The organism is Pseudomonas brassicacearum, assembly GCF_003732265.1.
GTDB lineage: Bacteria > Pseudomonadota > Gammaproteobacteria > Pseudomonadales > Pseudomonadaceae > Aquipseudomonas > Aquipseudomonas brassicacearum_D.
Map to the genome: position 1 here is coordinate 115,343 of NZ_MOBK01000011.1, position 56,907 is coordinate 172,249.

The window sequence follows — 56,907 nt, forward strand, 5'->3', positions numbered from 1 at the left end:
CCTGCCGGGGCCCTGCACCGCTGGAGTGCCGCCAGCGGGCAAGTCAATACGTGGACCGCGCCAGAGATGCTCGCGTGCATCACCCGCCACCGCGACGGTGGCTGGGTGGCCGGGATGGAAAGCGGTTTTTTCCATCTGCACCCTCATGCTGACGGCAGCCTCGACAGTCAATTGCTCGCCCACGTCGATCACGCCCGCACGGACATGCGCCTGAACGATGGTCGTTGCGACCGTCAGGGACGTTTCTGGGCGGGCAGCATGGTGTTGAACATGGGCGCCAACGCGGCCGACGGCGCGCTTTACCGCTACAGCGCCGGTCAACGCGGGCCAATTGAGGCACGACTGGGTGGGTTTATCGTTCCGAACGGCCTGGGTTTCAGCCCGGATGGGCGGACGATGTATCTGTCCGACTCGCATCCCCACGTTCAGAAAATCTGGGCCTTTGACTACGATATCGACAGCGGCACACCGTCCAATCGGCGGCTGTTTGTCGACATGAATCAGTTCCCAGGTCGCCCTGATGGTGCGGCGGTGGATGCCGAGGGTTGCTACTGGATCTGCGGTAATGACGCTGGGTTGATTCACCGCTTTACCCCTGACGGCCGACTGGATCGCTCCCTCGCCGTCCCGGTGAAAAAACCCAGCATGTGCGCCTTCGGTGGCAGCCGCCTGGACACGCTGTTTGTGACCTCGATCCGCCCCGGTGACGACCATGATGAACAGTCCCTGGCCGGTGGCGTGTTTGCCCTCGATCCGGGTGTTGCCGGGTTGCCGGAACCGCAGTTCAACGCATGAGCCCATTTAGATGACGCCAACACTTCTCGAACTCGAAGACGAACTGACCCACCTGACCCTCGCCCCCGAGCTCGGCGGCAGCCTCGTCAACTGGACGGTTCGCAGCACCGGCCAACCGCTGCTCCGTCACAATGACGCCCATGCACTGAACACTGGCCTGCCGGGCAAACTCGGTTGCTATCCCCTGGCGCCATGGTCCAACCGCATCGCCGAGGGCGGTTTCGAATGCCCCGAGGGCTGGCTGGCGTTGACACCCAACAGCCTCACCGATCCCCTTCCCATCCACGGCAGCGCCTGGCAGCAACCGTGGCAAGTGGTGACGCACTCAACCAACGAAGTGATCCTGCAACTCGACAGCAGCACCCCGTTCGCCTATCGCGCCCGGCAACGGTTTCATCTGAGCAAGGGTCAGTTGAGCATCGAATTACAGATCACCCACCTGGCCGACCGCGCCGCGTGGCATGGCCTCGGTTTGCACCCCTACTTTCCGCGCACGGCGAACACGCAGCTACAGGCCAAGGCCGAGAAAGTGTGGTTATGCGATGGCTCGAAACTGCCGACTGAGTTGATCGAGCTGCCCGCCGACTGGGATTTCCGTCAGTTAAGCGCCTTACCCTCCTCACTGGTCGACAATGGTTTCTGCCACTGGGACGGCCATTGCCTGATCCAGCAACCTGACCTCGGGTATGCGCTGGAATGTCAGGCCACCGGCAGCGATTACTACCTGCTTTACTGCCCGGTCGGTCTGGAGTTTTTCTGCATCGAACCGGTGAGCCATCCGGTCAACGCACATCACCTGCCCGGTCGGCCAGGGTTGCAGTTGCTGGAGCAAGGTCAGTCGGCGGAGCTTGGGTTCAGCCTGCAGTATCGAGCGCTCAGATAACGCCAAGCATCTGACTCAGCGCCGCACGCAGCTTGCCGGGTTTCACCGGTTTGTTCAGCAGCGGCGCGCCGAGTCGCTGCAACGAGCGTCGACACTGATCCGTGCGGTCCGCCGTGATGATTACCGCCGGAATCACCTGGCCGTAATGCTCACGCAAATGCCTGACCACATCGCAGCCCACCACGCCATGATCGAGGTGATAGTCCGCCAGGATCAGTTCCGGGGCTTGCCCACGCAGCGCCGCCAGCGCCGAGGATTCATCCGTGGCCGTGACCACCTCGCACCCCCACTGCCCGAGCAGCGCGCTCATGCTCTCGAGAATGCTGACTTCGTTGTCCAGCACCAGCAGTCGTCGGCCCGGCAAGGGATTGCCCGTGGTCAATTGAGGCACGGCCTGACTGATCGGCAGCGGAACCTCATGGGAAATCGGTACGTCGATGCTGAACATCGAACCCCGTCCCGGCACCGATTTAACCCCAATCCGATAACCGAGAATCTTGCCGATGCGCTCAACGATGGCCAGCCCCAACCCCACGCCTTTGCGGTCGGCGGCGCGTCCGACGTCTAGTTGGTTGAACTCCAGGAAAATCGAATCCAGGCGGTCCGCGGCGATGCCACGCCCGGTGTCCCAGACCTCCAGGCGCAGCATCTCGCCGCGGCGCCTGGCGCCCAGCAGGATGCTGCCCTCGTCGGTGTAGCGGCAGGCGTTACTGAGGAAGTTACGCAGGATGCGCGTCATCAGGCGCAGGTCGGTGCTGATGGCGTAATCGCCCACATGCACGCGCAGGTTCAATCCTGCCGCCTCGGCGACCGACTGAAATTCGGACACCAGCGGCCCGAGCAACTCGTCGAGACGATAAAGAGCAACGTCGGGTTTCACCGCAGCCTGATCGAGCCGGGAAATATCCAGCAAATCCGTGAGCAGGTCTTCCGCCCCTTCCAGCGCCTGATGGGTACGTTCGACCAGGACTTGTTCAACGTCGGGCAGTTTTCGTTCACGCAACGTCGAGATCAGCAGACGTGCGGCGTTAAGCGGTTGCAGCAGGTCGTGACTGGCCGCCGCGAGGTATTTGTCCTTGCTGCGATTGGCGGCCTCGGCGGCGTCGCGGGCATCGCGCAAGGCTTCGGCGATCTGCTTGCGCTGGGTGATTTGCTGCTGCAGATTGCGGTTGGCTTCCAGTAACTCATCGGTGCGCGCGGCGACCCGCTGCTCCAGTTCGTCGTTGAGTTGCTGCAGACGCTGCTGGGCTTGTTTGCGCTCGGTGATGTCGGCGACAAACCCCTCAACCAGGCCTTCCTGATCGGGCTTGAGCAACAGGTTCATCAATACATCGAGGCTGCTGCCGTCCTTGCGCCGCAACTGGGTTTCATACCCGTGCAGGCTGCGTTGATGCTTGAGGATTTCGCCGATGTTTTCCAGCTCACTGGCCCCGCCGACAAACAGGTTGCTGGCCAGGTCCGCCAGGGAAAACAGCACCTCTTGCGGGTCCTGATAGCCGAGCATGTGCGCCAATGCCGGGTTGGCGGCCCGCATGCCTTCTTGCAGGCTGGCCTGAAAAATCCCCTGGACCGCGTTTTCGAACAGCCATTTGTAGCGATTACGCTCGGCTTCCAGTTCGTCGAGCCGCGCGGCCAGTTCCGGGTAATGGCTCTTGCGCGCCGAATGGCTGCCTAACCCGAGTAACCCCGCCAGTGCCCGTTGCTGATCGTCAGAGGGCTTCGCCATAGACGACCTCGACATCACGCTGACTCGATTCGCGCGGATTGGTCAGGATGCACGGGTCGTGCATGGCGTGTTGCGACAGGAACGGAATGTCCGCCGTACTGACCCCGTGCAAACCAAGGGTCTCGTGGAAGCCGATTGCGTGTTTGAGCGCAATCAGGTGCTCCACCAGCCGACCGCAGATCTGCCGGTGGTTCAGGCCGCGGCAATCGATGCCGAACGTCTCGGCGATCACCTTGAAGCGATCCGGCGCCGAGCTGTAATTGAACGCCACCACATGCTCCACCAACACCGCGTTGCACAGGCCATGGGGCAGATCGAGAAACCCGCCCAGGCTGTGGGACATCGCGTGCACAGCGCCGAGAATCGCGTTGGAGAACGCCAGCCCGGCTTGCATGCTGCCCAGCATGATCTTCTCGCGCAGGGCGATGTCCGTGGGGTTGGCAATCATTTGCACCAGGTTGCCGTTGATCAACCGCATCGCTTCCAGTGCATGGGGATCAGTCAGTGGCCCGTGGCCGGTGGAGACAAAGGCTTCGATGGCGTGCACCAGTGCGTCGATGCCGGTACACGCCGACAGGAACGGGTCCATGCTCAGGGTCGTTTCCGGGTCGATCAGCGAGACGTCCGGCACCACCGCTTTGCTGACGATGGAAAACTTCATGCGTTCTTGCTGGTTGGAAATGATCACGAACTGCGACACATCAGCCGACGTGCCGGCGGTGGTCGGAATCAGGATCAGGGGTGGGCTGGGCACGCGGATGGTGTCCACGCCTTCGAATTCGAGAATGCTGCGTCCGTGCGCAACGACAATGCCGATGCCTTTGCCGCAATCCATCGGGCTGCCACCGCCGACGGCGACGATCACGTCGCAATGGTTTTCCCGGTACAGCTCGGCGCCGAGCATTACTTCTTCGACCCGCGGGTTGGGCGAGACATCGCTGTATAGGAAGTAATCGATACCCAAGGCTTGCAGGCTGGCCTCGACATCGGCAACCCACCCGGCGGCAATCACCCCGGGGTCGCTGACCACCAGGACTTTGCGGGCACCGAAGGTCTTGGCGCAATTACCGACGTTGTGCCGACAGCCGGCACCGAAGATGATTTCTGGAGACACGAACTTACGCAGCTGGCTGAGACTCTGGCTCATTGGAAAGCCTGTTTTTATTGTTTTGGAAGATAGAACCCACACTAAACCATCCGGCTGCGAATGCAATCAGACCAATGGGTAGCAAGATCTTGTGCCTACCACAGATCAAATGTGGGAGCGGGCTTGCTCGCGAAGAGGCCGGTACATTCAACATAGGCATCGCCTGATCCACCGTCTTCGCGAGCAAGCCCGCTCCCACATTTGATCTGTGGTAGGGCGACTACCCGCGATAAATCAGTTGTGAAGCCTTTTCGTTGCGCAACGTCAGGTGTTCCATGCCCTGCCCCGGCGCGTCGGCTTCTTCCCGGGCCTTGAGGATCACGCCATGGTGCGGCGACTTGCTGCACACCGGGTCGGCATTGGCGGCATCGCCGGTGAGCATGAACGCCTGGCAGCGGCAGCCGCCCAGATCCTTGTGCTTTTCATCACAGGAGCGGCACGGCTCTTTCATCCAGTCATCGCCACGAAAACGGTTGAAGCCAAACGAATCGGTCCAGATGTGCTCAATGCTGTGCTCGCGCACGTTGGGAAACTGCACCGGCAACTGGCGGGCGCTGTGGCAAGGCAGCGCGGTACCGTCCGGGGTGATGTCGAGAAACAGATTGGCCCAACCGTTCATGCAGGTCTTGGGGCGCTCTTCGTAATAATCCGGGGTGACAAAGATCAGCTTGCACGGGTGGCCCTGGGCCTCAAGCCGCGCGCGATATTCGTTGGTGATGCGCTCGGCGCGCTGCAGTTGTTCGCGGGTTGGCAGCAGGCCGACGCGATTGAGTTCGGCCCAACCGTAGAATTGGCACGTGGCCAATTCGACAAAATCGGCTTCCAGCGCCAGGCACAAGTCGATGATCTGTGCGATCTGGTCAATGTTGTGCCGATGGGTGACGAAGTTCAGCACCATGGGATACCCCTGGGCTTTTACCGCGCGGGCCATCGCCAGCTTCTGGGCGAAGGCCTTGCGGGAGCCGGCGAGCATGTTGTTGACCGCTTCGTCGGCCGCCTGAAAGCTGATCTGGATATGGTCCAGACCGGCCACCTTGAAGTCGCGGACTTTCTGCTCGGTCAAGCCGATGCCCGAGGTGATCAGATTGGTGTAGTAACCCATGTCTCGCGCGGCTTTGATCAATTCGGCCAGGTCCTGTCGCACCAATGGCTCACCGCCGGAAAAACCCAATTGCGCGGCACCCATTTCGCGGGCCTCGCGAAACACCCGAATCCACTCCTCGGTGCTCAGCTCCTCGCCGTGCCGGGCGAAATCCAGCGGGTTGGAACAATACGGGCATTGCAGCGGGCAGCGGTAGGTCAGCTCCGCCAACAGCCACAGCGGTGGGCCGACGGGTGAATCATTCAATTTAGAATGGCGCATGGGCCAACCTCCAGGAATGCCAGCACATTCTCCGCAACGACGGCAACCACTCGCGATGGATCAGGCTCACAGGGCAATCCCCCGGTGCCAGACTTTATCGGCCGTGACGGTGTGATAAGGCGGGCGCTCCAGCTCGTAGGCCATGCTCATGGCGTCGAGCATGCTCCACAGCACGTCGAGTTTGAATTGCAGGATCTCGAGCATGCGTTGCTGTGCCTCGCGCGTGACGTAGTGCGCCAGGGTAATGCGCAAGCCGTGCTCCACATCGCGCCGGGCCTGACTCAAACGGTTGCGAAAATAGTCATAACCGGCAACGTCGATCCACGGGTAATGCGTCGGCCAGGCGTCGAGTCGGGACTGATGGATCTGCGGGGCAAACAGCTCGGTCAGCGAACTGCTCGCCGCTTCCTGCCAGCAGGCACGACGGGCGAAATTGACATAGGCATCGACGGCAAACCTCACGCCGGGCAGCACCCGCTCCTGGGACAGAATCTGTTCGCGATCCAGCCCCACCGCTTCGCCCAGGCGCAGCCAGGCTTCGATGCCGCCTTCACTGCCGGGCACGCCGTCGTGGTCGAGAATCCGTTGCAACCACTCACGGCGCACGTCGCGGTCCGGGCAGTTGGCGAGGATCGCGGCATCCTTGAGCGGAATGTTCACCTGGTAATAGAAACGATTGGCGACCCAGCCCTGAATCTGCTCGCGGCTCGCGCGGCCGGCGTACATGGCTTGGTGGAAGGGGTGATGGATGTGGTAGTAGGCGCCTTTGGCGCGCAGAGCGGCTTCGAATTCGCTGGGGGTCATTGCGGGGCTGGTCATTGCGGGTCTCCGATGGATTTGCGGTGTCGGGTCTGGCCCCTTCGCGGGCAAGCCACGCTCCCACAGTTGATCGCGTGAACCTGTGGGAGCGTGGCTTGCCCGCGATGGGGCCATCCGCTACAGCTCAATACTCATGCCGTCAAACGCCACTTCAATCCCGCGCCGTTCCAGCAAGGCGCGCTCTGCCGAGTCTTCATCGAGGATCGGGTTGGTGTTGTTGATGTGGATCAGCACCTTGCGCTGGCGGGTAAACCCTTCGAGGATCTCAAGCATGCCGCCCGGACCGCTTTGCGACAGGTGCCCCATTTCGCTGCCCAGGCTCTGGCCGACTTCGCAGACGCGCATCTCATCGTCACGCCACAAAGTGCCGTCCAGCAGCAGGCAATCGGCACGCTGCATCCAGCCCAGCACTTCGTCATCGACTTGCCCCAGCCCCGGCGCGTAGAACAGCGATGCGCCGCTGCGTCGATCCTCAATGAACAAGCCAATGGTGTCGCCCGGTTGCGGATGGCCGCGGTTGGGCGAGTACGGTGGGGCGTTGCTCACCAGGGGGATCGCACGCCATCGCAAGTGCTGGCAGGCAGGAATGCTGAACGGCTGACGATCCAGGCCGATCGGTTGCCACTGCAACCCACCGTTCCAGTGGCGCAGCATGTTGAACAGCGGGAAGCCGCTGCTCAGGTCCTGGTGAACCCGTTCGGTACACCAGACGGCATGCGGACAGCCTTCGCGCAGGCTCAGCAGGCCGGTGCAGTGATCGATCTGGCTGTCGAGCAGCACGACGCCGGCGATGGCGCTGTCACGCAACTGGCGAGCCGGCTGCAACAGCGGAAAACTGGCGAGTTGCGCACGAATGTCTGGCGAGGCATTGCACAGCACCCAATCCACACCGTTGTCGCTCAGGACAATCGAGGACTGGGTGCGCGGTTGTGCCCGCAGGCTGGCATTGCGCATCCCGGCGCACTGGCGGCAGTTGCAATTCCACTGCGGGAAACCACCACCCGCAGCGGAGCCGAGAACGCGAATGTGCATGAATGAGGCTCCCAAAGGCAGGCCCGGCCAACCCGACGGCTGGCCGGGTGAGCAATCAACGGTTGGCGAAATACATCGTCACTTCGAAGCCAATGCGCAGATCGGTAAACGCGGGTTTATTCCACATGGGTCAATCCTCTTCTTGTGCCGGGCGATTCCGGTAAAACCATTAATGCACGGGGCGACGAGCGCCCGAATGCTACTTTCGAAGGAGAATGCGGGGTGCGTTGGTAGGGGGTGCTACGCGATATTCCAGTACGTCCAAGATCAATGTGGGAGCGGGCTTGCTCGCGAAAGCGGTCTGTCAGTCAACGAATGTGTTGAATGTCATGCCGTCTTCGCGAGCAAGCCCGCTCCCACAGGGAGTTGCGGTAATTCCGAGGGCTAGAAGAACCCCAGCGGATTGATGTCGTAGCTGACCAACAGGTTTTTGGTCTGCTGGTAGTGATCGAGCATCATCTTGTGGTTTTCCCGACCGACGCCGGACTTCTTGTAGCCACCGAACGCCGCGTGCGCCGGGTACAGGTGGTAGCAGTTGGTCCACACGCGCCCGGCCTTGATCGCCCGGCCCATGCGGTAGGCGCGGTTGATGTCGCGGGTCCAGAGGCCGGCACCGAGGCCGAACTCGCTGTCGTTGGCAATCGCCAGCGCTTCTGCTTCGTCCTTGAAGGTGGTGACGCCCACCACCGGGCCGAAGATTTCCTCCTGGAACACGCGCATCTTGTTGTGGCCCTTGAGCAGCGTCGGCTGGATGTAATAGCCGCTGGACAAGTCACCTTCAAGCCGCTCGGCGGCGCCACCGGTGAGGAGTTCAGCCCCCTCCTCCTGAGCGATTTTCAGGTACGAGAGGATCTTGTCGTATTGCTGCTCCGACGCCTGGGCGCCAACCATGGTTTCGGTGTCCAGCGGGTTGCCGCGCTTGATCTTGACGATCTTCTTCATCACCTCGGCCATGAACGGTTCATAGATCGACTCTTGCACCAGCGCCCGCGATGGGCAGGTGCAGACTTCGCCTTGGTTGAAGAACGCGAGCACCAGGCCTTCGGCGGCTTTTTCGATGAACTGTGGCTCGGCGTTCATGATGTCTTCGAAGAAGATGTTCGGCGACTTGCCGCCCAGCTCGACGGTGCTCGGAATGATGTTCTCGGCCGCGCAATGCATGATGTGCGCGCCCACCGGGGTGGAACCGGTGAAGGCGATCTTGGCGATGCGCTTGCTGGTGGCCAACGCTTCGCCGGCTTCACGACCGAAGCCCTGGACGATGTTCAGCACGCCCGCCGGCAGCAAATCGGCGATCAGTTCGGCGAAGACCATGATCGACAGCGGCGTCTGCTCGGCCGGTTTGAGCACGATGCAGTTACCGGCGGCCAAGGCCGGGGCGAGTTTCCAGGCCGCCATCAGCAGCGGGAAATTCCACGGAATGATTTGCCCGACCACGCCCAGAGGCTCGTGAAAGTGATAGGCGGTGGTCAGTTCGTTGATCTCCGCAGCGCCACCTTCCTGGGCGCGAATGCAACCGGCGAAGTAACGGAAATGGTCGGCGGCCAACGGCACGTCGGCGTTCAGGGTTTCGCGCACGGCCTTGCCGTTGTCCCAGGTTTCGGTGACCGCGAGGATTTCCAGATTTTGTTCGATGCGATCGGCGATTTTCAACAGCACCAGCGAACGGTCCTGGGCCGAGGTCTTGCCCCAGGCATCCGCAGCGGCGTGCGCCGCGTCAAGGGCCTTTTCGATGTCGGCGGCGCTGGAGCGAGGGAATTCGGCGATCACCTCACCGTTCACCGGCGAGGTGTTGGTGAAGTATTCGCCATTGACCGGCGCGACAAACTCGCCGCCGATGAAGTTGCCATAGCGCGGCTTGAAGGAAACAACGGCGCCTGGGGTTCCGGGTTGTGCGTAGATCATGGTGGGCCTCTGTCTGGGTCGATGCCTGTCGTGCCGACAAGCGATTGGTCGTAGGTTTACCGATAGGAGTTGGGTGAACCTTTGTGGCGAGGGGGCTTGTCCCCGTTGGGTCGCGAAGCGGCCCTTTACATTCTTTGCACCCACCGCGGCGCAGGCAATTACGACTGCTTCGCAGCCGGACGGGGCGATGCGGCGTTCCGACAAGCCCCCTCGCCACAGGTAATTCATCTCCACAGGGTTACGCGGTGGACTGGGGGGTTAGTGCTTGGCAACGAGGTCCTTCGGCAGCTTGAAGGTCCAGAGCATGCCGCCCTGGTTGAAGTCCTTGATGCGCTTGGCCACTTCCCCGCCCCACAACGGTACGGCGCCGCCCCAGCCGGAGAGGACAGACACGTACTGTTCGCCGTCCATTTCCCAGGTCACAGGCGAACCGAGTACGCCGGAACCGGTCTGGAATTCCCAGACTTTCTCGCCGGTCTTGGCATTGAACGCCTGGAGGAAACCTTCCGGCGTGCCGGTGAATACCAGATTGCCTTTGGTGGTCAGTACCCCGCCCCACAGCGGCGCGTAGTTCTTGTGGCGCCAGACTTCCTTGCCGGTTATCGGGTCGATGGCGCGCAGCACGCCGATGTAGTCTTCGTTCAACGGTTTGATGGTGAAACCGGCGCCGAGGAATGCCGCGCCTTTTTTGTAGGCGATGCCTTCGTTCCAGATGTCCATGCCCCACTCGTTGGATGGCACGTAAAACAGCCCGGTGTCGCGGTTGTAGGCCATCGGCATCCAGTTTTTCGCGCCGAGGAACGCAGGCGCTACAAAGACTGAACTGCCCTTGGGGTCAGCGCCCGGGGCGCCAGGTCGGCTGGCTTCGTTGTAGATCGGCCGGCCATCTTTATCCAGGCCGCTGGCCCAGGTGATCTTGTCCACGAACGGAAAGCCGCGGATGAACTTGCCGTTGGTACGGTCCAGCACGTAGAAGAAACCGTTGCGGTCCGCCGTGGCCGCCGCTTTGATTTCCTTGCCGCCCTCGGTGTAGTTGAACGAGACCAGCTCGTTCACGCCGTCATAGTCCCAACCGTCATGGGGCGTGCTCTGGAAGTGCCATTTGATGGTGCCGTCGTCCGGGTTGAGCGCCAGGCGCGACGACGAGTAGAGGTTATCGCCAGGACGCAAATGCGAGTTCCACGGCGCCGGGTTGCCGGTGCCGAACAGCAGCAGATTGGTTTCCGGGTCGTAGTAGCCGCCAAGCCACGGGGCGGCACCGCCGGTCTTCCACAGGTCACCCGGCCAGGTCTTGCCGGCTTCACCGCCGGAGATGCCGTTCTCGATGGCCTTGCCGTCCTTGTAGACGTAGCCCATATGGCCTTCGACGGTCGGGCGGACCCACAACAGGTCGCCGTTTTTCGGGTCGTACGCCGAGATCTTGCCCACCACGCCGAACTCGCCACCGGCCACGCCGGTAATCAGCTTGCCGTTGATCACCAAGGGCGCGGCGCTGATCGAATAGCCTTCCTTATGGTCGGCCACCTGCTTGCTCCACACCACTTTGCCGGTGTCTTTGTTCAGGGCCACCAGCTTGGCGTCGAGCGTGCCAAAGAACACCAGGTCGCCATACAGCGCTACGCCACGGTTGATCACGTCGCAGCACGGACGGATGTCATCCGGCAGGCGCGCATCGTATTGCCAGAGTTTCTTGCCGGTGCGTGCATCGACCGCGAATACCCGGGAGTACGAACCGGTCATGTACATCACGCCGTCCTTGATCATCGGCTGTGCTTGCTGGCCACGCTGCTTTTCGCCGCCGAAGGAGAAGGCCCAGGCAGGTCGCAACTCCTTCACGTTGTCGACGTTGAGAATATCCAGCGGGCTGTAGCGTTGTCCCTGGACGCCGAGGCCGTTGGTGACGATTTGCTCCGGGTTTTTCGGGTCCTGGAGAATGTCCTGGTCAGAGACGGCGGCCAATGCCTGGCCGGACAACAGCATGGCACTGAGCAGCAGGCTCAAGACGAAGGGCTGGCGACGTGCGGGTTGAGTCATGACGGCTACCTCTGCGGTTTTTTGTTATTCGCGGGAGAGTTTCCCGGCGTAGTGCAGATTCTTGGGCGCCGTCGCCCCGACAACAATTACCCGCAATATGGAGATTCCTAATCCCTTAGTAGCGGGTCGAATGCGTTCAAGCGTTACTTCGCAGCAGCGGAATCCACCCGGGTCATCTGCCCACGCTCGTAGCGCGGGTACAAATGACTGACGCTGCGGATCAATTCATAACGGCTCAGCGTGATCCCGGCGAAACGTTCCGGGATCGGACTGCGGATCATCTCGGCCATGTCGCTGCCATTCAACGCACCCGCTTGCAGCAGCTGGTCGAGCCAGGTCAGGTAGTCGCGCATTTGCTCGAAGGGTTGTGGGTCGCCGGACACGGGGCCGTGACCCGGCACAATCAGCGTCCAGGGCAAGCCTTGCAGGGTGGCGATGTCCGCCAGCCACACAGGCAACCCGGGGCTGTTGGGGGTGGTCAAGGCCCGTTGATAAAACACCAGGTCCCCGGCAAACAGCACGCCGGTTCTCTGGTCGAGAATAGCCAGATCCGCTCCCGTATGCCCACCCAGGCCCAGCAAGCGTAAATCGTGATTCCCAAAACTGCGTACGCCTGGCGTCACGACCTGATTGGGCAACACCACTTCGGTGCCCCGCATCCAGTCACCCACCATTCGATACATATTGTCGGCCAGCGCATCACCTTGTTGATGCAACAGCTCAGTCGTCCCCGCCAGTGCGCCGATGGGCACGTCAGCGAACGCCTGATTGCCGAGCACATGGTCCGGGTGATGATGGGTCAGGAACACCTGAACCACCGGCTTATCCGTGATCACGGCAATCGCCTTGCGCATCGCCTCGCCGTAGCGCTTGGACGGCCCGGTGTCGATGACTACGACTCCGCCCTCGGTGACAATGAACGCGGTGTTGACGATATTGCCGCCGTTGGCCTTGGCGAAATTATCCGTGCTGCCTTCCAGCAGCCAGGTGTCTTCGGCGATCTGCCGGGGCTTGAGCGCATACTCAAGGTCGGCCATGGCCGGCAGGCTGACGCTCAACACCATCAGCAGTATCCAGCGCATGAAAGGCTCCTTTGGCTCAGGGAATCGACGCATCAAATTCATTGCCGCTGTTGTCCCGAATAATCAGACGCGTCTGCCCTGCCCCTACGATGTCGAAGGCCAGGTTGGGGTTTTCACTGACGGCTGGAAAAAGCTCCAGCCGCGCCAACAGCTGATCATCAGCACTTCGCAGTTCGGCGTGGTTGATGAAAAATTCCGGGATGCCGCTGACCATGCCGTTGTCCATCGGATGCGCCACCTGCACGCGCAAACGGCTGAAGTCAGTGCGCGGATAGCGCGCGCCCAACACTTCGCCGATGTGTTCCTCCCAGCCGGGCTGGGTACGCACCACACTGGGGGCGGTGCAACCACCGCCCGCCGCATCGATCAGGGTCGAACCGACATGCCACAGCCCATCGCGCGTCAGGACCGCGGCGCGTAAAGGGGTAGCCTGTTCGATACGGATACGGATCGACAACCACGGCAACACGCGGTCCAGCGGCTGGAAGTCGACAATCTTTGGCAGCGGGTTGAGCTCGGCCCAAGCGAGAATTTTCACCACCTCGCCCTTGAACGCTCGCGCATCGATTTCCAGTGGCACCTGCCGGGCATCTTCGGCGAACGGCGGCGCCAGCAGCTTGACCCGGTCATCGAAGACAAAGGGAGCGTCGCCGAGCATTTGCTTGTGATAGAACGCCCACATCACCGAGGGCACCGGGTCTTTGCCCGGATCGATACTCGCGGCGTGCGCGGCCAAGGGTAACCAGCAGGCCAACAGACACTTGATTCGCCAGCTCATCACCCGCTCCTATTGATACATCTCCGGCACGTCATACCGCAGGCCGTAATGGCTGTAGATTTCCTTCACCGAACCCTCGCGGATCAGGCCTTCCAGTGCCTCTTCCACGGCATAGGCCAGTTGCCGATTACTTTCGTGCACGGCCATGCCGATCTCCCACAGTTGCTTGCCCATGTTCGGATAGGCGTTTTGCGCCAACGCCAGTTGCGGGTCGGCCGCCTCATGCACCTGCCAGTCGATTTCGCCACGCATGGCCATGACGGCGTCGACCTCACCGGCCTTCATCGCAGCAAAAGCCTGGGGTACGCCCGGGTAGTGGTGGGTTTTGCCGGCGAGCATGCCGTTGAACACCGACGTCAGGTAGAACGACGGCACACTGTCGACCTCGACGCCAATCGGGTGGTACTCGAACACCGCCACGCTGCCAACCTTGTCCAGCCGGCGCAGATCGTAGGCCACCTGCCATTGTTCGGTCTGATAGGGCCCGAACATCACCACATGACCGTTTTCCATTTCGCCGAATTCGTTGCGCTTCTGGGCGTAGTCACGGTCATAGGGCACACGCATCATCAAGTCGGCCAGTTGCTGGTTGTGCAAGGCACTGGCGCGCCAGATGTAATCACGCAGATCGTCATCGAGTTTTTCCCCGGCGGGGGCCCAGATCAACGTCAGGTGTACGCCGAGGGCCTTGGCCAGCGCCTCGGCAAGCTCCACATCGACACCTCGGGGCTGACCGGCCTGCTCAAAACTGTAGGGGGCGAAGTCCTTGTAGACCGCCACTTTCAGCTCCCCGGCGGCGATCATTTCGTCATAGTTTCGAACCTGCGCCTGCACCGTCTGGCAACACAGCCACAGCGCACTGATCAACACCGCGAGCAGACGCATGGAATCACTCCTCGACGTGAACGCTGTCCAGGTAAGTGCGCACTGCCCACAACGCTTCCTGGCTCAGGTAATCGGCCATTTTCGGCATGTAGACCCGACCGTCACGTACGGCGCCATGACGCACGCGTTCGACGAACCACTCGTCACCCGCCTCGCCGACATCAAGCAGGCGCAGGTCCGGGGCGATCCCGCCCGACTTGGCTTCCAGGCCATGACACGCCGCGCAGTTCTGGTTGTAGGCCGACGAACCGATTTCCAGGGCTCTGTCGTGCTCCGGGGAGGCTCGATACGGATTGGCCGCAGCCCAACCATCGCCATCCACCGTTACACCGGCATCCTTGATCGGTGTCAGACCCTGGGTTTCAACCGCTTGCGGTACCACGTTGCCGTGAGCCCACACGGATCCAGCACCGATAAAGCCGGCCAGCAGACCGACGACGAGCAAGGCGTTGCGTTTTGTTGTCATTGTTATGCCCTCAGGATTGCACGCAAAACCTCTTGGCAGAGGCTATGGCACTCATCTTAGGAACGGCATCGCCATCACCCCATGCTGCTTTGGTGGTCGCCTTCTAGTCCTTTGGTAGTAAGGCGATGGATGCACACCTCAGGTACGTCGCCAACAGGCCTGGTGTCCCGGCGTGACCGGAAAACCGCACTGCCGGGCGCGGGTTACTACCTTGGTACTGGCTCACCGGTACTTTCTGCATATTTCCTCTGTTCCACAGGCTTCCTATGCTGGCGCTACCTGTAAAGGAGTGCCCTATGCGCCTGCTTGCCCCTTACGCCTTGCTGTACCTGCTGGCGATTGCCTGCGCCGCCGGCGTGGCTACCCAGAGCCAGGCTGCGCAGGCGCCGCTGGAGGTGCGGATCGGCTACCTGGGTTATCGCCCTGATCCTGGGCCGCTCCTGTCGAACGTGATTCCCGAACCGAGCGATGCCGGATTGCGCGGCGCCGAACTGGCGATCACCGACAGCAACAGTACCGGACGTTTTCTCAACCACAGCTACGCCCTGGTCAGCGCCCGCGTCGACAGCCCCGAAGCCTTGCTCGATGCGGCCAACGCCCAGCACGCGCAGGGTCTGCGGCTGTTTGTGGTGAACGCCCCGGCCGACAGCTTGCGCCAGCTCAGCGCCGCCCTGCCCGACAGCCTGATATTCAACGCCGGCAGTCCCGACGACCGCCTGCGCAGCACCGATTGCCTGTCGAACGTGCTGCACACCCTGCCGAGTCGCGCGATGCTCGCCGATGCGCTGGCGCAATTTCTGGTGGTGCGCAAATGGCAGCGCGCGCTGCTGATCGTTGGCCCGACCGCCGACGATCAAGCCTACGCCGCCGCCCTGCGCCGCGCGGCCAAACGCTTCGGCCTGCAACTGGTGGCAGAGAAGGCCTGGAGCTTTGATAACGACCAACGTCGCAGCGCCCAGGCGGACATGCCACTGTTTACCCAGACCGCCGAATATGACGTGGTGCTGGTGGCCGATGAACGTGGCGACTTCGGCGAATACGTGCCCTATCAGACCTGGTATCCGCGCCCCGTCGCCGGCACCCAAGGGCTGACCCCGGTGGGTTGGCACAAAACCGTGGAAACCTACGGCGCCGCGCAGTTGCAAAAGCGTTTTGAAGCCCTGACCGGCCGCTGGATGAACGACCGCGATTTCGCGGCCTGGATGGCCGTGCGCAGCGTCGCCAGCGCGGTGAGCAAACTGCGCCAGACCGAGCCGATGGCGATCCGTCAGCTGGAAATCAGCGATCAACTGCCGCTGGACGGTTTCAAGGGACGCAAGCTCAGTTATCGCCCGTGGAACGGCCAGTTGCGCCAACCGATTCCCATCGTCCAGCCCCGTGCCCTGGTCAGCACGTCACCGCAGGACGGCTTTCTGCATCCTTTCAACGAAATGGACAGCCTGGGTTACGACAAACCCGAGGTCAGCTGCCGCTTTCCCTGATCCAACTGTCCACAAGAACTACAACAAAAAGGAATCCGCCATGCGCCGCACCCTGCTCTGCCGCTCCCTGCTTTCCTGGGCCCTGCTGCTCGCCGCCGGGCATGCCGCGGCCAGCACCGCGTGGGTCTCCAACGAAAAGGACAACAGCCTGAGCCTGATCGACATGCAGACCCTGCAAGTTTCCGACACCCTGCCCGTCGGCCAGCGCCCTCGCGGCCTGTTGCTGTCCCATGACAACAAGCTGCTGTACATCTGCGCCAGCGATTCCGACCGGGTCCAGGTGATGGACGTCGCCACACGCAAGATCATCAAAGAGCTACCCTCGGGCAAAGACCCCGAGCAATTCGCCCTGCACCCCAATAACCGCTGGCTGTACGTCTCCAACGAAGACGATGCGCTGGTCACGGTGATCGACACCGAAACCTCCAACGTACTCAGCCAGATCAACGTCGGCGTCGAACCCGAAGGCATGGCCGTCAGCCCCGATGGCAAGTGGGCCGTGAACACCAGCGAAACCACGAACATGCTGCACTGGATCGACACCAGCACCCAGACCCTGGCCGACAGCACGCTGGTGGATCAGCGGCCACGCTTTGTCGAATTCAATCAGGACGGTTCACAGCTCTGGGCGTCAGCGGAAATTGGCGGCACGGTGACGATTCTCGACGTCGCCAGCCGCAAGATCCTCAAGACCCTGAACTTCCAGATCAAAGGCGTACACCCGGACAAGGTCCAGCCCGTGGGCATCAAGCTCAGCGCCGACGGCAAGTACGCTTTCGTCGCGCTCGGCCCGGCCAATCACGTGGCGGTGATCGATGCCAGGACATTCGAGATTCTCGACTATCTGCTGGTCGGACGACGGGTCTGGCAGCTGGCATTCACCCCCGATCAAAAGCAACTGCTCGCCACCAACGGCGTCAGCGGTGACGTGTCGGTGATCGATGTCGACAGCCTCAAGGTGAGCAAATCGGTGAAAGTTGGACGCTACCCTTGGGGCGTGGTGGTGACGCCATGAACGCCCTGGAAGTCAGCGACCTGAGTTTTGCCTATGGGGCTCGGGAAGCCTTGCGCCACGTGAACTTCGATCTGGCCCCGGGGCGTTTCGCTGCATTGCTGGGGCCCAACGGCGCCGGCAAATCGACCCTGATCGCCCTGCTGACCCGGCTTTATGATCTTCAGCACGGCGACATCCGGGTCGGCGGCTGTTCATTGCGCGATGCGCCCCGCCCGGCGCTCAAACAGTTGGGCGTGGTGTTCCAGCAAAGCACCCTGGACCTGGACCTCAGCGTCGAGCAGAACCTGCGGTATCACGCCGCGCTGCATGGTCTGTCCCGGCGCCAGAGCGGTGTCCGGGTTGACGCCGAGCTGGCCCGTCAAGCCCTGACCGAACGCCGCCGCGAACGGGTGCGCGATCTCAATGGCGGCCACCGCCGCCGGGTGGAAATCGCCCGGGCCCTGCTGCATGAGCCGCGCCTGTTACTGCTTGACGAAGCCAGTGTCGGCCTCGACCCCGCCAGTCGCCTGGCACTCAATCAGCACCTGCGCACCTTGTGCAGCGAACACGCCATCAGCGTGCTCTGGACCACGCACTTGCTCGACGAAGTGCAGTCCAGCGACGATTTGCTGATCCTCCATCAAGGTCGGCTGGTCGCCAGCGGACAGGCCGATGCACTGAGCCTGGAACATGGCGGTGATCTGGGTTCGGCCTTCACTCACCTGACCACTTCAGGAGCGGCGCGATGAATGCGTACTGGCATTGCTTCAGCGGCATCGTGCTGCGCGAATGGCTGCGGTTTGTGTTGCAGCGCACGCGGTTTCTAAGTGCCCTGGTGCGACCGCTGTTATGGCTGCTGGTGTTCGCGGCCGGTTTCCGGGCAGCCTTGGGGATCGCCATTATCGAACCCTACGACACCTACATTCCGTACGAGGTCTACATCATCCCGGGCCTTGCCTGCATGATCCTGCTGTTCAATGGCATGCAAGGTTCACTGTCGATGGTCTACGACCGCGAGATGGGCAGCATGCGCGTGCTGCTGACCAGCCCGCTGCCCCGGACCTTTCTGCTGTGCAGCAAGCTGCTGGCCACGTCGCTGATTTCCCTGTTGCAGGTGTATGCCTTTTTGGCGATCGCCTGGCTCTATGGCGTGCAACCGCCGCCCATGGGGTTATTGATCGCGCTGCCGGCATTACTGTTGGTGGCGTTGATGCTCAGCGCGTTGGGCCTGTTGCTGTCGAACGCCATCCGGCAACTGGAGAACTTTGCCGGGGTCATGAACTTCGTGATCTTTCCGCTGTTTTTCCTGTCCTCGGCACTGTATCCGCTGTGGAAAATGCGTGAGGCCAGTGAGTGGTTGTATTGGCTGTGCGCGGTGAACCCGTTTACCCATGCGGTGGAGTTGGTACGGTTTGCCCTTTATGAACGCTTCAATCCGCTGGCGCTGGCGGTGTGTGCAGGGTTGACCGTGGTGTTCGCGCTACTCGCCGTACTCACCTTCAATCCTCAGCATGCAGCCCTGCGCAAATCCAACTGAGCACCCAAATCCAACTGTGGGAGCGGGCTTGCTCGCGAAAGCGATCTTTCAGCCAACATCAATGTCGCCTGATACACCGCTTTCGCGAGCAAGCCCGCTCCTACATTTGATCTCCATCAGCGGGGAGAAATTACTACTTTAGTACTGGTTTCCCTGTCTATCGTCGCATTCCCAAAGTGCCCCGCCTGGCATGTAATAGGTCCATAACTATAAGGATCGAACCCATGCCGCGTGCCCGACGTTGTCTGTTGCGCCCTGCTCTCGCTGCGCTGCCGCTCTGCCTGGTGCTGAGTGCTGCGCACGCCGAATCGCCGCTGTTTTCCGCGGACGGCTATCGCATCAACCTGTACCGCAGCCCGACGCCGGACAGCCTGCAAGGCGCGACCATCGTTGACACCCCGGCCTTGCAAACACTGCTCAGCCAAATGCCGCCACCGGTGCTGATCGATGTCTACCGCCGCCAATGGCTGCAAGGCCAGTTCATCGAAGACCAGCCCCATGAAAACCTGCCCGGCAGCCACTGGCTGGCCAATACCGGTGATGGTGAACTGACGCCCGACTGGCAAGGCTATTTTGCGCGTAACCTCAAGGCATTGACCGCTGGCGATCCGGCACGACCGCTGGTCTTTTATTGCCGCGCCGATTGCTGGCTGAGCTGGAACGCCGTCAAACGAGCGTCCGCCATGGGCTATAAGACACTGTATTGGTATCGCGACGGCCTTGATGCCTGGCAAGCGGCCGGGCTTGCCGTGACGCCGGCCCGCCCCGAGCCTTTCCCCTGATCTTTACGCTGGCGTGTTGTTGCCACACCCTAATCAAAATAATGAGGTGAAAGGCTATGTACAAAATTCTGATTGCCGACGATCACCCGCTGTTTCGCGAAGCGATTCATAACGTCATCAGCGACGGTTTTCCGGGCACCGAAGTCATGGAAACCGCCGACCTCGACAGTGCCCTGGCCCTGACCCAGGAACACGACGACCTGGACCTGATCCTGCTCGACCTGAACATGCCCGGCATGCATGGGCTCAACGGCTTGATCAACCTGCGCAATGAAGCCCCGACCATTCCGGTGGTGATCGTCTCGGCCGAGCAGGACAAACAGATCGTCCTGCAAGCCATTACCTACGGCGCGGTGGGTTTCATTACCAAGTCGTCCCCACGCACGCAAATGACCGAGGCTATCCAGCAAATCCTCAATGGCAACGTGTATTTGCCGCCGGACATCATCCGCACCACCCGAACCAATACCCCCCGCCGGATGAACGACACGCCGAGCTTTCCCCCTGAACTGCTCCAGGCCCTGACCCGCAAGCAATTGCAGGTGCTTGAACGCATGACCAAGGGCGAGTCGAACAAACAGATCGCCTACACCCTGGAAATCGCCGAGACCACCGTCAAGGCTCACGTCTCGGCGATCCTGCGCAAACTCAACGTGCACAATCGGGTGCAGGCGATCCTGAGTGCCGGGGATATTGATTTCGGGTCTTATATGCGGCGTTGAGTCAGCAAGTCCGCGTCGTCCCGTTCGCGAGCAAGCCCGCTCCCACATTTGATCTTCGGTGAACATCGAAGATCAAATGTGGGAGCGGGCTTGCTCGCGAAGAGGCCGGTAAGAGCGCCCGTGGAATCAAGGTCGTGCGAGCAAATGACTCATCGCCGTCTTCAGCTTCATCGGCCGTACCGGTTTATGCATCAGGGTGTGGCCCAGTTCGCGGATCTGCTGTTTGAGTTCGTTGCTGTAGTTGGCGGTGATCATCATGGCCGGGATGGGTGACGTACGACAGGCATTTATCCGGGCCACGGCGTCCACGCCGTTCTGATCGTTGTCCAGATGGTAATCGGCGATCAACAGGTCAACCTCGGCGTGGTAGATGTCCACTTTTCGCGCCAGATCCTCTTCCGACAGCGCCGTCACCACCCGACAGCCCCAGCCTTCGAGCAAGGTGCGCATGCCGGCGCAAATGGTGGCGTCGTTGTCCAGCACCCACACCCTTGCCCCGCGCAGGCGCTCAAGCATCGGCTCGCTCATCTGCAAGGCCGGCAGCGGCTTGGGGGCCGTTGTGCTCAACGGCACTTCCACCGAGAACATCGAGCCCTTTCCCGGCCATGAGCGCACATGAATCCGATGCCCGAGGATGCCGGCGATTTTCTCGACAATGGCCAGGCCCAACCCCAGGCCACGGTCCTGGTCCGGACGCTGCACGTCACCGCGTTTGAACTCCTGGAAAATCTCCTCCAGGCGGTTGTCGGCGATGCCCATGCCGGTGTCCCAGACCTGGATCAACAACCGCTGATGCAGACGCCGGCACCCGAGTACCACCCGGCCACTGTAGGTGTAGCGAATCGCATTGCTCAGCAGGTTGCGCAGGATGCGTGCCAGCAACTGGATGTCACTGCGCACCAGCGCCGAACAGGCAATGAAATGCAGCTCAAGGCCCTCACTGCGTGCCACTTGAGTGTATTCCGCCGCGAGGTTTTCCAGCAGTTCGCTCAGGGCGAACGGCGCGATATCGGCTTTGATGACCCCGGCATCGAGCTTGGAAATGTCCACCAGCGTGCCCAGCAGGTTCTCCACGTCCTCCAGGGAATTACTGACATTACGCACCAGAATCTCGTTGCAGACCGATTCACGTCGCTCCAGCAACGCACTGGTAAACAAGCGGGCGGCGTTCAGCGGTTGCAGCAAATCGTGGCTGACGGCCGCCAGAAACTTGGTCTTGGACAAATTGGCGTGCTCGGCTTCGAGCTTGGCCTCGCGCAACCGTGATTCCACCTGGCGGCGCTCTTCGATTTCACGCAACAACTGATCATTGAGCGTGGTCAACTCCGCCGTGCGTTCACGCACCCGCAGCTCAAGGTTCTGATACGCCTGATGCAGCGCCTCGGCAGTACGGCGACGCTCGGTGATGTCGCGGATCAACACGAAAATCCCCACCACTTCCCCAGTGGCCAGGCGATTGGGCACGTAGGAGCGCAGCATGTAGCGCTCCTGATTATTGACGTTGGTCTCGGCAAACTCGAACGTGACGCTCTCGCCGGCCAGCGCTCTCGCCACGTAAGACTCCAGACGCTGGTAATGCTGTTCGCTGTGCACTTCGCGCAGGCTTTGGCCGAGCATCACGCCTCGGGGCCAGCAATACCATTCCTCATAGACCTTGTTGGTGAACTCGTACACCAGATCGGCATTGAGATAGGCAATCAGCGCCGGCACGTGGTCGGTAATCAGGCGAATCCAGCGCTCGCTTTCACTTAGCGCCTGGGCGTGCTGGTAGCGTTCGGTGATGTCAGTGAAGGTGTTGACGAAACCGCCAGTCGGCAACGGGTGCGTGCGGATTTCCAGGACCCGGCCGTCATAGAGACGTTGCTCGCATTCCTGAACTGGCCGCCCATTACCATCACAACTGGCCGGGGTCAGCAGGTTCAATTCGCTGTCCACCATCACTTCAGCAAACGGTCGATGGGCCGCGACGGGCGCCAACCCGCTCAATTCGAGGAAACGTCGGTTCCACAATTCCAGAATGCCCTCGGCGTTGACCATGGCCACCCCTTGGGACAGGTTATCGACCGCCCGCTGCAACAAATGCGACTTCTGCGCCACAGCCTGTTCGCGGCGCACGGTTTCACTGAGTTTGACCTCGGTAATGTCGGTGAACAGAATCACCCGCCCACCTTCCTGGGTCGGCCGCTCGCTGACTTGCAGCCAACGCCCGTTCTGCAAGCGATACAGCAGGCTCTCGTCGGCATGCCCGCGCGGTTCTTCGGTGAACAGCCCGTTGCTCATCATCAGGCGCTTGACCTCGGTCAGGCGCATGCCCGCGCTGATCCGCACCCGGCTGTTGCGCCAGAACGCCTTGAAGCGACTGTTGAACAGGACGATACGCTGCTCGGCGTCGAACAAGACAAAGGCATCAGAAATGCTCTCGATGGCGTCGATCAGGTGTCGATGCGCGGTCTCGGCGCGCAGGCGGGCCTCGCTGAGCAAATGGTTGCCGGCCTTGAGTTCGGCCATGGCCTGGTTCAAGGCATCGGTGCGCTCACGGACCTGCTCGGCCAGCACCACCGAGTGCTGGAACGCCGCGTACGGGTCATTGCCCCGGGTGATGCCCGACTCGATGCGTTCGATCAGCGCTTCGTTGATGCGCTGCAGTTTATGGTTGTCGTGGCGCAGGATGGCCAGTTCGGCCTGCAGCTCAGCGATGTCCTGGGGCACGGCCGCGGGCAATGGCAACGCCGGTGAAGGTCTGGTTGATGTGCATGCCATTGAACTGTTCTCCGTAGGTGTTGAAACCCATCACCCGTTGCTCGCGCAAAAACGTCCCGATCTCATCGAGACTACCGTCGACTTCCAGCTCCAGACGCCTGAGAAAACAGTCGCAACCGATGGTCAGCAACAGCTCACCCAAGCGCTCCTCCAATCCGTCGAACAGGCTTTTCAGGTTCGGCAGCATCGGGCCCGGGGTCATGGCGGTGAGCACGATGCCATTCTCCACGGCGCAGTAAAAACTCAGGCTCAAGTCCGCGTGCACCTGCTGGATGGCCCGCACGTAATACTGTTCGTTGATCCTCACGGCCAACGGGTGCGCGGCGAAAATCCGGTGATCCAGCTCGTTCACGGGCACGCCGATAAGCCGCGCGTACTCGGCGGCGGCGGGTTCCGCATTGAGTTCATAGACACGGCGCGAGGCGCTGTCGGCGCCGGTGACCACCAGTTTTTCGGCCCGGGGCAGCATGTGGTGGGTGGTGAACACTTCGAAATCCAGCCAGGTATTGACCAACACGACGACCGCCGCGCCACTGTGGAACTCGCCGTCGAAGTAGACATGGGTATGGGTCAGGTAATTGTCGTCGCCGGCGGAACCGCCGAAATGCGGAATGTCGCCCAACGCGGCACTCAAGGCCGCGAGGACCATTTCTTCACGGCTGGACAACCCATCGAGCAGGGTCAGGGCAAAACTGTTGCCCTTGATCGGTGCCAGGGTGTTACTGCGACAGCCGCTGACCAGGCGCTCGACCATCTGCTGCGCGTCGATCAGGCTGAAGCGCTCCATCTCGTCGATCAACTCGAGCGCAATGGAGAAATGCCGGTGATCGAACCCCACCGCCGTTACGCAATTGCGTCCATAGCCCAACGGGGTGATTTCCCCGGCGCTGGTGCAACCCACCAGGCGAATCCCCCCGAAACTGTCTTGCAGGGCTTGACCCAGCGCCTGCAAGTCATACTCGGCGGAACAGAAAAAGAGCACGAAGCCCAGATGCGGGTGCAGCAATTGACGCGCCAGTTCCTGCGCCACTTGCCGGGCATCGGTGGCCTGGGACATTGCGCTGACGACACCTTCACCCTGGACCTGCTGCATCGTCGCCTCCCGCAGGTGCGTATGGTTGAGCAGGGAGTTTACGAAACCGGTGGCGTGCAACGAATGCTACTTGGGTAGCAGTCAGACGCTTCGATGGGATGAGAGCGGGCCTGCCCACAGGCAGGTGTTGTTTAGACGCCAGCCCTGAACAGCATATAAGCGGCAATCACAAGGCAAATGCTGGCAAAGCCGACTTGCAACGCCCGCGCCGGCACGTGGGCGCACAGCTTGCGGCCGATGATCATGCCGACAATGCTCGCAACGATGAAACTGGCGCCGAGGCTGTCGATGCGCACACCGGCGTGAAACGCGCCGATCACACCGATGGCGGAAATCAGGCTGATCACCATCAAGGACGTGGCGATGATCCCGCGCATCTGCACGTCAGTCAGTTGCTTGAACGCGGGGACAATCAGAAAGCCGCCGCCCACGCCCAGCAGCCCGGACACCACGCCCGTCACCGCGCCGAGTGCCGCCAGCGTCGCGGTGCATTTGGCGGTCCAGGAAAAGCGCCCGGTCTGCTGATCGAGCATGCAATTCTTCTGCCCCCAGTTGGAGTGGCCGTGATCGCTCGGCCCCTCGTCCTTTCGCTCACGGCGTAGCATCCGCCAGGCGACCATGACCATCAGCAGGCTGAACAGAATCATCAGGATTTTTTCCGGCAACTGATGGGCAAAGTAAATGCCCACCGGCGAAAACACCGCGCCAAGCAGCGCGATCAGCATCGCCGCGCGATACCGCACCAGGCCATGCCGCAAGCCGTCAATCGCCCCGACCGCTGCCGCACTCCCGACCGCAAACAAGGCAACGGGCGCTGCCTGGGTCATGGTCAACCCCAGCCCCAGTACCAGGGCCGGCACCGCAAGAATCCCTCCGCCCGCCCCCGTCAACCCGAGGACCAGGCCCATGACCGCTCCAAAAAAACTCGCCAGCAACATAAAGCACTCGTGATCTGCACAAAAAGGCCGGGAACGCCCGGTATCGATGACTGACAGGATAGAGCCCGCGCAGATTTTTTCATCAAATGAATTGATGCGGTGCTGGCCAATGCAGGGAGAATGAATCTACCCTCAGTGCTTGTTCAGATAGAAAAATTCACCATGCCTGCCTTGATTGAAGCTTTCCTCGACCCTGCCTCGTCGACCTACAGCTACGTGATCTACGAAGCCGATGGCGGCCAGTGCGCCATCGTCGACCCGGTGCTTGACTACGATCCGGCAGCCGGTAGAACGTGCACCGTCCAGCCCGACAAAATCATCGCCTTTGTTCGCGAACATCAGTTGCAGGTGCAATGGCTTCTGGAAACCCATGCTCATGCCGATCACTTGTCGGCCGCGCCTTACCTGCGCCGAGAGCTGGGTGGCAAGATCGCGATCGGGCAGTCGATCAGCAAGGTTCAGGGGGTGTTCAAAGGCCTGTTCAACCTTGAGCCGGAATTTCGCGTTGACGGTTCGCAATTCGATCATCTGTTCGCGCCGGACGAGTCGTTCATGATCGGCAATCTCAAGGCCACTGCCCTGCACGTGCCCGGCCACACGCCGGCGGACATGGCCTACCTGATTGACGGTGAGCAGATTCTGGTGGGCGACACGCTGTTCTTGCCCGATGTGGGTACCGCGCGTTGCGATTTTCCGGGCGGCAATGCCAATCAGTTGTTTGCCTCGATTCGCAAACTGCTGGCGTTCCCGGCCAGTGTGAGTTTGTACGTCTGCCACGATTACCCGCCCGAAGGCCGGGAATCCCGGTGCATGTCTACCGTCGGCGAGCAGCGCAAAAGCAACATTCACGTGCATGACGGCATTGATGAGACAGCGTTTGTCGACATGCGCACCCGACGCGATGCCGGGTTGGGCATGCCAAACCTGTTGCTGCCAGCGATTCAGGTGAATGTGCGGGCCGGGAACTTGCCACCCGCCGAGAGTAACGGCGTGACCTACCTGAAAATCCCCATCAACAAACTCTGAGATGTCGCCACTAGCTCGACAGGGTCAAGCCATTGGCCGGCAACGGCAGCGCGGTCTTGTACCGCACTTGCTTGAGAGCAAAGCTTGAGCGGATGTTTGCCACGCCGGGGACTTTGGTGAGGAAGTCCATCATGAAGCGCTCCAACGATTGAATGGTCGGCACCAATACCCGAATCAAATAGTCCGGGTCGCCGGCCATCAAATAACACTCCATCACTTCCGGGCGATCCGAGATCGCTTCCTCGAAATGCTGCAATGCCTCTTCCACCTGTTTCTCCAGGCTCACATGAATGAACACGTTCACGTGCAGCCCCAGCAGGTCGGCATCCAGCAACGTCACTTGCTCGCGAATCAGGCCCAATTCTTCCATCGCCTTGACCCGGTTGAAGCACGGCGTCGGTGACAGGTTGACCGAGCGTGCGAGGTCAGCGTTGGTGATGCGCGCGTTCTCCTGAAGGCTGTTCAAAATGCCGATATCGGTACGGTCCAGTTTGCGCATGAGACAAAACCACCTGTTTTTTGTGTTTATGCAGATTTTTTATCCTCAAATGATCGCCAGCGCAACGAAACAGAGATAAATATTCTTCTTCGCCGGGCCTATGATTGTTGTAGGACAAGATTTCTTCCACAGAAGAATGACGGTCAGCTCACTACAAGAAATTCACAAGATCGAGCGTAGAAGCCATGAACCAAGCGTACGAACCGCTGCACCTGCACGTTCCCGAACCTTCGGGCCGTCCTGGCTGCAAAACCGACTTCTCCTACCTGCGTCTGACCGACGCCGGCACGGTGCGCAAACCTTCCATCGACGTTGAACCGGCCGACACGGCTGATCTGGCCAAGGGCCTGATTCGCGTGCTCGATGACCAGGGCAATGCCCTCGGCCCATGGGCTGAAGGCGTACCGGTCGAGATCCTGCGTAAAGGCATGCGCGCCATGCTCAAGACGCGGATCTACGACAACCGCATGGTGGTCGCCCAGCGTCAGAAAAAAATGTCGTTCTACATGCAGAGCCTCGGCGAAGAAGCCATTGGCACGGGCCAGGCCCTGGCGTTGAACGTCGATGACATGTGCTTCCCGACCTACCGCCAGCAAAGCATCCTGATGGCCCGCGACGTGCCGCTGGTGGGCCTGATCTGCCAACTGCTGTCCAACGAGCGCGATCCGCTCAAGGGCCGTCAGTTGCCGATCATGTATTCGGTCAAAGATTTCGGTTTCTTCACCATTTCCGGCAACCTCGCCACCCAATTCGTCCAGGCAGTGGGCTGGGGCATGGCCTCGGCGATCAAGGGCGACACCAAAATCGCCTCGGCCTGGATCGGCGACGGCGCCACCGCTGAATCCGACTTCCACACCGCCCTCACCTTCGCCCACGTTTACCGTGCGCCGGTGATCCTCAACGTGGTCAACAACCAGTGGGCGATCTCCACCTTCCAGGCAATTGCCGGTGGTGAAGCCACCACGTTTGCCGGTCGTGGCGTCGGCTGCGGCATCGCCTCCCTGCGGGTTGATGGCAACGATTTCGTCGCGGTCTACGCCGCCTCTGCCTGGGCCGCCGAACGTGCGCGCCGCAACCTCGGCCCGACCATGATCGAATGGGTTACCTACCGCGCCGGTCCACACTCCACCTCCGATGATCCGTCCAAGTACCGTCCTGCCGACGACTGGAGCTACTTCCCGTTGGGCGACCCGATTGCGCGCCTCAAGCAGCACCTGATCAAGATCGGTCACTGGTCCGAAGAGGAACACACCGCCGTCAGCGCTGAACTGGAAGCCGAAGTCATCGCCGCGCAGAAAGAAGCCGAACAGTACGGCACCCTTGCCGGCGGCCAGATTCCAAGCGCCGCGACCATGTTCGAAGACGTCTACAAAGAGATGCCGGAGCACTTGAAGCGCCAGCGTCAAGAGTTGGGGATCTGACATGAACGACCACAACAACAATATCGAGCTGGAAACCGCCATGACCACCACCACCATGACCATGATCCAGGCCCTGCGCTCGGCCATGGATGTGATGCTCGAGCGTGACGACAACGTCGTGGTGTTCGGCCAGGACGTGGGCTATTTCGGTGGCGTGTTCCGTTGCACCGAAGGCCTGCAGGCCAAGTACGGCACCTCCCGCGTGTTCGACGCACCGATCTCCGAAAGCGGTATCGTTGGTGCCGCCGTGGGCATGGGCGCCTACGGTCTGCGCCCGGTGGCCGAGATTCAGTTCGCCGACTATGTGTACCCGGCGTCGGACCAGATCATTTCCGAAGCCGCCCGCCTGCGTTATCGCTCGGCCGGCGAGTTCACCGCCCCGATGACCCTGCGCATGCCTTGCGGCGGCGGCATCTACGGCGGCCAGACCCACAGCCAGAGCATCGAGGCGATGTTCACCCAGGTCTGCGGCCTGCGCACGGTCATGCCGTCCAACCCGTACGACGCCAAAGGCTTGCTGATTGCCTCCATCGAAAACGATGACCCGGTGATCTTCCTTGAGCCAAAACGCCTGTACAACGGCCCGTTCGACGGCCACCACGACCGCCCGGTAACCCCGTGGTCGAAACACCCGGCCGCCCAGGTGCCGGACGGTTACTACACCGTGCCGCTGGACGTCGCTGCCATCGCCCGTCCGGGCAAGGACGTGACCATTCTGACCTACGGCACCACGGTTTACGTGTCGCAAGTCGCGGCTGAAGAAACCGGCATCGACGCTGAAGTCATCGACCTGCGCAGCCTGTGGCCGCTGGACCTGGAGACCATCGTCAAGTCGGTGAAAAAAACCGGCCGTTGCGTGATCGTTCACGAAGCGACCCGCACTTGTGGCTTCGGCGCCGAACTGGTCGCCCTGGTGCAAGAGCACTGCTTCCACTACCTGGAAGCGCCTATCGAACGCGTCACCGGATGGGACACCCCCTACCCGCACGCACAAGAGTGGGCGTATTTCCCTGGCCCGTCCCGAGTGGGCGCGGCTTTGCATCGGGTTATGGAGGTCTGAATGGGCACGCACGTTATTAAAATGCCGGACATTGGTGAAGGCATTGCAGAAGTTGAGTTGTCGGTATGGCACGTCAAGGTCGGCGACATGGTCGTCGAAGATCAGGTGCTGGCCGATGTGATGACCGACAAGGCGATGGTCGACATCCCTTCGCCGGTCCACGGCAAGGTGATTTCGCTGGGCGGTGTGCCGGGCGAAGTCATGGCGGTGGGCAGCATCCTGATCAGCATCGAAGTGGAAGGCGCGGGCAACGTTAAAGAGTCGGCGCAGCCTGCTCCAGTCAAAGAAGCGCCGGTTGCAGCACCTAAAGTAGAAGCCGTGGTGGAAAGCAAACCGGTCGCTGCTACTGCCGCGCCGCGAGCTGCCGTTTGCCAAGGCCCGATGGTAGCCCGCGAGGCCGACGAACGTCCGCTGGCCTCCCCGGCCGTGCGCAAACACGCGCTGGACCTCGGCATTCAATTGCGCCTGGTGCGTGGCAGCGGCCCTGCCGGTCGCGTGCTGCACGAAGACCTCGACGCCTACCTGGCGCAAGGTCAGTCGAATGCATCGACCGTGTCCTCCGCTTACGCCCAGCGTAACGACGAAGAACAAATCCCGGTCATCGGCATGCGCCGCAAGATCGCCCAGCGCATGCAGGACGCCACCCAGCGTGCTGCACACTTCAGTTACGTCGAAGAAATCGACGTCACCGCCGTCGAAGAATTGCGCGCGCACCTGAACGAAAAACACGGTGCCACCCGTGGCAAGCTGACCTTGCTGCCGTTCCTGGTCCGTGCCCTGGTCGTTGCCCTGCGTGACTTCCCGCAGATCAACGCCCGTTACGACGACGAAGCCCAGGTCATCACCCGCCTCGGCGCGGTGCATGTGGGCATCGCCACCCAGGCCGACATCGGCTTGATGGTGCCGGTGGTGCGTCACGCCGAAGCCCGCAGCCTGTGGGACAACGCCAGCGAAATCTCCCGTCTGGCCAGCGCGGCACGCAACGGCAAGGCCAGCCGCGATGAGTTGTCCGGCTCGAGCATCACCCTGACAAGCCTTGGCGCGTTGGGCGGCATCGTCAGCACGCCGGTGCTGAACCTGCCGGAAGTGGCGATTGTCGGCGTCAACAAAATCGTCGAACGCCCGATGGTGGTCAAAGGCCAGATCGTGATTCGCAAGATGATGAACCTCTCCAGCTCCTTCGATCACCGTGTGGTCGATGGCATGGACGCGGCGCAATTCATCCAGGCCGTTCGTGGCCTGCTCGAACAACCCGCCACCTTGTTTGTGGAGTAAGTCATGCAGTCTCTGAACACCACACTATTGATCATCGGCGGCGGCCCTGGCGGTTATGTCACGGCAATTCGTGCCGGTCAGCTAGGCATCTCGACCATTCTGGTTGAAGGCGAATCCCTCGGCGGCACCTGCCTGAACATCGGCTGCATTCCGTCGAAAGCGTTGATTCACGTCGCTGAGCAGTTCCACCAGACACAACACCACTCCCAGCATTCGGCCTTGGGCATCAGCGTTTCGGCGCCAACCCTCGACATCAGCAAAAGCGTCGAGTGGAAGGATGGCATCGTTGATCGCCTGACCACTGGCGTCGCGGCGCTGCTGAAAAAGAACAAGGTTCAGGTCATTCAAGGCTGGGCCAAGATCGTCGACGGCAAAACCGTCGACGTCGGTGACACACGCATTCAGTGCGAGCACTTGGTGCTGGCTACCGGTTCGAAGAGCGTAAACCTGCCGATGCTGCCAATTGGCGGCCCGATCATCTCCTCCAGCGAAGCCCTGGCGCCCACCTCCGTGCCGAAGCGGCTGACTGTGGTCGGTGGCGGTTACATTGGTCTGGAGCTGGGGATTGCCTATCGCAAGCTCGGCGCCGACGTCAGCGTGGTCGAGGCACAGGAGCGTATCCTGCCGGCCTACGACGCCGAACTGACCCAGCCGGTCCACGACGAACTGAAAAAACTTGGCGTGAAGCTTTACTTGAAGCATAGCGTTCAAGGCTTTGATTCTTCGAGTAATTGCCTGCAAGTACTGGGACCGGATGGCGACACCCTGAACCTGGAAACCAGTCAGGTGCTGGTCGCCGTGGGTCGCAAGCCGAACACCCAGGGCTGGAACCTCGAAGCGTTGAACCTGGCCATGAACGGCTCGGCGATCAAGATCGACAACCGCTGCCAGACCAGCATGCGCAACGTGTACGCCATCGGCGACCTGAGCGGCGAACCGATGCTTGCGCACCGGGCCATGGCTCAGGGCGAGATGGTGGCCGAACTGATCAGCGGTAAAACCCGCGAGTTCAACCCTACCGCCATCGCCGCCGTGTGCTTTACCGACCCGGAACTGGTGGTGGTCGGCCAGACCCCGGACGAGGCCAAGGCCGCCGGCCTGGACTGCATCGTTTCGAGCTTCCCGTTCGCGGCCAATGGCCGGGCGATGACGCTGGAATCGAAAAGCGGCTTCGTACGGGTGGTCGCTCGTCGGGACAATCATGTGATTGTCGGCTGGCAAGCGGTCGGTGTCGGGGTGTCCGAACTGTCTACGGCGTTCGCGCAAAGCCTGGAAATGGGCGCGCGGCTGGAAGACATCGGCGGCACCATCCATGCGCACCCGACGCTGGGCGAGGCTGTGCAGGAAGCGGCGTTGCGTGCTTTGGGCCATGCGCTGCACCTGTAAAACCGGACGCAAAACCCTGTAGCAGCTGACGAGCACCGCGAGGCCGCGTTCGGCGACGAAGTCGTCGCAAAACCAGCCACCCAGTGCTTTCAGGCACACCGAGCCAGCTGCAATACGACGACTTCGTCGCCGGACGCAGCCTCGCGGGGCTCGACAGCTGCTACACCGGGACGTATCGATGGTCGCAGAGATCGAATTGCAGGCTGCGAAATGGGTCCGGAATGAAGTATTGTTGTCCCCATCCAAAAAACGTCAGAAGCCTTGAACCGTTTCGGCGGTTGTTCAGTGATAGAGGGTGTCATGGGTAACGAAAGCATCAATTGGGACAAGCTGGGTTTTGACTACATCAAGACAGACAAGCGTTTCTTGTCGTACTGGCGCAATGGCGAGTGGGACAAAGGCACCCTGACCGAAGACAACGTGCTGCACATCAGCGAAGGCTCCACCGCCCTTCACTATGGTCAGCAATGCTTCGAAGGCATGAAGGCCTATCGTTGCAAGGACGGCTCGATCAACCTGTTCCGCCCGGACCAGAACGCCCTGCGCATGCAGCGCAGCTGTGCACGCCTGCTGATGCCGTTCGTGGAAACCGAGCAGTTCATCGAAGCCTGTAAAGCAGTGGTCCGCGCCAACGAGCGTTTCATCCCGCCTTACGGCACCGGCGGCGCGCTGTACCTGCGTCCGTTCGTGATCGGCGTGGGTGACAACATCGGCGTGCGTACCGCCCCCGAGTTCATCTTCTCGATCTTCGCCATTCCGGTAGGTGCCTACTTCAAGGGCGGCCTGACCCCGCACAACTTCCTGATCTCCAGCTTCGACCGTGCAGCCCCTCAAGGCACCGGCGCGGCCAAGGTCGGTGGCAACTACGCCGCCAGCCTGATGCCAGGTTCCCAGGCCAAGAAGGCGCACTACGCCGACTGCATCTACCTGGACCCGATGACCCACACCAAGATCGAAGAAGTCGGCTCGGCCAACTTCTTCGGGATCACCCATGACAACAAGTTCGTCACCCCGAACTCGCCGTCGGTCCTGCCAGGCATCACCCGCCTGTCGCTGATCGAACTGGCCAAATCGCGTCTGGGCATGGAAGTGATCGAAGGTGACGTGCTCATCGACAAGCTCTCCGACTTCAAGGAAGCCGGCGCTTGCGGTACCGCGGCCGTAATCACCCCGATCGGTGGCATCAGCTACAACGACCACCTGCACGTGTTCCACAGCGAAACCGAAGTCGGCCCTGTTACCCAGAAGCTCTACAAAGAGCTGACCGGTGTACAGACGGGTGACATCGAAGCGCCAGCGGGCTGGATCGTCAAGGTTTGATCTGACACTGCTGTTCGCTTGAGCTTAAGCAAAAAAGCCCGGCTATCAATTGGATAGCCGGGCTTTTTTTCGCTTTGAATTAGTGACAGTTAATCTTATAAATCAATGACTAACCGAAATATCCTGATGTTTTTTATCAATAAGCATCGCGGAGCCATTTGAAGACGGCAACACCACATCAAACTGCACGCCAAATGCCTTGCGCCCCGCCGCCGTCAACGTCAGCGCCCGACTGTCCAGGTCCTGCGTCACCCATTTGCGCTTGATCGCAGATTGCAGCAACGCCGCCCCCAGCGAACCACCCAGATGTGGCCGACGCATGCTCCAGTCCAGACACGGGCAGGCGAAGCGGCGGCGCAGCGTGCTCAGGTCCTTGACCTCGATACCCAATCCTTCAAACAGCGCCTCGCCGCTGTCGCTCAGCCGATAAGCCTGCTCATCGGTTTCCAGCAACCAGCCTTTTTCCAGCATCCGGTCATGCAGCAACACCGCCAGCGTGCCGGCCATGTGGTCGTAGCAGGTGCGGGCGAATTGCAGGCGATCCGGTGTGCGCGAGTTGTACGCCGGCGCGCTGTTTTGGCCAATCACCATCAGCGCTTCCAGCGCCTGGGCCACGCGCTTGTCCGCGAGGCTGTAATAACGATGGCGGCCCTGCACGTGCAGGCGCACCAGCGCCTGCTCCTTGAGCTTGGCCAGGTGTGCGCTGGCAGTGGAGGCGCTGACTTCGGCAATCGCCGCCAGTTCGGTACTGGTGCGGGCGTGGCCGTCCATCAGCGAACAGAGAATTTTCGTCCGGGCCGGCTCCGCGATGGCGGCCGCGACCTGAGAGACGCCGATGTCGTGTTGTTCTGCGTTCATATTTCGCTCCCGGACGAATCAAGGGCCTTTGGGACTGGAGATAGTAGCAACACTTTCCCCACCCCGAACAAGGCTGCGACCCATGGACCCGATCATCGCTGCGACTCATGCCGATCCTTATCCCTATTACGCGCAACTGCGTGCCCAGGGAGGATTGGTTTTCCACGCTGGACTGAACCTGTGGGTGGCCAGCAGCGCCCGAGCGGTCGCCGCCGTGCTGGCCCATCCTGATTGCCATGTCCGCCCCGCTGCGGAACCGGTGCCCAAGGCGATTGCCGGTGGCATGGCGGGCAAGGTGTTCGGGCAGTTGATGCGGATGAATGAAGGCGAACGGCAACGCTGTCCGAGGTCGGCGATTGAGCCGGGGCTGGGGTTGATTGATAGGGATGAAGTCAATGCGCTGGTGGCCGCGCGGCTGATCACGCCGGACGCCGACGGCTTGTACAACGCCATGTTTCGCGGGCCGGTGTGCGTGGTGGCAGCGTTGTTGGGGTTCACCCCGGCTCAGGGGCGGATGCTCAGTGCGCTGACGGCGGAGTTCGTGGCGTGCCTGTCGCCGCTTAGCAATCAGGCGCAACTCGACGCTGCACAGGCTTCGGCTGAGCATTTACGGGGTTATTTTGTTGAATTGCTGGATGACCCGGACAACAAAAGCGCGCTGCTCACCGGGATTTGCGGGCGCTTCAGCGGTGACCACGAAACACTGATCGCCAATCTGATTGGCTTGTTTTCCCAGACTTTTGAGGCCACTGCGGGGCTGATCGGTAATGCGCTGTTGGCGGTGATGCAAAACCCACTGCTACCTGAGGCGCGGGTGGATGATCTGATTGCCGAAACCCAGCGCTTTGACCCGTCGGTGCAGAACACTCGGCGGTTTGTGGCTGCACCGTGTGAAATCGAGGGGGTGAGCTTCCAGTCGGGCGACGTGATTTTGCTGTTGTTGGCGTCGGCCAATCGCGATCCGCAGTTGAATGATCGCCCTGACGATTTTCTACTGGATCGCCCGCAGCGTCGCAGTTTTACCTTTGGCGCGGGACGGCATCAGTGTCCGGGGCAAGTGTTGGCGTTGGGGATTGCCAGTGCGACGTTGAGGGAGATTCTGGTGCATCGGGATGCGCTGGGGCGTTTGGCCTGGGAGTATCGGCCTTCGCTGAATGGGCGGATTCCGGTGTTTCGTGATTTGGCTTGAGACCGCGTTATCGTTTTTTGCGAGCAGGCTCGCTCCCACATTGGATCTGCGGAGTTCACAAATCCCCTGTGGGAGCGAGCCTGCTCGCGATGGCACCTTCACATTCTCTAGATCACCAACCGCCCCACCACAAACGCCACAAACGCCTTCAACTTGGGCAACGACTTCCGCGACCGCGGATACACCATCTGCACCGGCTTGGGGGGCGGCACATAGTCCTCCATGATTCGCACCAGCTCACCCTTGCCCAACGCCGCCGCTACTAAAAAGTCCGGCTGCATCAAGATCCCCTCCCCAGCTACCGCCGCTTGCAACAACACCTGCCCGTCATTGCTCTTCAACACCGCACCTTCCGGCCAGGGCACCTCGCTGGCGCCGTTGCGCAGCGGCCAGGCAAACCGGTTGTTCCACGAGGTGTGCGTGAGAATCCGATGCCGATGCAGGTCTTCGGGGGACTTGGGTTCCTGCCATTTTTGCAGGTAACCGGGCGATGCACAGATGACCATGCGATACGGCGGCAACGGTTTGGCCAGCAGATTGACCCCAATGAGCTCAGAAATCCTGAAGGCCAGGTCGAACGACGTTTCGTACAGATCCACCACTTCATTGCTCAAGATCAGCTCAACCTGAATCTGCGGATAAAGCTGCATGAACTCCGCCACCAATGGGCCGACCAACGATACGCCCAGGCTCATCGGCGCGGTAATTCGCAACAGGCCACTGGGCTCCGGGTTCGACGCTTCGACCCGACTGAACGCGTACTTCACCTGTTCCAGCGCCAGCTTGGCCTCTTCATAAAACAGCCGCCCCTCGGCCGTGATCGATTGCCGCCGCGTGGTGCGCTGAATCAGCTTGGTGTTGAGGGTTTTCTCCAGGCCCTGGATATGCCGCCCGACCATCACTGCCGACATACCGACTGCACTGGCCGCATCGGCGAAACTGCCCGCCTCGACCACCGCGACGAAGACTTCCATCTGCCTGAGTTTGCTCATGAACATGCCTTGCATTAAATACATCAGGTTAAAGGAGTAATAACCGGCGATGCGTTTATCCGCCGGGAGTTTCTCCCTAGAGTCAGGGTAATAACACTGAACAACGAGGCGTCATTGATGCAAACCTTACTGGACACGTCACTGAGTTCTTTTGCCCGCGCCGACCTTCTGCAAGGCCCGACACCGATCCAGCGCGCCGAACGCCTCGAACAGCTACTGGGTTTGAAAGCGCAAGGCATTGGCCTGTTCCTCAAGCGCGATGATCACATGCTGATCGGCGGTGGTGGCAACAAACTGCGCAAACTCGAATTTCACCTCGGCGCGGCCCTGGCAGCCGGGGTCGACACGATCATCACCATCGGCGGCCTCCAATCCAACCATGCGCGCCTGACCGCTGCTGTGTGCGCCCGCCTCGGGATTGCCTGCGAACTGATCCTGACCCGTTCAGTGCCCAAAACGGAAGTGGACTACGAACTCAACGGCAACGTCCTGCTCGACCAGTTGTTCGGCGCAGCCCTTCGCGTGCTGGCCGGCGGCAGCGATTCGCTGGCCGAAGCCGAGAAACGTGCGGAACAGCTTCGGCTTGAAGGCCACAAGGTGCTGGTGATTCCCACGGGAGGCTCGACTCCCTTGGGCAGTCTTGGCTATGCGCGCTGCGCGGCGGAGATCGCGCAACAGGAAAGCGAACTCGGTATCACCTTCAACCAGGTCGTGGTGCCCAACGGAAGCGCCGGCACCCACGCCGGGCTTGCGGCGGGGTTTGAGTTGTTGGAACGAGGGACTTCGCTGGTGAAGTCGTACTCGGTGTTGTCCGACAGAGAGTCGTCAGCGGCCCGAACCCGGCAATTGACCCAAGATGTACTGGGGTTGCTGGGCAGCAGTACGGTTGTTCAGGCTTCGGAGATTGTTATCGATGGCAGTCAGTTGGGCGACGGTTACGGTTTGCCGACGCAGGCCATGCAGGAGGCTGTGCGTTTGATGGCTCGTGCTGAAGGGTTGCTGATTGATCCGGTGTATTCCGGCAAGGCGTTTGCCGGGTTGGTGGCCGATCTCCGGGATGGGCGGTTCCGGCGCGGAAACAATGTGCTGTTTGTGATGACTGGGGGTACGCCGGGATTGTATGCGTATCGGGAGGCGTTTCAGGATTGAACCATCTGAAATAACGGCTGCAAATTCAGAACTCTCCTACATCTATCAAACGTCCATTGATATAGCGTTCGCATCGCTTTTACAGGATGAGAGAAGAACGCTAATGGCTCGCATAGCAGAGACACCTTTGGTTCAAAACCTGACGTCAGTCGACGGGCACCCTGCCCATTTCTTTAGGATCAGTGGATTTTTAAAAGGTGATCAGGAGGGTGATTTTCTACAGTACGAACTGACCGTTCCGGCTGAGTCAGAAGTCTTAATACTGGGTGTGCTGGGTTGGAATAGCCTTGATCAAAGCGAGGATGGGGACTGTTTACTGAACGCCGGGCAGGTCCAACAGATCGCAATTGCGCTCAATGAGCGGCTACCGACTGAGTTGGACCTTTTCATAGGGCTTCGGGGGTAGGTTTTCAGTCAATCATCCCGCGTCAGCACTTCCAGCAATTCAATCTCGAAAATCAGGTTCGAGTTTGGCGTGATGGCGCCCATCGAACGTTCGCCATACGCCAGATGCGCCGGCACCAGCAGCTTGCGCTTGCCGCCGACTTGCATGCCGATGATGCCCTGATCCCACCCCTTGATAACCCGGCCCGTGCCAATCACACACTGAAAAGGCTTGCCACGGCTGTAGGACGAGTCGAACTCAGTGCCGTCTTCCAGCCAGCCACGGTACTGGGTGGTGATCAACGCGCCTTTGACGGCGGCTTTTCCGGCGCCTGGCTGGAGGTCGATGATTTGCAGTTCGTTATTCATGGCGGTGTTTATCTGTTTGCAGAATTCGAGAGGCGGGGTTTTCCCAGAAAATCAGCTCGCTGGCAACTCTTCACGTGCCTTTATCAGGATGCAACAACAGAATCTCCTGGCTGACGGATGATCACGAAGCAGATGGCGTGCACAGAAAGTCTAGCGCTCGTCAGACAGAAAGCGACTGCAACCCAACAGCGCGGTGAACTAACATAAGCACCAACGTTTCCCTCGGTTTAATACCCAATGACTATCCCTGAATGATTCTGGCCTGGACCAGCGCAGCCGTCGGCTCTGTCATGTTTGCCCTGCTCATCGCGATGATCTATCGCGTGCGCACGCTGAAACAGCAGTTGGCCGAGTGTCGCGTGCTGATCGCCAGCCTGGCCGAGGGACCGTCCGTGCGCCAGGACGGTGATGCCGAACGCTTCAAACGCAGCCAATACTTCGCTCGCATCGGCACCTGGGATTGGGACGTCGACACCGAAAAGCTCTACTGGTCGGATGCGATCTACGGCATGTTCGGTTTCAAGATCGGCGAAGTGACGCCCTCCTACGCCCTGTTTTGCGCCTGCGTACATCCGGAGGACCGCGCCAGCGTGCGGGCCGGGGAGCTGCGCTGCCTGGAAACCGGCGAAAACCATGATGAGGAATACCGCGTCGTTTGGCCCGACGGCAGCATTCACTGGCTGCGAGAGACCGGCAATGTGGTCAAGAACGACCACGACGCCACCGTCAAGATGATGGGCGTGGTGCGCGACATCACCGAGGAAAAGGCCTCCGCCAGTTACCTCCAGCACTTGGCTCACTACGACCCGTTGACCGGCCTGCCCAATCGCCTGGTGCTGGAAGAACGGTTGTCCGAGGCATTGGAACAGGCGCGTATCGGCGCTACCCGGGTGGCGCTGGTGTTTGTCGACCTCAACGGTTTCAAGGCGATCAACGATCACTACGGCCATGCGGCCGGCGATCGGGTGCTGATCACCACCGCCACACGCCTGAAAAAAATCCTGCGCTCAACCGACACCGTCGCCCGCATCGGTGGTGACGAATTCGTGGTCATCCTTCAAGGGTTGCCCAAGGGCATCGATCTGCAGGATGAAGCGCGCAGCATCTGCCAGAAAATCTTCATCGAACTGTCACCGCCCATCACCATCGGCAACGACCAGCGCCACATCGGCACCAGCCTCGGTGTCGCGGTGTACCCGGACCACGCGCCGAGCATGGACCGGCTGATTCACATTGCGGACCTGGCGATGTATGAGGCCAAGCGCAGTGGCAATAATCAGTATCGGTTGGGCGAACAGGTGGGCATTCACAGCCGGGTTGAATGACCTGCCCGGTCCTTGCGTTGGCCAAAAAGTATGCCGTTGAACGTGTGGGTGCAGCAATGACAGTAAGGCGTCATGCTCTGCGCCGTCAGTTCGGGGTTAACGATCTGCAGAATTCCCAAGTCATCCACATACAAACCACTGAAATAGCTCGACTCGCCCAGACGCACCGTCTCCTGCCTTTCGCTTTCATGCAGGGCAACCATCCAGAACACCGGCTCGGAATTGTCGAGACGAGCTAGCGCCTCACTGAACACTTCATCCCATTGCCTACCGACGCGGGACAACAGAAACCGGAACAAAGGCGTGTAGTCGAGCCCGTAACGGCGCGTTCCGTGCATCGAACCCCGTGACACGTCGCTCTTCATTTCAGCCTTGGTATTACGCTGGTGCCGATACTCGCCCGTAACGTCGTTGCGCCGAACGCCCCAAGTACGGGTGTTTTCCTTGCGGTAGAGAGGTTTCTGTTCCAACGAGCCGCTCCTGACATCCAGTCAATGAAATCGCCGCAGAGACTCACCGGAACGGCAGGCGAAATCAATTAACCATCCATGGCTAATTGTTGCAGGCGACTAACGCTCCACCGGCGTAATGTCCACAATCGTCCCGTTGGTGATCATCACCATCATGTACTTGTCATTGATCTGCACCCACTGCGCCTGATCCTTCGGTGCCTTCAGGCCTTTTGCCTGCCAATTGGCGAGGGCTTTTTCGCTGCGCTGGTAGATGTCCGGGGCGCGGTCGCCAATCACCAGTTCGCGGGAGTTGTTGACGCCGGGCTGGACGGTTTTCTGAGGGGACTCAGCCGCCTGAACGATTGGGTTGATACCGGCAACGCCGGCGGCAATGGCCAGGGCGGCGATGAGGGTTTTGCGGTTCATGGGTGATCCTCCAGTAATGTCATGGCACCTGAACTCCGACTGTGCTCGCGGTGAATCATTCCTTACTGTTGCGATGAATCTGTGCCGGACTGTACCGGGAACCTCGCCTCGGGTCGGCGTAGGCTGCGTGAATTCACTCAGGATCAGCCGCCATGCACATTGCCATTCTGACCTTCGACGGATTCAACGAACTCGATTCCCTGATCGCCTACGGCATGCTCAGCCGGGTGTCGCTGCTGGGTGACAAGGACTGGCGCGTGAGCATTGCCTCGCCGACGCCGCGCGTCACGTCCATGAATGGTTTGACCCTTGATGCGCACATTGATCTGGCCGAGGCCTGTCAGGCGGATGCGGTGTTGATCGGCAGTGGCCGCAAGACCCGTGAAGTGGCAGAGGATCCGACGATCATGGAACAGTTGCGCTTTGATCCGGGCCGCCAGTTACTGGCCGCGCAGTGTTCCGGGACCTTTTTGCTGGCCAGGCTCGGCTTGCTCGGTGATGCCCCCGCTTGCACGGATGCCATCAGCAAGCCATGGGTGCAGGCGGCCGGGGTCAATGTGGTGAATCAGGCGTTTTATGCCAATGGGAATATCGCCACGGCGGGTGGGTGCTTGTCGGCGCAGTATTTGGCGGTGTGGTTTCTGGCTCGGCTGAAAAGCACTGACGCGGCGCGGGAGGTGTTGCACAACTTCGCGCCGGTGGGTGAGAAGGAAGAATATGTGGCTCGGGGGATGGCGCATATCGAGGCGTTTATCTGATTGACTGGTTGTCCGATCCACCGCCATCGCGAGCAGGCTCGCTCCCACATTGGATCTAAGTCGGGCATAAAATCCGTGTTCACTGAAGATCAAATGTAGGAGTGAGCCTGCTTGCGATAGCGGTTTGTCGGTCAACTCGGCTGACGCATCCCGCCACAGCCTTTATCCTTGGCGCTCCGCCGTATCGAGTGTTGGAGTAAGCCATGCCCCATGAAGGCAACCTGTTGCAAGCCGCTGTCGTGTTTCTGTTCGCGGCGGTGCTCACCGTGCCCTTGGCCAAGCGCCTGCAATTGGGAGCCGTGCTGGGTTATCTGTTTGCCGGCGTCCTCATCGGGCCGTCGGTGTTGGGGCTGATCGGCAACCCGCAAAGTGTCAGCCATATTTCTGAACTCGGCGTGGTGTTGCTGCTGTTCATCATTGGTCTGGAGCTGTCGCCGCGACGCCTGTGGGTGATGCGTAAAGCGGTGTTCGGCGTAGGCCTGGCGCAGGTGCTGCTGACCGGTTCAGTGATCGGTGTGCTGGCGCTGTTCGTCTTCGGCCAGCCGCTGAACAGCGCCATCGTGCTCGGTCTTGGCCTTGCCCTGTCGTCCACCGCGTTTGGCTTGCAAAGCCTGGCTGAGCGCAAGGAACTGACCAGCCCCCACGGTCGATTGGCGTTTGCGATTCTGCTGTTTCAGGACATCGCTGCGATCCCGCTGATCGCCATGGTCCCGCTGTTGGCCGGTGGTGACCACACCTCCACTGCTGCTGAAGATTTGAATCACGGGTTGCGGGTACTGGGCAGCATTGCGGTGGTGGTCATCGGGGGACGCTATTTGTTGCGCCCGGTGTTTCGCATCGTCGCCAAAACCAGCCTGCCCGAGGTGTCCACCGCCACGGCGTTGCTGGTGGTGATCGGCACGGCATGGCTGATGGACCTGGTCGGCGTGTCCATGGCGCTCGGCGCGTTCCTCGCCGGGCTGCTGCTGGCGGACTCTGAATACCGACATGAACTGGAAGCGCAGATCGAGCCGTTCAAGGGCCTGCTGCTGGGGCTGTTCTTCATCAGCGTCGGCATGGGCGCCAATCTCAGCCTGCTACTCAGCGCCCCGCTGGCGGTACTGGGGCTGACCCTTCTGCTGATCGCAATCAAATTGCCGCTGCTGTTTGTGGTCGGCCGATTGGCCGGTGGGCTTGGCAAAGTCAGTGCGCTGCGCCTGGGCATCGTGCTGGCGGCCGGTGGTGAATTCGCGTTCGTAGTGTTCAAGATCGGCCGCGATCAAGGCTTGTTCGAGCCGCACCTGTACGACTTGCTGGTGCTGACGATCACCCTGTCTATGGCAGTGACTCCGCTGTTGTTGCTGCTGTGCGCCCGGTTGTATTCGCCCACCGTGCAGCCCGTGGTGGTGCCGGAGAAATTCCGCGACATCGACACCGACGCGCCGCGCGTAGTGATCGCCGGCATGGGCCGGATGGGTCAGATCGTTGCGCGAATTCTGCGGGCGCAAAACATCAAGTTCGTGGCGCTCGATACGTCGGTGGAAACCATCGAGCTGTCCCGCAGTTTCGGCGGCGTACCGGTGTTCTATGGCGACCCGATGCGCCCGGAGATCCTCAGCGCGGCCAAAGTCGAACAGGCGGAATATTTCATCATCGCGACCGATGACCCGGACACCAACATCAAGACTGCCGAGGTGGTGCACCGGTTGTACCCGCACATCAAAATCATCGCCCGGGCGCGTAACCGCCAACATGTGCATCGCCTGGTGGACCTGGGTGCGGAAGCGATTCGTGAAACCTATTATTCGAGCCTGGAAATGAGCCGGCGCACGCTGGTCGGCCTGGGATTGACCCAAGCGCAGGCCGATGCGCGGATCAAGCGCTTCAAGCATCACGATGAACAGGTGCTGGAGGCCCAGCACGCGGTGTATGACGATGCGGCGAAGGTGTTGCAGACGGCGCAGGAAGCACGGGCGGAATTGGCTAAATTGTTTGAGTCGGATCAGTTGGAGGAGCAGGAGGCAGGCAAGGCTTAAGTCATGTGGTGATAGTGATGCCGCCATCGCGAGCAAGCTCGCTCCCACAGTAGACCGCATTCCCCTGTGGGAGCGTGGCTTGCCCGCGATGAACGATAACGCGGAGCAATGCCAGGATCAGTTGGAAAACACAAACTGCCCCCTCACCTTTTTCGAACCCACAAACCCCAGGTCCGGGAACAGCAGCGCCTTCACCCAGGCCACATAAAACACCATGGCCAACGTGATCACCACACCGACCACTGTCATCACCGGATCTTCCTCATACCCCTGAAACATCCGCCCGATCTGGCTGACGGTCAGAATCATGTAAATGGTGTAGGCCTGCGCCGAGTTCTTGTAGAAACCCCAGGTAAACGCCAGCGGCACCAGCGCCGCAAACAGGGTGAAAAACACCACGGCACCGGGGCCGATCATCGAGCCCAGATAGAATCCGGTAACGGCCCCCAGCAAGGCTTGAAGGCAGGTCAGTGCGAGCAGAATGTTGACCTTGAGCGAGTGTTTTTCCCGCAACGCCGGATCCGGCCTGGCGCCGATCCAGTAAGCGAGTACCCGGTCCTTGACCACTCCACCGGAGAACGCCTTGAACGTCGCGGTTTTGGAGTGCCCGGCGTCGAGCGCCGCCATCAGTTGCCGCTTGATTTCCTTTTTGTCCAACGCCCATCTCCCCTTTCAAAAACAACCCAAATCAAACTGTGGGAGCGAGCCTGCTCGCGATAGCGATCTAACAGTCACTGCTTGCATCGACTGACACCCCGCTATCGCGAGCAGGCTCACTCCTACACAGATTGGGGCATCTTCGCTTTATTGGGGACCACAAAGCAAAACGCCGCTTCCACCCGAGGCGGAAGCGGCAGAGGCATGAGCCTCAGCGGATCAATGCATGAACAGGGCGATCAGGATAATGATCGGGATCGGCACGCCAAGAAAAAACAGAAGTAATGAGCGCATGATGATTCTCCTGGGTTAGCGAACAGGGGTGGTGGTGACGTAAGTGTCGGTTTCCACGTACACAACGGCGTCCCGACGGCGACCGCCAAAGGTGGCGGCAAGACTGGCGAAAAACGCGCCGATCAGCAGTGCGATGAACATCCACAGCGACGTCCAGGCAGCGACTTTCGCGGCTTTGTCAGCGGCTTGCTGGGCAGCCAGTTTGGCGTCGGCCACGGCTTTTTGTGTGCGGGCATAGACTTCGTCGACACGACGTTCGGCGTCTGCCTGAGTCAGGTTGGTGCGTTGGGCGACCATTTGGGCGAGATAAGTCCGGTCGTCGGCACTCAGGCCGTTGTTGCCCAGGCTGCGCACAAAAATGCGCGTCACGGTGCCACGCGCGGCGTCATCGCTCACGGCGGCCGGACGATCGTCACGGAACAGGCTGTCGACGAAATAGCCGTACTGGTCGCTATTGGTATTGGCAGCCGCGGTGCCGGCGGCTTGAGTGGCCGCACTGGCTGCCCCGCCGACCATATTGGCCCCGGCCTGCATGCCACCACTGACCACACTGCTGACCGAGCCGACCACCAGGGTCGCGGTCACCAGCGTCGCCACGCACCAGGCGAGGAAACCATGGGCGGTATCACGGAAATACACTTCATCCCCGTGCATGTTGGCCCACTTGACCCGCAAGCGACCGGCAATATAACCGCCGGCCCCGGCCGCCAAAATTTGCGTCACCGCCAGCCACACGATGGTTGAAATGCCCAAACCCTTGGCACTCACACCTTCATTGGCCCACGGCGACACCGCCGAAAAACCCAGGCCGAAACCGAGTAGCACCAGGATCAGCGACAACGCTGCCGCCGCAGCGGCCCCGGCGAAGATCGCCCCCCAAGACACACCCGAGAGCGTGCTCGTTTCTTCTGCGACGTTATAGAAACCATCAGAAGATCTGTTCATTGTTGTATCGCTCCAGGCAGGAAAGATGGTGTTACAACTCTTCGAATGCACCATTGCAGTCAGCGTGCCAGTCGCGATTTTTTAATAACTCGTTATATTTCAATTACCTATAAAGTTTGAACTTCCATTTCTCATGCAATTTGCAAGGAATGCCTCAACGCAGCGGGTTTTCTGCATTGATCAAAATATTCAGAGCATGAAGTTTTATTTAGAAAGACTCCGCTCATTTCTTGGCAAAATGCTGCACATCATTGAGAACCGCTAATCAGGCACGCCCTATGACCCGCATCTTGACCATCGAAGACGACGCCGTGACCGCCCGGGAAATCGTCGCCGAACTGAGCAGCCACGGCCTCGATGTCGACTGGGTCGACAATGGCCGCGAAGGCCTGGAGCGTGCTGTCAGTGGTGACTACGACCTGATCACCCTCGACCGCATGCTGCCGGAGCTCGATGGCCTGGCGATCGTCACCACGCTGCGGACCATGGGCGTGGCCACGCCGATCCTGATGATCAGCGCCCTCTCCGACGTGGATGAGCGCGTACGAGGCTTGCGCGCTGGCGGTGACGATTACCTGACCAAGCCATTCGCCACCGATGAAATGGCCGCCCGCGTTGAAGTGCTGCTGCGCCGCCAGAACACCGTGACCGCCCAGGCCACGACATTGCGAGTGGCCGACCTGGAACTCAACCTGATCAGCCACGAAGCGAGCCGCGCTGGCGTCCTGCTGACGCTGCTGCCGACCGAGTACAAATTGCTCGAATTCCTGATGCGCAACACCGGGCAGATTCTGTCGCGCATGATGATTTTCGAAGAAGTCTGGGGTTACCACTTCGACCCCGGCACCAACCTGATCGACGTGCACATCGGCCGTCTGCGCAAGAAAATCGACCCACAAGGCCAGGTCCCACTGATTCGGACCGTGCGAGGCTCGGGTTATGTCATTGCCGAACCCGTCTAAAGGCTGGCGCTCTTCCAGCAGCCGCTTGCTGGCGCTCTACAGTTCGCTGTTCGTGATCTGGAGCGCGATCCTGATGGGCGTCATGTACTACGAGGTGTCCGCTTACCTCGACAACCTGGCCAAGCACTCGCTGATGCAACGCCAGCATCTGTTTTCGCGCTTCCAGGGCGAGCAACTGCTGGACGCCCTCGCCGTCAGCATGACCTTCGACATTCGCGGCATCGACGCCTATGGCTTGTTCGATCACCAGCATCGCTACCTCAGTGGCGCCCTGCGTTTTATCCCCGAAGACCTGCCGCTGGACGGCAAGATCCACATGCTCCGCGACTGCACCGACTCCGACGATCCGATCCTGCCCGCCGACAGTTGTGACGCGGTAGCGACCCAGACCCGCGACGGTCGCTGGCTGGTGCTGGTGCGCGACAACGGTTCGTTGTTCGCCGTCACCCGGATCATCCTTCATGCGTTGTTCTGGGGCGTGACCTTGACGATCATTCCCGGCATCGCCGGTTGGCACCTGTTACGCCGCCGACCCCTGCGGCGCATCCGCGCGATTCAGGCCAGCGCCGAAGCCATCGTCGCCGGCGATTTGACCCGGCGCCTGCCCTTGTCCAATCGGCGCGATGAACTGGACATGCTCGCTACCATCGTCAACGCCATGCTCGAGCGCATCGAGCGCTTGATGCACGAGGTCAAGGGTGTCTGCGACAACATCGCCCACGACCTGCGCACCCCGCTGACACGCCTGCGGGCGCAGCTGTACCGAATTCAGCAGCAGGCCGCAGATGACTCGACGCTCGCCGTGCAACTGGATTCCGTGCTCGGTGAAGCGGACACCTTGATGGCGCGATTTCGCGGGTTGCTGCGGATCTCCGAGCTGGAAGATCGCCAGCGCCGCTCGGGTTTTGTGCAACTGGACCCGGTGCCATTGCTGCTAGAGCTGCACGACTTTTACCTGCCGCTGGCGGAAGAAGGCGAACTGGTTTTCAAGCTGCAATTGCCGCAGACATTGCCAGCGCTGAATGGCGATCGGGCGTTGTTGTTCGAAGCCGTGGCGAATCTGCTGAGCAACTCGATCAAGTTCACACCGCCGGGGGGCGAGGTGATTTTGCGTGGGGTCAGTGCGGGCGGGTGTACGCGGATCGAAGTGCTGGACTCCGGGCCCGGGATTCCAGAGGCCGAGCGCGAAGCGGTGTTTCAGCGGTTTTATCGGGCTGAGGGTGGCAATCAGAAAAGCGGGTTTGGTTTGGGCTTGTCGATCGTTGCGGCGATTGCCGGTTTGCATGGGTTTTCGCTGGAGGTGGGCAGCAGCGAACTCGGTGGCGCGCGGTTGGTGCTGGATTGCCGGGAGAGCCTGATTCCTCAGACATGACCCAATCTCCCTGACAACGAGGAATCAATGTGGGAGCGGGCTTGCTCGCGAAGGCGGCGTGTCAGTCGACAATGATGTTGAATGACACGCCGCCTTCGCGAGCAAGCCCGCTCCCACAGGCAGATTCGTGGTGATTATTAATGGGTGATTTCAGGCCGGGAAATTCGCCCGCAGTGCCTGCAGCCCCCCCTGATAAATCCCGTCGAACAACGCCACCACTTCTTCCTCACTCACCCCCACCGGTTCAAACCGACCCGACCACGTCACCCGAGCCCCCTGCCCCTGTGCTTCAACCTTGATCGTCGCCAGATACGCAGTAGCCGGAAACGGTGCCTGCTCAATCGAATAGCTGTACGTCTTCCCGGCGTTATCAAACGCCTCAAGCCGCTCGACGACCACCGCGCCATCCGCAGTTTGCAGGCTGCGCACCCGCCCGCCTTCGCTCAGTTCGCTTTTCGGAATGAACGGCAGCCAGTCCGGCAGCGAATTGAAGCCGCCGATCAAACGCCATACGTCATCGGCCGAAGCCGGGATCTCAACAAACGCTGATGCAGTTGCCATGTAACCCTCTCTGTTAATCAAAAAATTCAGATCGCCATGCTGTCGACAACACCGCCGTCAACCCGCAATGCCGCGCCGGTGGTGGCCGAGGACAGCGGCGAAGCGATGTACGCCACCAGGTTCGCTACTTCCTCGACATCCGCCACACGCTGGATGATCGACGTCGGCCGCGCTTTCAGCACAAACGCATCGGCTTCTTCGCGAACGCTGCGGCCGGACGCGGCAGTGGCGTCCTTGAGCATTTGCTCCAGGCCATCGGTCAGCGTCGGACCGGGCAGGATCGCATTGACCGTCACACCGGTACCCGCCAGCCGTTTGGCCAGGCCATGGGACACCGCCAGGTTGGCGCTTTTGGTCACGCCATAGTTGAGCATGTCGGCCGGGATCGAGATGCCGGATTCCGAGGACACAAAGATCACCCGGCCCCAACCCTGCTTGACCATGTCCGGCACGTAATGCCGGGACAGGCGCACACCGGAGATCACATTGACCTCATAAAAGCGCGTCCATTCGCTGTCCGGTGTGTCGAAGAAATCGACGTCGTTGAAGATGCCGAGGTTGTTCACCAGAATGTCCGCACGCGGCTCGGCAGCGAACAGCACCTCGGCGCCTTCGGCGGTGCCCAGGTCAGCGGTCAGGCCACGCAACTGCGCGTCCGGTACGCTTTGACGAATGCTCGCCAGCGCCTGTTCGACCTTGGCCGTCTCGCGGCCGATCACCACCACCGTGGCGCCGGACTCGGCCAACGCCTTGCTGATGCCCAGGCCAATGCCGGCGGTGCTGCCGCTGACAATGGCGAGTTTTCCACTCAGATCAATCTTCATGCTCAAGCTCCTGTGATCGGCAATGGCGCGCGGTCGGAGACCAGTTTTGCCTCACGCATTGCCTGCCAGAAAGCGGCGGGAATCACCGCCGACAGCGCGGCAACGTCTTCAGCAATACGCTCCGGACGGCTGGAACCTGGAATCACCGCCGCCACCGCCGGGTTGGCCAACGAGAACTGCAAGGCCGCTGCTTTTATGTCGACACCGTGCGCGGCAGCGATGCGTTTGATGTGCTCGACTTTGTTGATGATCGCCGGGCTGGCTTGCTGGTACTCGAAGTGCGCACCGCCGGCCAGAATGCCCGAACTGTAAGGACCACCGACCACGATCTCGACGTTCTGCGCCAGGGCGGCATCCATCAAACGTTGCAACGCGCGGTCGTGGTCGAGAAGAGTGTAGCGACCCGCCAGCAGAAAACCGTCCGGTTGCGCTTCGGTCAGATCAAGGGTCAGTTCGCACGGTTCAACCTTGTTCACGCCCAGGCCCCAACCCTTGATCACGCCTTCTTCGCGCAAGCGGGTCAGCACTTTGAAGGCGCCGGTGCGGGCCTGGTTGAAGTACTCCAGCCATTGATCGCCGTAGAAATCCTGCGCGATGTCATGCACCCAGACGATGTCCAGGCGGTCGGTTTGCAGACGCTTGAGGCTGTCCTCAATGGAGCGCATCGTCGCGTCGGCGCTGTAGTCGTTGACGATCTTGTTCGGGAGGCCGTGCTCGAACACCCCGCTCTTCTCGCCCAGGTCACGGGCCGCCGTGTCTTCGACTTCATCCAGAATGACCCGGCCGACTTTGCTGCTCAGCACGTAGTCATCGCGGTTGTAACGGGACAGCGCGGCGCCCAAACGAATTTCCGACAGGCCCGAACCGTAGAACGGCGCGGTGTCGAAGTAACGCACGCCGGCATCCCAGGCGGCGTGCACGGTGGCGAGCGCTTCTTCTTCAGGAATGGCGCGGAACATGTTGCCCAAGGGTGCGGTACCGAAACCCAGCGCGCCGGGCAGTTTGTCTTTCAAGCTCATGATTCAACCTCGTCAGTTTCAGTGGTCAGTGGCCTGACCGTTGAGCAGATCCTAGATTGCGACAGTCGGACCGTCCAAGACATAATGTGCAGCACTTAAGTCCCCATAGGTCTGACATGATCGACATCCGCCAATTGCGCTACTTCGTCGCCGTCGCCGAAGAAGAACACGTCGGTCGCGCCGCCGAACGCCTGCACATTTCCCAGTCACCACTGAGCCGGCAGATCGCCCAGCTTGAGGAACGCCTGGGGCTGACCCTGTTCGAACGCAGCCAGCAACGCATCCGCCTGACCCGCGACGGCCAGACCTTCCTCGCCGAAACCCGCGCCCTGCTGACCCATGCCAGTCGCCTGGAATCCCTCGGCAAACGCCTCGGTCGCGGCGAAGAAGGCGGTTTGTGCATCGGCTACATCGAAAACGCCATGCACGCCGGGGTGTTGCCCAATGCCCTGCGCGTGTTGCGCGTCGAGCGGCCGAACGTGCATGTTGCGCTGTATAACCTGCGCTCCACTGAACAGCTTGAAGGCCTGCGCCAGCGCAGCCTCGACATCGCATTGGTCAGCGAACCACCGGCCAAAAATGATCCGGATCTGCTGGGCTTTCAAGTGCTGGACGACCCGATGTTGCTGGCATTGCCTGAGCATCATCCACTGGCCAACCAAACCACATTGACCCCGGCCGACCTCACCGATCAGGAGTGGATCGGTGTGCAACACCACACCAGCCGCGAAGATTTTGTCAGCGCCTGCATCCGCGCCGGGTTCACCCCGGACATCCGCATGGAAGCCACCGGCCCCTTCACTGCCATGGCCCTGGTGGCCTCGGGACTGGGCATCGCGATGATTCAGAAAGGCTTGAGCCGCAACGCACCGCCGGGCGTGGTGCTGCGGGAAGTGCCGTGGATTAGCTTCACCCGCCCTCTGTGGGCGGCGTGGCACCGGATCAATTTGCGGCCGTTGGTGGAGACGTTCAGGAAAGTGCTGACGGAGCCGCCAGCCGCTTAGGAACGATCAGTGTCTGCTCGCGATGGTTGTGTGTCAGGCGCCATCATCTGTGTCTGACCCACCGCCATCGCGAGCAAGCTCGCTCCCACAGTTGTTCTGTGTTGATCACAAATAGTGAGTTCACAAAAATCCCCGTGTGGGAGCGAGCTTGCTCGCGATGAAGTCCGACCAAACACCACAAAAACCTACGGTCAACCCGACCATTGTGGCGAGGGGGCTTGCCCCCGTTGGGCAGCGCAGCAGCCCCAAAACCATTGAACGCGATGTGCCTGAAGGAATGCATTGTCAGTAACAGGGGCCGCTGCGCAGCCCAACGGGGGCAAGCCCCCTCACCACAAGACTTCGCCTCACCACAGATAAGCGTTAACTATGCGGATCGACGTTATCCAGCATCCGGTTCACCGCCAGTTCGCCCAACATCACGGAGTTTTGAATGCCCAGCAGGGTATGGCGCTGCGGGCCGTTCAGTTGCCCCGCGAAGTCACTCAACATCACACTCGCTGACGCCAACGTCTCACAGGCGTTCACCAGCAAGGTTTCGTTATCAGTGTCGGGGCCGACGAAGTAGATGGTGCTGGGTTTGCGCGGGGTGTCTTTGGGGATGACCGGTTTGAGGTAGTAGTCGAGGGCGCGGTCGGCGGCGGTGTTGAGTTTTTTCGAATCGGCGGATTCGTAGGGGGAAACGTCGTCGGTTTCGGTTTCTGGCGGGTTGGGTGTGATCTTGAACATGGTGAAGCTCCTTGATTAGTGGCGCCGCCACCGTCCGCGGTCAAACGAATCAAGGTGGCAGCTGTACGCGGGTTGACCGACCGGAAATCAAGGTATCCGGCACACCCGAAGGTGTCCCGCGCACAGCCACCGCAAAAAGTCTGAAACCTTTCTCGGGCACTGGTACGCCTTGATTGAGTCGGACGGTCAAATCCGATCGCTGAATTGGCAGCGACCCGCAAACGATAAAGTCCAGGCCCAAGGCGCACAAGCCGGCGAATTCTGGCGCAGTCGTAGGCAACGGCGCAAGGATGTGTAGCCTCGAAGAGTATCTAGGGATGTGTGTTAAACATCGCCGTTTAATGCCCCATTCAAGTTTGGTGCTTTACTGAACAGACCCCAAAAATCCTGCGAGCAATCCCCATGAACCGCAACGACCTGCGCCGCGTGGACATGAACCTGCTGGTGATTTTCGAAACCCTGATGTTCGAGAAAAACCTCACCCGCGCCGGGGAGAAGCTGTTCCTCGGCCAACCCGCCGTCAGTGCCTCGCTGGCGAAGTTGCGCGATCTGTTCGACGACCCGCTGTTGGTGCGCAACGGTCGGACACTGGAGCCAACCCCGCGTGCGCTGGTGATTCTCAAGGAGCTGCAACCGGCGATGGACACCATTTCCGGTGCGGTCAGCCGGGCCAAGGATTTCGACCCGTCCACCAGCCGTGATGTGTTTCGCATCGGGCTGTCCGACGACGCCGAGTTCGGCTTGTTTCCGCCGCTCCTCAAGCAAATTCGCGAGGAAGCGCAGAACGTTGTGGTGGTGGTGCGGCGGGTGAATTTTCTGCTGATGTCGTCGATGCTCGCCAGCGGCGAGATTTCTGTCGGGATCAGTTACACCACGGAGCTACCGGCCAACGCCAAGCGCAAGAAATTGCGCGACTTGAGCGTGAAAATCCTGCGCGGCGATGACCGGCCCGGTCCTTTGACACTGGATGAATTCTGCGAACGCCCCCATGCGCTGGTGTCGTTTTCCGGAGACTTGACCGGGGCCATCGACAATGACCTGGCGCGCATCGGTCGTTCACGGCGGGTAGTGCTCGCGGTGCCGCAATTCGCCGGTTTGCGCTCCTTGCTGGCCGGCACCGATATGCTTGCCTCGGTGCCGGATTACGCCGCGTGTGCGCTGATCGAAGGCAGCAACCAGTTACGGGCCGACGACCCGCCGTTTGACATCGTGCTGTCCGAACTGTCCATGGTCTGGAACGGGGTCAACGATAACGATCCGGCAGAACGCTGGTTGCGCTCGAAAATTGCACAGCACATGTCGGTTCCACTGCCGGGGCATGCAGCGATTTGAAGGCCGTCGGCTGGGTTTCCCGCAAGTAAACCGGCAAGTCCGTGACCGGTGGCATGGCCGGGATCTCGAAGTACATCTGGATCACCCAGCCACGGTGATAGCTGGCGTGGTTGACCACGTGCATCAGTATCGCGCCAGCGCTCATGGTGCCGCTTTCGCCGGAGACAAACGTAAATTCGACGGGTTTATCCAGCGACGTTTCGGTCTGGCTTTCGCTCCAGTTGCAATACCAGTGATCAATCTCCCGTTGCGCCCTGCGCAGTTCGGCAAGGTCGGCGTGCAACAGATCATGCGAAGTTTTGAAGCCGTGCCCTCGGCCTTCGAGGTGGGCCTGCCAGATGCAGTCCACGACATAGATGTGGTTCAGGGTGCCGATCATGTTCTTGAACACCGACACGCGATCTTTGCTGACCTCACCCGCCGGCAATGCGGCCAGGCTGTCAAAGAGGCGCTGGTCGGCCCAGTTTTTGTAATCGGCAAGCATGCGGGCAGTGCGTACGTTGATCATCAGAGGTCTCCCATGGTGATGGGCGCACTGCAAAGCATAGCCCTCATGGCTCAGGGCATCGCAACGCCTGATAACCGGCAGCTGCGCATCGCGCGCTTTTGTAGCAGCTGACGAGCAGCGCGAGGCTGCTGGCGCTGATTACCCAGGTGATTGGAGTGTTTACCCGGGATAAGCAAGTTCAGCGCACTCCGCCCCATCAAAGACAACTTACTGTCATTTGGCTGAACTCAATAATCAAATGTGCAACTTTTCCATTTAATACACTATTAATCGTGCCTTTAAGGTTGACGTACTCCACCTCGCTGAGTAAATTGCCCGGGCCTTCAACGAAGGCCTTTTTCAACTCACTACGGAATCCAATGGACACAGTATCTAGTCGCTGTCGGGTTACTGCGAAACTGCAGAATCTGGCACATAACCCAGAAAATGACGGGACTCGACTTTTCGGTCGGGTGAGCTGCGCTAGAGCTTGATGCTCCACCGTAACTTGCCTCACCGGCGTCCGTCCGGTCCAGAGGCATGTTATGAACTTCACCACCCCTGTAATGCCCGGCGTACGCGCCTTTGCTTCGACCATGCGGGTCAAGCCCTGCCGTGAGCCTACGCTCGCGAACCGCGCCATTGCGCCATTTTCGAGCCATTCTTCTTCTGCCAGGGCACACCCGCGTGCCAACTGGCGCGTCTGCCCGATGACGGGTCGACTTCAGCAACGCTGGAGCCTGGACGACAGCCAGGAACCACCGGGTCGACGTATCCTGCATCGCTTCCGGCGGCAAAACCGAGCCTGACGGCCCGCACACTCAATTGATCTGAAGGCACTTTAAAGTCCTTCCTTCAACGGTTTCCTGATAAGGAAAACCGACAACTTTATATTGCCTTTTTAAAACACAAGTTAATTGGAGTTAGTTATGGATGAAGCCAGTAGACGGTTCGCTGCCTGTCACTTTTCCATTGATAGCCAGCGAACGTTAAAACAACAAAACATTACTTCTGACATCGATCGCTTGTTTGCGGCTCGACATACATTCGCTCGCCTTTAGTTGGGTGAGCCGGCTGAGTGTCGTGCCGCAAGCCAGCGGCAGGAGCACACGCGATGACCACAGTAAAAACCCCGAATACCCGCGCCAAAGGTGCCAGCAACGACAACGCCAAACTGTCGATGCGCGCCGCACGAGAAGCCCAAAACGGCCTCGCCGTCACCCTCGCCAACCTCAATGCAACCCCGCACGGCCTCACCGAACTCGAAGCCGAAGGCCGTCTGGCCCGTGGCGGCTACAACGAAGTCGCCCACGACAAGCCGCCTCACGCCCTCGTCCAACTGCTCAAAGCCCTGCACAATCCGTTCATCTATGTGCTGCTGACCCTGGCCGGCATCAGCTTCTTCACCGATTACTGGCTGCCGATCAGCCAGGGTGAAAGCGACGACGCCGACCTGACCAAAGTCATTATCATCATGACCATGGTCACCTTGAGCAGCCTGCTGCGGTTCTGGCAGGAATACCGCTCGGCCAAGTCTGCCGAAACCCTCAAGGCCATGGTCCGCACCACCGCCTCCGTGCTGCGGCGCGGGCAACGTGGCCAGGAGGCGACGCTTCGCGAAGTACCGATGCGCGAGCTGGTGGCCGGCGACATCGTGCAACTCAGCGCCGGTGACATGATCCCGGCGGACATCCGCCTGATCGAATCCCGCGACCTGTTCATCAGCCAAGCCGTGCTCACCGGCGAAGCCTTGCCGGTGGAGAAATACGACACCCTGGGCAACGTCGCCCAGAAGTCGGCGACCGGCAATGCAGCCGATCAGTCGAACCTGCTCGACCTGCCGAACATCTGCTTCATGGGCACCAACGTGGTCAGCGGCACCGCCAAAGCCGTGGTGGTCGCGACCGGTTCGCGCACCTACTTTGGGTCGCTGGCCAAAGCGATTGTCGGCTCACGGGTGCAAACGGCGTTCGACCGTGGGGTGAACAGTGTCAGCTGGCTGTTGATCCGTTTCATGCTGGTGATGGTGCCAATCGTGTTCCTGCTCAACGGCTTTTCCAAGGGCGACTGGAGCGACGCGTTTCTGTTTGCGCTGGCGGTCGCGGTCGGCCTGACCCCGGAAATGCTGCCGATGATTGTCAGCGCCAACCTGGCCAAAGGCGCGATGGCCATGGCCAAGCGCAAAGTCGTGGTCAAGCGCCTCAATGCGATCCAGAACTTCGGTTCGATGGACGTGCTGTGCACTGACAAGACCGGCACCCTGACCCAGGACAAGATCATTCTGGAGCACCACGTCGACAGCCATGGCCGGCGCGACGATTCAATCCTCGAACTGGCGTGGCTCAACAGCCATCACCAGAGCGGTCTGAAAAACCTGATGGACCAGGCGGTGGTGCAGTTCGCCAACGCGAATCCGAAGTTCCGAGTGCCGTTCGCCTACAGCAAAGTCGACGAGTTGCCGTTCGACTTCGTCCGTCGGCGACTGTCGATCATCGTCAAGGACAGCCGCGACGATCACTTGATGGTGTGCAAAGGTGCGGTCGAGGAAATGCTGGCCATCGCCAGTCACCTCCATGAAAACGGCAGCGTCGTTGCCCTCGATGATCAGCGCCGTAAAGACTTGCTGGCCCTGGCCAACGAATACAACGAGGACGGCTTCCGCGTGCTGCTGGTCGCCACCCGCGAGATTCCGAAAGCGCAGAGCAAAAACCAGTACACCACCGAAGATGAGCGCGAGCTGGTGATTCGCGGCTTCCTGACTTTCCTCGATCCACCGAAGGAAACCGCAGGCCCGGCGATTGCTGCACTGCGGGACATGGGCGTGACGGTCAAGGTGCTGACCGGCGACAACGCTGTCGTCACCTGCAAGATCTGTCGCGACGTCGGCCTGGACCCGGGCACCCCGCTGCTCGGGCAGGACATCGAAAACATGGACGACACCACCCTCAAGCTGCGCGTCGAAGAACGTACGGTGTTCGCCAAGCTGACGCCGCTGCAAAAGTCGCGAGTGCTGAAGGCGTTGCAGGCCAACGGTCACACCGTGGGTTTCCTCGGTGACGGCATCAACGACGCCCCTGCCCTGCGCGATGCCGACGTCGGTATTTCGGTGGACAGCGGCACCGACATTGCCAAGGAATCAGCCGACATCATCCTGTTGGAAAAGAGCCTGATGGTGCTCGAAGAAGGCGTGCTCAAGGGCCGCGAAACCTTCGGCAATATCATGAAGTACCTGAACATGACCGCCAGTTCCAACTTCGGCAACGTGTTCTCGGTGCTGGTGGCCAGTGCGTTCATTCCGTTTCTGCCGATGCTGTCGATTCACCTGCTGCTGCAAAACCTCATGTACGACATCTCTCAGCTGGCGCTGCCGTGGGACAAGATGGACAAGGAATTCCTCAGCAAACCGCGCAAGTGGGACGCCAAGAACATTGGCCGTTTCATGCTGTGGATCGGGCCGACCTCGTCGGTGTTCGACATCACCACGTTTGCGCTGATGTGGTACGTGTTCGCCGCCAACAGTGTGGAAATGCAGGGCCTGTTCCAGTCCGGCTGGTTCATCGAAGGGCTGCTGTCCCAGACGCTGGTGGTGCACATG

54 protein-coding genes (2 of these 54 only partly in view) are annotated in these 56,907 nt (G+C 60.6%); 26 read left to right on the forward strand and 28 right to left on the reverse strand.

What is annotated here, in order from left to right; all coding sequences use genetic code 11:
* On the forward strand, positions 1–795 hold the 3' portion of the coding sequence (locus tag BK660_RS25755) for an SMP-30/gluconolactonase/LRE family protein (RefSeq protein WP_123435683.1). The gene continues 93 nt to the left of window position 1, outside the view; 795 of the gene's 888 nt are visible here — the last part of the coding sequence; its start codon lies off the left edge, out of view; its stop codon occupies positions 793–795.
* Between the two features lie 10 nt (positions 796–805).
* Positions 806–1,678 (forward strand): aldose 1-epimerase, encoded by an 873-nt coding sequence (locus tag BK660_RS25760; protein ID WP_123435684.1) that lies wholly within the window; start codon positions 806–808, stop codon positions 1,676–1,678.
* Here the strand turns inward: BK660_RS25760 and BK660_RS25765 are convergent.
* The 12 genes from BK660_RS25765 to pedF all read right to left on the reverse strand — a co-directional run bounded on the left by BK660_RS25765 (position 1,671) and on the right by pedF (position 14,915).
* Positions 1,671–3,404: a PAS domain-containing hybrid sensor histidine kinase/response regulator gene (locus BK660_RS25765; protein ID WP_123435685.1), complete on the reverse strand. Its 1,734-nt coding sequence runs from the start codon at positions 3,402–3,404 to the stop codon at positions 1,671–1,673. The genes BK660_RS25760 and BK660_RS25765 overlap by 8 nt on opposite strands.
* Positions 3,388–4,551, reverse strand: a complete 1,164-nt coding sequence (ercA, locus tag BK660_RS25770) for an alcohol dehydrogenase-like regulatory protein ErcA (protein WP_123435686.1) — start codon at positions 4,549–4,551, stop codon at positions 3,388–3,390. Before ercA ends, BK660_RS25765 begins: the two co-directional genes overlap by 17 nt.
* 220 nt (positions 4,552–4,771) lie before the next feature.
* A complete protein-coding gene (gene pqqE / locus BK660_RS25775) occupies positions 4,772–5,914 on the reverse strand; it encodes a pyrroloquinoline quinone biosynthesis protein PqqE (RefSeq protein WP_123435687.1) in 1,143 nt (380 codons plus the stop codon).
* A 66-nt stretch (positions 5,915–5,980) separates the two neighbouring features.
* Positions 5,981–6,733: a pyrroloquinoline-quinone synthase PqqC gene (pqqC, locus tag BK660_RS25780; protein ID WP_123435688.1), complete on the reverse strand. Its 753-nt coding sequence runs from the start codon at positions 6,731–6,733 to the stop codon at positions 5,981–5,983.
* A gap of 117 nt (positions 6,734–6,850) precedes the next feature.
* Positions 6,851–7,765 (reverse strand): pyrroloquinoline quinone biosynthesis protein PqqB, encoded by a 915-nt coding sequence (gene pqqB, locus BK660_RS25785; RefSeq protein ID WP_123435689.1) that lies wholly within the window; start codon positions 7,763–7,765, stop codon positions 6,851–6,853.
* Positions 7,766–7,820: 55 nt separating this feature from the next.
* Complete coding sequence (pqqA, locus tag BK660_RS25790; RefSeq protein ID WP_010455123.1) at positions 7,821–7,892, reverse strand: pyrroloquinoline quinone precursor peptide PqqA; 72 nt, start codon at positions 7,890–7,892, stop codon at positions 7,821–7,823.
* A gap of 257 nt (positions 7,893–8,149) precedes the next feature.
* A complete protein-coding gene (exaC, locus tag BK660_RS25800) occupies positions 8,150–9,670 on the reverse strand; it encodes an acetaldehyde dehydrogenase ExaC (protein WP_123435691.1) in 1,521 nt (506 codons plus the stop codon).
* 258 nt (positions 9,671–9,928) lie between these two features.
* The gene (locus BK660_RS25805; RefSeq protein WP_123435692.1) at positions 9,929–11,704 is read right to left on the reverse strand and encodes a PQQ-dependent methanol/ethanol family dehydrogenase; all 1,776 of its coding nucleotides are present in this window, start codon (positions 11,702–11,704) and stop codon (positions 9,929–9,931) included.
* A gap of 143 nt (positions 11,705–11,847) precedes the next feature.
* On the reverse strand, positions 11,848–12,786 hold the full coding sequence (locus tag BK660_RS25810; protein WP_123435693.1) for a quinoprotein relay system zinc metallohydrolase 1: 939 nt from the start codon (positions 12,784–12,786) through the stop codon (positions 11,848–11,850).
* A 16-nt stretch (positions 12,787–12,802) separates the two neighbouring features.
* Positions 12,803–13,564 carry a quinoprotein dehydrogenase-associated SoxYZ-like carrier gene (locus tag BK660_RS25815; protein ID WP_123435694.1) on the reverse strand — a complete coding sequence of 254 codons (762 nt, stop codon included), beginning with the start codon at positions 13,562–13,564 and terminating at the stop codon, positions 12,803–12,805.
* Positions 13,565–13,573: 9 nt separating this feature from the next.
* Positions 13,574–14,449 (reverse strand): substrate-binding periplasmic protein, encoded by an 876-nt coding sequence (locus tag BK660_RS25820; RefSeq protein ID WP_123435695.1) that lies wholly within the window; start codon positions 14,447–14,449, stop codon positions 13,574–13,576.
* Between the two features lie 4 nt (positions 14,450–14,453).
* A complete protein-coding gene (gene pedF / locus BK660_RS25825) occupies positions 14,454–14,915 on the reverse strand; it encodes a cytochrome c-550 PedF (protein WP_123435696.1) in 462 nt (153 codons plus the stop codon).
* A 296-nt stretch (positions 14,916–15,211) separates the two neighbouring features.
* Between pedF and BK660_RS25830 the strand changes: the two genes are divergently transcribed.
* From BK660_RS25830 to BK660_RS25855, 6 genes are all read left to right on the forward strand, one after another.
* A complete protein-coding gene (locus BK660_RS25830; RefSeq protein ID WP_123435697.1) occupies positions 15,212–16,396 on the forward strand; it encodes an ABC transporter substrate-binding protein in 1,185 nt (394 codons plus the stop codon).
* Positions 16,397–16,436: 40 nt separating this feature from the next.
* Positions 16,437–17,411 (forward strand): YVTN family beta-propeller repeat protein, encoded by a 975-nt coding sequence (locus tag BK660_RS25835; RefSeq protein ID WP_123435698.1) that lies wholly within the window; start codon positions 16,437–16,439, stop codon positions 17,409–17,411.
* A complete protein-coding gene (locus BK660_RS25840) occupies positions 17,408–18,139 on the forward strand; it encodes an ABC transporter ATP-binding protein (RefSeq protein WP_123435699.1) in 732 nt (243 codons plus the stop codon). Before BK660_RS25835 ends, BK660_RS25840 begins: the two co-directional genes overlap by 4 nt.
* Complete coding sequence (locus BK660_RS25845) at positions 18,136–18,927, forward strand: ABC transporter permease (protein ID WP_123435700.1); 792 nt, start codon at positions 18,136–18,138, stop codon at positions 18,925–18,927. The genes BK660_RS25840 and BK660_RS25845 overlap by 4 nt, the downstream gene beginning before the upstream one ends.
* 224 nt (positions 18,928–19,151) lie before the next feature.
* A complete protein-coding gene (locus BK660_RS25850; protein WP_123435701.1) occupies positions 19,152–19,709 on the forward strand; it encodes a PQQ-dependent catabolism-associated CXXCW motif protein in 558 nt (185 codons plus the stop codon).
* Positions 19,710–19,765: 56 nt separating this feature from the next.
* A complete protein-coding gene (locus BK660_RS25855) occupies positions 19,766–20,431 on the forward strand; it encodes a response regulator transcription factor (RefSeq protein WP_123435702.1) in 666 nt (221 codons plus the stop codon).
* 126 nt (positions 20,432–20,557) lie between these two features.
* Here the strand turns inward: BK660_RS25855 and nahK are convergent, their stop codons facing one another.
* From nahK to BK660_RS25870, 3 genes are all read right to left on the reverse strand, one after another.
* Entirely contained in the window at positions 20,558–23,191 is a 2,634-nt protein-coding gene (gene nahK / locus BK660_RS25860; protein ID WP_123435703.1) for a hybrid sensor histidine kinase/response regulator NahK/ErcS', read from the reverse strand.
* A complete protein-coding gene (gene nosP / locus BK660_RS25865; protein WP_123435704.1) occupies positions 23,121–24,284 on the reverse strand; it encodes a nitric oxide-sensing protein NosP in 1,164 nt (387 codons plus the stop codon). Before nosP ends, nahK begins: the two co-directional genes overlap by 71 nt.
* Positions 24,285–24,415: 131 nt before the next feature.
* Entirely contained in the window at positions 24,416–25,222 is an 807-nt protein-coding gene (locus tag BK660_RS25870) for a sulfite exporter TauE/SafE family protein (protein WP_123435705.1), read from the reverse strand.
* Between the two features lie 162 nt (positions 25,223–25,384).
* Here BK660_RS25870 and BK660_RS25875 point away from each other — a divergent pair, with 162 nt between their 5' ends.
* A complete protein-coding gene (locus BK660_RS25875) occupies positions 25,385–26,248 on the forward strand; it encodes an MBL fold metallo-hydrolase (RefSeq protein ID WP_123435706.1) in 864 nt (287 codons plus the stop codon).
* Positions 26,249–26,258: 10 nt separating this feature from the next.
* Here the strand turns inward: BK660_RS25875 and bkdR are convergent, their stop codons facing one another.
* Positions 26,259–26,747 (reverse strand): Bkd operon transcriptional regulator BkdR, encoded by a 489-nt coding sequence (gene bkdR, locus BK660_RS25880; RefSeq protein WP_027923281.1) that lies wholly within the window; start codon positions 26,745–26,747, stop codon positions 26,259–26,261.
* Positions 26,748–26,932: 185 nt separating this feature from the next.
* On the opposite strand from bkdR, the gene BK660_RS25885 reads away from it, so the two are divergent.
* From BK660_RS25885 to BK660_RS25905, 5 genes are all read left to right on the forward strand, one after another.
* Positions 26,933–28,168 (forward strand): 3-methyl-2-oxobutanoate dehydrogenase (2-methylpropanoyl-transferring) subunit alpha, encoded by a 1,236-nt coding sequence (locus BK660_RS25885; RefSeq protein ID WP_123435707.1) that lies wholly within the window; start codon positions 26,933–26,935, stop codon positions 28,166–28,168.
* Between the two features lies 1 nt (position 28,169).
* Positions 28,170–29,228: an alpha-ketoacid dehydrogenase subunit beta gene (locus tag BK660_RS25890; RefSeq protein WP_123435708.1), complete on the forward strand. Its 1,059-nt coding sequence runs from the start codon at positions 28,170–28,172 to the stop codon at positions 29,226–29,228.
* Positions 29,229–30,503, forward strand: a complete 1,275-nt coding sequence (locus BK660_RS25895) for a dihydrolipoamide acetyltransferase family protein (protein ID WP_123435709.1) — start codon at positions 29,229–29,231, stop codon at positions 30,501–30,503.
* Positions 30,504–30,506: 3 nt separating this feature from the next.
* The gene (lpdA, locus tag BK660_RS25900; protein ID WP_123435710.1) at positions 30,507–31,889 is read left to right on the forward strand and encodes a dihydrolipoyl dehydrogenase; all 1,383 of its coding nucleotides are present in this window, start codon (positions 30,507–30,509) and stop codon (positions 31,887–31,889) included.
* Positions 31,890–32,189: 300 nt separating this feature from the next.
* Complete coding sequence (locus BK660_RS25905; RefSeq protein WP_123435711.1) at positions 32,190–33,209, forward strand: branched-chain amino acid aminotransferase; 1,020 nt, start codon at positions 32,190–32,192, stop codon at positions 33,207–33,209.
* 102 nt (positions 33,210–33,311) lie between these two features.
* Here BK660_RS25905 and BK660_RS25910 read toward each other — a convergent pair whose 3' ends face one another.
* Complete coding sequence (locus BK660_RS25910) at positions 33,312–34,067, reverse strand: ArsR/SmtB family transcription factor (RefSeq protein WP_259698536.1); 756 nt, start codon at positions 34,065–34,067, stop codon at positions 33,312–33,314.
* 82 nt (positions 34,068–34,149) lie between these two features.
* Between BK660_RS25910 and BK660_RS25915 the strand changes: the two genes are divergently transcribed.
* Complete coding sequence (locus BK660_RS25915) at positions 34,150–35,256, forward strand: cytochrome P450 (RefSeq protein ID WP_123435712.1); 1,107 nt, start codon at positions 34,150–34,152, stop codon at positions 35,254–35,256.
* Positions 35,257–35,363: 107 nt separating this feature from the next.
* Here the strand turns inward: BK660_RS25915 and BK660_RS25920 are convergent, their stop codons facing one another.
* Positions 35,364–36,248, reverse strand: coding sequence for a LysR family transcriptional regulator (locus BK660_RS25920; RefSeq protein WP_123435858.1), 885 nt, complete (start codon positions 36,246–36,248; stop codon positions 35,364–35,366).
* A gap of 117 nt (positions 36,249–36,365) precedes the next feature.
* Here BK660_RS25920 and BK660_RS25925 point away from each other — a divergent pair, with 117 nt between their 5' ends.
* Positions 36,366–37,397: a D-cysteine desulfhydrase family protein gene (locus BK660_RS25925; protein ID WP_123435713.1), complete on the forward strand. Its 1,032-nt coding sequence runs from the start codon at positions 36,366–36,368 to the stop codon at positions 37,395–37,397.
* Positions 37,398–37,500: 103 nt separating this feature from the next.
* A complete protein-coding gene (locus tag BK660_RS33170) occupies positions 37,501–37,803 on the forward strand; it encodes a pyocin S6 family toxin immunity protein (protein WP_259698537.1) in 303 nt (100 codons plus the stop codon).
* A gap of 8 nt (positions 37,804–37,811) precedes the next feature.
* Here BK660_RS33170 and BK660_RS25935 read toward each other — a convergent pair whose 3' ends face one another.
* Complete coding sequence (locus tag BK660_RS25935; protein WP_123435714.1) at positions 37,812–38,150, reverse strand: FKBP-type peptidyl-prolyl cis-trans isomerase; 339 nt, start codon at positions 38,148–38,150, stop codon at positions 37,812–37,814.
* A gap of 251 nt (positions 38,151–38,401) precedes the next feature.
* Here BK660_RS25935 and BK660_RS25940 point away from each other — a divergent pair, with 251 nt between their 5' ends.
* Positions 38,402–39,475, forward strand: a complete 1,074-nt coding sequence (locus BK660_RS25940) for a sensor domain-containing diguanylate cyclase (protein ID WP_123435715.1) — start codon at positions 38,402–38,404, stop codon at positions 39,473–39,475.
* Here BK660_RS25940 and BK660_RS25945 read toward each other — a convergent pair.
* Positions 39,457–39,945 carry a hypothetical protein gene (locus BK660_RS25945; RefSeq protein WP_123435716.1) on the reverse strand — a complete coding sequence of 163 codons (489 nt, stop codon included), beginning with the start codon at positions 39,943–39,945 and terminating at the stop codon, positions 39,457–39,459. The two genes, BK660_RS25940 and BK660_RS25945, sit on opposite strands and share 19 nt — an antisense overlap.
* Positions 39,946–40,044: 99 nt before the next feature.
* Positions 40,045–40,353 carry an RcnB family protein gene (locus tag BK660_RS25950; protein WP_123435717.1) on the reverse strand — a complete coding sequence of 103 codons (309 nt, stop codon included), beginning with the start codon at positions 40,351–40,353 and terminating at the stop codon, positions 40,045–40,047.
* A gap of 152 nt (positions 40,354–40,505) precedes the next feature.
* Between BK660_RS25950 and BK660_RS25955 the strand changes: the two genes are divergently transcribed.
* Together BK660_RS25955 and BK660_RS25960 are read left to right on the forward strand one after the other, a co-directional pair.
* Positions 40,506–41,111 carry a DJ-1/PfpI family protein gene (locus BK660_RS25955; protein WP_123435718.1) on the forward strand — a complete coding sequence of 202 codons (606 nt, stop codon included), beginning with the start codon at positions 40,506–40,508 and terminating at the stop codon, positions 41,109–41,111.
* Between the two features lie 203 nt (positions 41,112–41,314).
* On the forward strand, positions 41,315–43,126 hold the full coding sequence (locus tag BK660_RS25960) for a monovalent cation:proton antiporter-2 (CPA2) family protein (protein ID WP_123435719.1): 1,812 nt from the start codon (positions 41,315–41,317) through the stop codon (positions 43,124–43,126).
* Positions 43,127–43,243: 117 nt separating this feature from the next.
* Here the strand turns inward: BK660_RS25960 and BK660_RS25965 are convergent, their stop codons facing one another.
* Both BK660_RS25965 and BK660_RS25970 read right to left on the reverse strand, forming a co-directional pair.
* Positions 43,244–43,783 carry a hypothetical protein gene (locus BK660_RS25965; protein WP_123435720.1) on the reverse strand — a complete coding sequence of 180 codons (540 nt, stop codon included), beginning with the start codon at positions 43,781–43,783 and terminating at the stop codon, positions 43,244–43,246.
* A 309-nt stretch (positions 43,784–44,092) separates the two neighbouring features.
* A complete protein-coding gene (locus BK660_RS25970; RefSeq protein WP_123435721.1) occupies positions 44,093–45,022 on the reverse strand; it encodes a hypothetical protein in 930 nt (309 codons plus the stop codon).
* A gap of 278 nt (positions 45,023–45,300) precedes the next feature.
* On the opposite strand from BK660_RS25970, the gene BK660_RS25975 reads away from it, so the two are divergent.
* Positions 45,301–45,984, forward strand: a complete 684-nt coding sequence (locus tag BK660_RS25975; protein WP_123435722.1) for a response regulator transcription factor — start codon at positions 45,301–45,303, stop codon at positions 45,982–45,984.
* Positions 45,962–47,356, forward strand: coding sequence for a sensor histidine kinase (locus BK660_RS25980; RefSeq protein WP_123435723.1), 1,395 nt, complete (start codon positions 45,962–45,964; stop codon positions 47,354–47,356). Before BK660_RS25975 ends, BK660_RS25980 begins: the two co-directional genes overlap by 23 nt.
* 150 nt (positions 47,357–47,506) lie before the next feature.
* Here BK660_RS25980 and BK660_RS25985 read toward each other — a convergent pair whose 3' ends face one another.
* Genes BK660_RS25985 through BK660_RS25995 form a run of 3 tightly spaced genes read right to left on the reverse strand, consistent with a single transcriptional unit; the run spans position 47,507 to position 49,760 of the window.
* The gene (locus tag BK660_RS25985) at positions 47,507–47,917 is read right to left on the reverse strand and encodes an SRPBCC family protein (RefSeq protein WP_123435724.1); all 411 of its coding nucleotides are present in this window, start codon (positions 47,915–47,917) and stop codon (positions 47,507–47,509) included.
* Positions 47,918–47,943: 26 nt separating this feature from the next.
* Complete coding sequence (locus BK660_RS25990; protein ID WP_123435725.1) at positions 47,944–48,741, reverse strand: SDR family NAD(P)-dependent oxidoreductase; 798 nt, start codon at positions 48,739–48,741, stop codon at positions 47,944–47,946.
* A 2-nt stretch (positions 48,742–48,743) separates the two neighbouring features.
* Positions 48,744–49,760, reverse strand: a complete 1,017-nt coding sequence (locus tag BK660_RS25995) for an aldo/keto reductase (protein WP_123435726.1) — start codon at positions 49,758–49,760, stop codon at positions 48,744–48,746.
* Positions 49,761–49,876: 116 nt separating this feature from the next.
* On the opposite strand from BK660_RS25995, the gene BK660_RS26000 reads away from it, so the two are divergent.
* Positions 49,877–50,764 (forward strand): LysR substrate-binding domain-containing protein, encoded by an 888-nt coding sequence (locus BK660_RS26000; protein WP_123435727.1) that lies wholly within the window; start codon positions 49,877–49,879, stop codon positions 50,762–50,764.
* A 363-nt stretch (positions 50,765–51,127) separates the two neighbouring features.
* On the opposite strand, the gene BK660_RS26010 is transcribed toward BK660_RS26000, so the two are convergent.
* Positions 51,128–51,493: a DUF6124 family protein gene (locus BK660_RS26010; protein WP_123435729.1), complete on the reverse strand. Its 366-nt coding sequence runs from the start codon at positions 51,491–51,493 to the stop codon at positions 51,128–51,130.
* 402 nt (positions 51,494–51,895) lie between these two features.
* Between BK660_RS26010 and BK660_RS26015 the strand changes: the two genes are divergently transcribed.
* The gene (locus BK660_RS26015) at positions 51,896–52,825 is read left to right on the forward strand and encodes a LysR substrate-binding domain-containing protein (protein ID WP_123435730.1); all 930 of its coding nucleotides are present in this window, start codon (positions 51,896–51,898) and stop codon (positions 52,823–52,825) included.
* Here BK660_RS26015 and BK660_RS26020 read toward each other — a convergent pair.
* Positions 52,737–53,333, reverse strand: a complete 597-nt coding sequence (locus BK660_RS26020; protein ID WP_123435731.1) for a DinB family protein — start codon at positions 53,331–53,333, stop codon at positions 52,737–52,739. The two genes, BK660_RS26015 and BK660_RS26020, sit on opposite strands and share 89 nt — an antisense overlap.
* A gap of 524 nt (positions 53,334–53,857) precedes the next feature.
* Between BK660_RS26020 and BK660_RS33175 the strand changes: the two genes are divergently transcribed.
* Both BK660_RS33175 and mgtA read left to right on the forward strand, forming a co-directional pair.
* A complete protein-coding gene (locus BK660_RS33175; protein ID WP_123435732.1) occupies positions 53,858–54,121 on the forward strand; it encodes a hypothetical protein in 264 nt (87 codons plus the stop codon).
* Between the two features lie 305 nt (positions 54,122–54,426).
* Positions 54,427–56,907: the 5' portion of a magnesium-translocating P-type ATPase gene (gene mgtA / locus BK660_RS26030; protein WP_123435733.1), read on the forward strand. Its footprint extends 240 nt past the window's final position; the window shows 2,481 of its 2,721 coding nt (coding positions 1–2,481); the start codon lies at positions 54,427–54,429; its stop codon lies off the right edge, out of view.

Coding starts and splice junctions, on each gene's coding strand:
- BK660_RS25760 (WP_123435684.1), top strand. CDS start 806: ATGACGCCAACACTTCTCGAACTCGAAGACGAACTGACCCACCTGACC.
- BK660_RS25765 (WP_123435685.1), bottom strand. CDS start 3,404: ATGGCGAAGCCCTCTGACGATCAGCAACGGGCACTGGCGGGGTTACTC.
- ercA (WP_123435686.1), bottom strand. CDS start 4,551: ATGAGCCAGAGTCTCAGCCAGCTGCGTAAGTTCGTGTCTCCAGAAATC.
- pqqE (WP_123435687.1), bottom strand. CDS start 5,914: ATGCGCCATTCTAAATTGAATGATTCACCCGTCGGCCCACCGCTGTGG.
- pqqC (WP_123435688.1), bottom strand. CDS start 6,733: ATGACCAGCCCCGCAATGACCCCCAGCGAATTCGAAGCCGCTCTGCGC.
- pqqB (WP_123435689.1), bottom strand. CDS start 7,765: ATGCACATTCGCGTTCTCGGCTCCGCTGCGGGTGGTGGTTTCCCGCAG.
- exaC (WP_123435691.1), bottom strand. CDS start 9,670: ATGATCTACGCACAACCCGGAACCCCAGGCGCCGTTGTTTCCTTCAAG.
- BK660_RS25805 (WP_123435692.1), bottom strand. CDS start 11,704: ATGACTCAACCCGCACGTCGCCAGCCCTTCGTCTTGAGCCTGCTGCTC.
- BK660_RS25810 (WP_123435693.1), bottom strand. CDS start 12,786: ATGCGCTGGATACTGCTGATGGTGTTGAGCGTCAGCCTGCCGGCCATG.
- BK660_RS25815 (WP_123435694.1), bottom strand. CDS start 13,564: ATGAGCTGGCGAATCAAGTGTCTGTTGGCCTGCTGGTTACCCTTGGCC.
- BK660_RS25820 (WP_123435695.1), bottom strand. CDS start 14,449: ATGCGTCTGCTCGCGGTGTTGATCAGTGCGCTGTGGCTGTGTTGCCAG.
- pedF (WP_123435696.1), bottom strand. CDS start 14,915: ATGACAACAAAACGCAACGCCTTGCTCGTCGTCGGTCTGCTGGCCGGC.
- BK660_RS25830 (WP_123435697.1), top strand. CDS start 15,212: ATGCGCCTGCTTGCCCCTTACGCCTTGCTGTACCTGCTGGCGATTGCC.
- BK660_RS25835 (WP_123435698.1), top strand. CDS start 16,437: ATGCGCCGCACCCTGCTCTGCCGCTCCCTGCTTTCCTGGGCCCTGCTG.
- BK660_RS25840 (WP_123435699.1), top strand. CDS start 17,408: ATGAACGCCCTGGAAGTCAGCGACCTGAGTTTTGCCTATGGGGCTCGG.
- BK660_RS25845 (WP_123435700.1), top strand. CDS start 18,136: ATGAATGCGTACTGGCATTGCTTCAGCGGCATCGTGCTGCGCGAATGG.
- BK660_RS25850 (WP_123435701.1), top strand. CDS start 19,152: ATGCCGCGTGCCCGACGTTGTCTGTTGCGCCCTGCTCTCGCTGCGCTG.
- BK660_RS25855 (WP_123435702.1), top strand. CDS start 19,766: ATGTACAAAATTCTGATTGCCGACGATCACCCGCTGTTTCGCGAAGCG.
- nahK (WP_123435703.1), bottom strand. CDS start 23,191: ATGGCATGCACATCAACCAGACCTTCACCGGCGTTGCCATTGCCCGCG.
- nosP (WP_123435704.1), bottom strand. CDS start 24,284: ATGCAGCAGGTCCAGGGTGAAGGTGTCGTCAGCGCAATGTCCCAGGCC.
- BK660_RS25870 (WP_123435705.1), bottom strand. CDS start 25,222: ATGTTGCTGGCGAGTTTTTTTGGAGCGGTCATGGGCCTGGTCCTCGGG.
- BK660_RS25875 (WP_123435706.1), top strand. CDS start 25,385: ATGCCTGCCTTGATTGAAGCTTTCCTCGACCCTGCCTCGTCGACCTAC.
- bkdR (WP_027923281.1), bottom strand. CDS start 26,747: ATGCGCAAACTGGACCGTACCGATATCGGCATTTTGAACAGCCTTCAG.
- BK660_RS25885 (WP_123435707.1), top strand. CDS start 26,933: ATGAACCAAGCGTACGAACCGCTGCACCTGCACGTTCCCGAACCTTCG.
- BK660_RS25890 (WP_123435708.1), top strand. CDS start 28,170: ATGAACGACCACAACAACAATATCGAGCTGGAAACCGCCATGACCACC.
- BK660_RS25895 (WP_123435709.1), top strand. CDS start 29,229: ATGGGCACGCACGTTATTAAAATGCCGGACATTGGTGAAGGCATTGCA.
- lpdA (WP_123435710.1), top strand. CDS start 30,507: ATGCAGTCTCTGAACACCACACTATTGATCATCGGCGGCGGCCCTGGC.
- BK660_RS25905 (WP_123435711.1), top strand. CDS start 32,190: ATGGGTAACGAAAGCATCAATTGGGACAAGCTGGGTTTTGACTACATC.
- BK660_RS25910 (WP_259698536.1), bottom strand. CDS start 34,067: ATGAACGCAGAACAACACGACATCGGCGTCTCTCAGGTCGCGGCCGCC.
- BK660_RS25915 (WP_123435712.1), top strand. CDS start 34,150: ATGGACCCGATCATCGCTGCGACTCATGCCGATCCTTATCCCTATTAC.
- BK660_RS25920 (WP_123435858.1), bottom strand. CDS start 36,248: ATGAGCAAACTCAGGCAGATGGAAGTCTTCGTCGCGGTGGTCGAGGCG.
- BK660_RS25925 (WP_123435713.1), top strand. CDS start 36,366: ATGCAAACCTTACTGGACACGTCACTGAGTTCTTTTGCCCGCGCCGAC.
- BK660_RS33170 (WP_259698537.1), top strand. CDS start 37,501: ATGGCTCGCATAGCAGAGACACCTTTGGTTCAAAACCTGACGTCAGTC.
- BK660_RS25935 (WP_123435714.1), bottom strand. CDS start 38,150: ATGAATAACGAACTGCAAATCATCGACCTCCAGCCAGGCGCCGGAAAA.
- BK660_RS25940 (WP_123435715.1), top strand. CDS start 38,402: ATGATTCTGGCCTGGACCAGCGCAGCCGTCGGCTCTGTCATGTTTGCC.
- BK660_RS25950 (WP_123435717.1), bottom strand. CDS start 40,353: ATGAACCGCAAAACCCTCATCGCCGCCCTGGCCATTGCCGCCGGCGTT.
- BK660_RS25955 (WP_123435718.1), top strand. CDS start 40,506: ATGCACATTGCCATTCTGACCTTCGACGGATTCAACGAACTCGATTCC.
- BK660_RS25960 (WP_123435719.1), top strand. CDS start 41,315: ATGCCCCATGAAGGCAACCTGTTGCAAGCCGCTGTCGTGTTTCTGTTC.
- BK660_RS25970 (WP_123435721.1), bottom strand. CDS start 45,022: ATGAACAGATCTTCTGATGGTTTCTATAACGTCGCAGAAGAAACGAGC.
- BK660_RS25975 (WP_123435722.1), top strand. CDS start 45,301: ATGACCCGCATCTTGACCATCGAAGACGACGCCGTGACCGCCCGGGAA.
- BK660_RS25980 (WP_123435723.1), top strand. CDS start 45,962: ATGTCATTGCCGAACCCGTCTAAAGGCTGGCGCTCTTCCAGCAGCCGC.
- BK660_RS25985 (WP_123435724.1), bottom strand. CDS start 47,917: ATGGCAACTGCATCAGCGTTTGTTGAGATCCCGGCTTCGGCCGATGAC.
- BK660_RS25990 (WP_123435725.1), bottom strand. CDS start 48,741: ATGAAGATTGATCTGAGTGGAAAACTCGCCATTGTCAGCGGCAGCACC.
- BK660_RS25995 (WP_123435726.1), bottom strand. CDS start 49,760: ATGAGCTTGAAAGACAAACTGCCCGGCGCGCTGGGTTTCGGTACCGCA.
- BK660_RS26000 (WP_123435727.1), top strand. CDS start 49,877: ATGATCGACATCCGCCAATTGCGCTACTTCGTCGCCGTCGCCGAAGAA.
- BK660_RS26010 (WP_123435729.1), bottom strand. CDS start 51,493: ATGTTCAAGATCACACCCAACCCGCCAGAAACCGAAACCGACGACGTT.
- BK660_RS26015 (WP_123435730.1), top strand. CDS start 51,896: ATGAACCGCAACGACCTGCGCCGCGTGGACATGAACCTGCTGGTGATT.
- BK660_RS26020 (WP_123435731.1), bottom strand. CDS start 53,333: ATGATCAACGTACGCACTGCCCGCATGCTTGCCGATTACAAAAACTGG.
- BK660_RS33175 (WP_123435732.1), top strand. CDS start 53,858: ATGAACTTCACCACCCCTGTAATGCCCGGCGTACGCGCCTTTGCTTCG.